This window comes from Oceanobacillus senegalensis, assembly GCF_900176885.1.
In the GTDB taxonomy this organism is placed as follows: domain Bacteria; phylum Bacillota; class Bacilli; order Bacillales; family Amphibacillaceae; genus Oceanobacillus; species Oceanobacillus senegalensis.
On the sequence record NZ_LT839648.1, the window covers coordinates 3178125 to 3235795 of the forward strand.

The 57671-nt window shown below is 37.0% G+C and carries 59 protein-coding genes, 1 tRNA gene, 2 rRNA genes, 2 pseudogenes and 1 riboswitch (2 of these 65 cut by a window edge); of the genes and pseudogenes, 37 read left to right on the forward strand and 27 right to left on the reverse strand.

Translation table 11 applies throughout. The features are described from left to right. The 8 genes from CAO17_RS15330 to CAO17_RS15365 all read left to right on the forward strand — a co-directional run. Positions 1-191, forward strand: the end of a protein-coding gene (locus CAO17_RS15330; RefSeq protein WP_085993509.1) for a phosphoribosylanthranilate isomerase. Its footprint begins 448 nt before the window's first position; the window shows 191 of its 639 coding nt (coding positions 449-639); its start codon lies off the left edge, out of view; the stop codon is at positions 189-191. Then, positions 184-1365 carry a tryptophan synthase subunit beta gene (trpB, locus tag CAO17_RS15335; RefSeq protein ID WP_179152035.1) on the forward strand — a complete coding sequence of 394 codons (1182 nt, stop codon included), beginning with the start codon at positions 184-186 and terminating at the stop codon, positions 1363-1365. The genes CAO17_RS15330 and trpB overlap by 8 nt, the downstream gene beginning before the upstream one ends. 2 nt (positions 1366-1367) lie before the next feature. Then, on the forward strand, positions 1368-2159 hold the full coding sequence (gene trpA / locus CAO17_RS15340; protein WP_085993511.1) for a tryptophan synthase subunit alpha: 792 nt from the start codon (positions 1368-1370) through the stop codon (positions 2157-2159). 280 nt (positions 2160-2439) lie between these two features. Beyond that, on the forward strand, positions 2440-3285 hold the full coding sequence (locus CAO17_RS15345; protein WP_143833770.1) for a lipoate--protein ligase family protein: 846 nt from the start codon (positions 2440-2442) through the stop codon (positions 3283-3285). Next, positions 3278-4213, forward strand: a complete 936-nt coding sequence (gene lipA, locus CAO17_RS15350; protein ID WP_085993512.1) for a lipoyl synthase — start codon at positions 3278-3280, stop codon at positions 4211-4213. The genes CAO17_RS15345 and lipA overlap by 8 nt, the downstream gene beginning before the upstream one ends. A gap of 183 nt (positions 4214-4396) precedes the next feature. Beyond that, on the forward strand, positions 4397-6151 hold the full coding sequence (locus tag CAO17_RS15355; RefSeq protein WP_085993513.1) for a sigma-54 interaction domain-containing protein: 1755 nt from the start codon (positions 4397-4399) through the stop codon (positions 6149-6151). A 264-nt stretch (positions 6152-6415) separates the two neighbouring features. After that, positions 6416-7405 (forward strand): agmatinase, encoded by a 990-nt coding sequence (gene speB, locus CAO17_RS15360; protein ID WP_085993514.1) that lies wholly within the window; start codon positions 6416-6418, stop codon positions 7403-7405. A 164-nt stretch (positions 7406-7569) separates the two neighbouring features. Next, positions 7570-9027: a YjiH family protein gene (locus CAO17_RS15365; RefSeq protein ID WP_085993515.1), complete on the forward strand. Its 1458-nt coding sequence runs from the start codon at positions 7570-7572 to the stop codon at positions 9025-9027. A 319-nt stretch (positions 9028-9346) separates the two neighbouring features. Here CAO17_RS15365 and CAO17_RS15370 read toward each other — a convergent pair whose 3' ends face one another. The 3 genes and pseudogenes from CAO17_RS15370 to CAO17_RS15380 all read right to left on the reverse strand — a co-directional run. Next, positions 9347-9556 carry a heavy-metal-associated domain-containing protein gene (locus tag CAO17_RS15370; protein WP_085993516.1) on the reverse strand — a complete coding sequence of 70 codons (210 nt, stop codon included), beginning with the start codon at positions 9554-9556 and terminating at the stop codon, positions 9347-9349. Positions 9557-9642: 86 nt separating this feature from the next. After that, positions 9643-10164 carry a Dps family protein gene (locus CAO17_RS15375; RefSeq protein WP_085993517.1) on the reverse strand — a complete coding sequence of 174 codons (522 nt, stop codon included), beginning with the start codon at positions 10162-10164 and terminating at the stop codon, positions 9643-9645. 179 nt (positions 10165-10343) lie between these two features. Next, positions 10344-10962 (reverse strand): annotated as a pseudogene (locus CAO17_RS15380) (HAD-IC family P-type ATPase); the annotation flags it as partial. Positions 10963-11287: 325 nt separating this feature from the next. Here CAO17_RS15380 and CAO17_RS15385 point away from each other — a divergent pair. Then, a complete protein-coding gene (locus CAO17_RS15385; protein ID WP_085993518.1) occupies positions 11288-11626 on the forward strand; it encodes a thioredoxin family protein in 339 nt (112 codons plus the stop codon). A gap of 19 nt (positions 11627-11645) precedes the next feature. On the opposite strand, the gene CAO17_RS15390 is transcribed toward CAO17_RS15385, so the two are convergent. From CAO17_RS15390 to CAO17_RS15405, 4 genes and pseudogenes are all read right to left on the reverse strand, one after another. Further along, positions 11646-12326, reverse strand: coding sequence for a hypothetical protein (locus CAO17_RS15390; RefSeq protein ID WP_218775574.1), 681 nt, complete (start codon positions 12324-12326; stop codon positions 11646-11648). Positions 12327-12482: 156 nt separating this feature from the next. After that, positions 12483-12692, reverse strand: a complete 210-nt coding sequence (locus tag CAO17_RS15395) for a heavy-metal-associated domain-containing protein (protein ID WP_085993516.1) — start codon at positions 12690-12692, stop codon at positions 12483-12485. 86 nt (positions 12693-12778) lie between these two features. Then, entirely contained in the window at positions 12779-13300 is a 522-nt protein-coding gene (locus CAO17_RS15400) for a Dps family protein (RefSeq protein ID WP_085993517.1), read from the reverse strand. A 179-nt stretch (positions 13301-13479) separates the two neighbouring features. Further along, positions 13480-14098: pseudogene (locus CAO17_RS15405) on the reverse strand (HAD-IC family P-type ATPase); the annotation flags it as partial. A gap of 325 nt (positions 14099-14423) precedes the next feature. Between CAO17_RS15405 and CAO17_RS15410 the strand changes: the two are divergent. After that, positions 14424-14762, forward strand: a complete 339-nt coding sequence (locus CAO17_RS15410; RefSeq protein ID WP_085993518.1) for a thioredoxin family protein — start codon at positions 14424-14426, stop codon at positions 14760-14762. Between the two features lie 19 nt (positions 14763-14781). Here the strand turns inward: CAO17_RS15410 and CAO17_RS15415 are convergent, their stop codons facing one another. From CAO17_RS15415 to CAO17_RS15430, 4 genes are read right to left on the reverse strand one after another with little or no spacing between them, the layout of a single operon-like run. Further along, complete coding sequence (locus CAO17_RS15415; protein WP_085993520.1) at positions 14782-16011, reverse strand: hypothetical protein; 1230 nt, start codon at positions 16009-16011, stop codon at positions 14782-14784. Positions 16012-16025: 14 nt separating this feature from the next. Beyond that, on the reverse strand, positions 16026-16859 hold the full coding sequence (locus CAO17_RS15420) for a hypothetical protein (RefSeq protein ID WP_085993521.1): 834 nt from the start codon (positions 16857-16859) through the stop codon (positions 16026-16028). Then, positions 16856-17545 carry an ATP-binding cassette domain-containing protein gene (locus CAO17_RS15425; RefSeq protein ID WP_085993522.1) on the reverse strand — a complete coding sequence of 230 codons (690 nt, stop codon included), beginning with the start codon at positions 17543-17545 and terminating at the stop codon, positions 16856-16858. Before CAO17_RS15425 ends, CAO17_RS15420 begins: the two co-directional genes overlap by 4 nt. Next, entirely contained in the window at positions 17538-17921 is a 384-nt protein-coding gene (locus CAO17_RS15430) for a GntR family transcriptional regulator (RefSeq protein ID WP_085993523.1), read from the reverse strand. Before CAO17_RS15430 ends, CAO17_RS15425 begins: the two co-directional genes overlap by 8 nt. A gap of 365 nt (positions 17922-18286) precedes the next feature. Here CAO17_RS15430 and CAO17_RS15435 point away from each other — a divergent pair, with 365 nt between their 5' ends. Together CAO17_RS15435 and CAO17_RS15440 are read left to right on the forward strand one after the other, a co-directional pair. After that, complete coding sequence (locus tag CAO17_RS15435; protein WP_085993524.1) at positions 18287-19048, forward strand: exodeoxyribonuclease III; 762 nt, start codon at positions 18287-18289, stop codon at positions 19046-19048. Positions 19049-19096: 48 nt separating this feature from the next. Further along, positions 19097-19495, forward strand: coding sequence for a VOC family protein (locus CAO17_RS15440; protein ID WP_085993525.1), 399 nt, complete (start codon positions 19097-19099; stop codon positions 19493-19495). Positions 19496-19813: 318 nt separating this feature from the next. Here CAO17_RS15440 and CAO17_RS15445 read toward each other — a convergent pair whose 3' ends face one another. Then, the gene (locus CAO17_RS15445) at positions 19814-20761 is read right to left on the reverse strand and encodes an MBL fold metallo-hydrolase (protein ID WP_085994520.1); all 948 of its coding nucleotides are present in this window, start codon (positions 20759-20761) and stop codon (positions 19814-19816) included. 422 nt (positions 20762-21183) lie between these two features. On the opposite strand from CAO17_RS15445, the gene CAO17_RS15450 reads away from it, so the two are divergent. From CAO17_RS15450 to thiE, 13 genes are all read left to right on the forward strand, one after another. Next, positions 21184-21804: a spore coat protein gene (locus tag CAO17_RS15450; RefSeq protein WP_085993526.1), complete on the forward strand. Its 621-nt coding sequence runs from the start codon at positions 21184-21186 to the stop codon at positions 21802-21804. Positions 21805-21924: 120 nt separating this feature from the next. Continuing rightward, the gene (locus CAO17_RS15455) at positions 21925-22728 is read left to right on the forward strand and encodes a TIGR00266 family protein (protein ID WP_085994521.1); all 804 of its coding nucleotides are present in this window, start codon (positions 21925-21927) and stop codon (positions 22726-22728) included. A 101-nt stretch (positions 22729-22829) separates the two neighbouring features. After that, a complete protein-coding gene (locus CAO17_RS15460; RefSeq protein WP_085993527.1) occupies positions 22830-23012 on the forward strand; it encodes a YfhD family protein in 183 nt (60 codons plus the stop codon). Positions 23013-23101: 89 nt separating this feature from the next. Next, on the forward strand, positions 23102-23554 hold the full coding sequence (locus CAO17_RS15465; protein ID WP_085993528.1) for a YueI family protein: 453 nt from the start codon (positions 23102-23104) through the stop codon (positions 23552-23554). Positions 23555-23763: 209 nt separating this feature from the next. Beyond that, positions 23764-24012 (forward strand): DNA alkylation repair protein, encoded by a 249-nt coding sequence (locus CAO17_RS15470; RefSeq protein ID WP_085993529.1) that lies wholly within the window; start codon positions 23764-23766, stop codon positions 24010-24012. Positions 24013-24134: 122 nt separating this feature from the next. Then, on the forward strand, positions 24135-24659 hold the full coding sequence (locus tag CAO17_RS15475; protein WP_085993530.1) for a type 1 glutamine amidotransferase domain-containing protein: 525 nt from the start codon (positions 24135-24137) through the stop codon (positions 24657-24659). Between the two features lie 132 nt (positions 24660-24791). Continuing rightward, positions 24792-25931 carry a conserved virulence factor C family protein gene (locus CAO17_RS15480; RefSeq protein WP_085993531.1) on the forward strand — a complete coding sequence of 380 codons (1140 nt, stop codon included), beginning with the start codon at positions 24792-24794 and terminating at the stop codon, positions 25929-25931. Positions 25932-26048: 117 nt separating this feature from the next. Next, positions 26049-28037: an acetoacetate--CoA ligase gene (locus tag CAO17_RS15485; RefSeq protein WP_085993532.1), complete on the forward strand. Its 1989-nt coding sequence runs from the start codon at positions 26049-26051 to the stop codon at positions 28035-28037. A gap of 318 nt (positions 28038-28355) precedes the next feature. Continuing rightward, positions 28356-28428: transfer RNA gene (locus CAO17_RS15490), tRNA-Ala, on the forward strand. A gap of 453 nt (positions 28429-28881) precedes the next feature. Next, positions 28882-28987, forward strand: a riboswitch (TPP riboswitch). Between the two features lie 88 nt (positions 28988-29075). Continuing rightward, on the forward strand, positions 29076-29582 hold the full coding sequence (gene thiW / locus CAO17_RS15495; protein WP_085993533.1) for an energy coupling factor transporter S component ThiW: 507 nt from the start codon (positions 29076-29078) through the stop codon (positions 29580-29582). 301 nt (positions 29583-29883) lie between these two features. Continuing rightward, positions 29884-30690, forward strand: a complete 807-nt coding sequence (thiD, locus tag CAO17_RS15500) for a bifunctional hydroxymethylpyrimidine kinase/phosphomethylpyrimidine kinase (RefSeq protein WP_085993534.1) — start codon at positions 29884-29886, stop codon at positions 30688-30690. Further along, on the forward strand, positions 30687-31460 hold the full coding sequence (gene thiM / locus CAO17_RS15505; protein ID WP_085993535.1) for a hydroxyethylthiazole kinase: 774 nt from the start codon (positions 30687-30689) through the stop codon (positions 31458-31460). Before thiD ends, thiM begins: the two co-directional genes overlap by 4 nt. After that, entirely contained in the window at positions 31457-32074 is a 618-nt protein-coding gene (gene thiE, locus CAO17_RS15510; RefSeq protein WP_425435917.1) for a thiamine phosphate synthase, read from the forward strand. Before thiM ends, thiE begins: the two co-directional genes overlap by 4 nt. Positions 32075-32194: 120 nt before the next feature. Here thiE and CAO17_RS21125 read toward each other — a convergent pair whose 3' ends face one another. Next, positions 32195-32350, reverse strand: a complete 156-nt coding sequence (locus CAO17_RS21125) for a hypothetical protein (RefSeq protein WP_179151972.1) — start codon at positions 32348-32350, stop codon at positions 32195-32197. A 225-nt stretch (positions 32351-32575) separates the two neighbouring features. Here CAO17_RS21125 and CAO17_RS21130 point away from each other — a divergent pair, with 225 nt between their 5' ends. Together CAO17_RS21130 and CAO17_RS15520 are read left to right on the forward strand one after the other, a co-directional pair. Further along, positions 32576-33100 (forward strand): hypothetical protein, encoded by a 525-nt coding sequence (locus tag CAO17_RS21130; RefSeq protein WP_085993537.1) that lies wholly within the window; start codon positions 32576-32578, stop codon positions 33098-33100. A gap of 78 nt (positions 33101-33178) precedes the next feature. Beyond that, a complete protein-coding gene (locus CAO17_RS15520; protein ID WP_085993538.1) occupies positions 33179-33379 on the forward strand; it encodes a hypothetical protein in 201 nt (66 codons plus the stop codon). Positions 33380-33448: 69 nt separating this feature from the next. Here the strand turns inward: CAO17_RS15520 and CAO17_RS15525 are convergent, their stop codons facing one another. Both CAO17_RS15525 and CAO17_RS15530 read right to left on the reverse strand, forming a co-directional pair. After that, on the reverse strand, positions 33449-34996 hold the full coding sequence (locus CAO17_RS15525) for a BCCT family transporter (protein ID WP_085993539.1): 1548 nt from the start codon (positions 34994-34996) through the stop codon (positions 33449-33451). Between the two features lie 304 nt (positions 34997-35300). Continuing rightward, positions 35301-36119 carry a squalene/phytoene synthase family protein gene (locus CAO17_RS15530; RefSeq protein WP_085993540.1) on the reverse strand — a complete coding sequence of 273 codons (819 nt, stop codon included), beginning with the start codon at positions 36117-36119 and terminating at the stop codon, positions 35301-35303. 244 nt (positions 36120-36363) lie between these two features. Here CAO17_RS15530 and CAO17_RS15535 point away from each other — a divergent pair, with 244 nt between their 5' ends. From CAO17_RS15535 to CAO17_RS15545, 3 genes are all read left to right on the forward strand, one after another. Next, a complete protein-coding gene (locus tag CAO17_RS15535; RefSeq protein WP_085993541.1) occupies positions 36364-37527 on the forward strand; it encodes an MFS transporter in 1164 nt (387 codons plus the stop codon). Between the two features lie 233 nt (positions 37528-37760). Beyond that, positions 37761-38132 (forward strand): hypothetical protein, encoded by a 372-nt coding sequence (locus CAO17_RS15540; protein ID WP_085993542.1) that lies wholly within the window; start codon positions 37761-37763, stop codon positions 38130-38132. Between the two features lie 211 nt (positions 38133-38343). Next, a complete protein-coding gene (locus CAO17_RS15545) occupies positions 38344-39507 on the forward strand; it encodes an AI-2E family transporter (RefSeq protein ID WP_085993543.1) in 1164 nt (387 codons plus the stop codon). A 230-nt stretch (positions 39508-39737) separates the two neighbouring features. Here CAO17_RS15545 and CAO17_RS21135 read toward each other — a convergent pair whose 3' ends face one another. Further along, positions 39738-39896 (reverse strand): hypothetical protein, encoded by a 159-nt coding sequence (locus CAO17_RS21135; RefSeq protein WP_179151837.1) that lies wholly within the window; start codon positions 39894-39896, stop codon positions 39738-39740. Positions 39897-40076: 180 nt separating this feature from the next. Between CAO17_RS21135 and CAO17_RS15550 the strand changes: the two genes are divergently transcribed. The 5 genes from CAO17_RS15550 to CAO17_RS15570 all read left to right on the forward strand — a co-directional run bounded on the left by CAO17_RS15550 (position 40077) and on the right by CAO17_RS15570 (position 45762). After that, on the forward strand, positions 40077-41378 hold the full coding sequence (locus CAO17_RS15550) for a homoserine dehydrogenase (RefSeq protein ID WP_085993544.1): 1302 nt from the start codon (positions 40077-40079) through the stop codon (positions 41376-41378). Continuing rightward, on the forward strand, positions 41375-42436 hold the full coding sequence (gene thrC / locus CAO17_RS15555) for a threonine synthase (RefSeq protein ID WP_085993545.1): 1062 nt from the start codon (positions 41375-41377) through the stop codon (positions 42434-42436). Before CAO17_RS15550 ends, thrC begins: the two co-directional genes overlap by 4 nt. Beyond that, the gene (gene thrB / locus CAO17_RS15560) at positions 42433-43317 is read left to right on the forward strand and encodes a homoserine kinase (RefSeq protein WP_085993546.1); all 885 of its coding nucleotides are present in this window, start codon (positions 42433-42435) and stop codon (positions 43315-43317) included. Before thrC ends, thrB begins: the two co-directional genes overlap by 4 nt. Positions 43318-43472: 155 nt before the next feature. Next, positions 43473-44471, forward strand: a complete 999-nt coding sequence (locus CAO17_RS15565; RefSeq protein ID WP_085993547.1) for an acrylyl-CoA reductase family protein — start codon at positions 43473-43475, stop codon at positions 44469-44471. A gap of 373 nt (positions 44472-44844) precedes the next feature. Beyond that, positions 44845-45762 (forward strand): SDR family oxidoreductase, encoded by a 918-nt coding sequence (locus CAO17_RS15570; protein WP_085993548.1) that lies wholly within the window; start codon positions 44845-44847, stop codon positions 45760-45762. Between the two features lie 177 nt (positions 45763-45939). Here the strand turns inward: CAO17_RS15570 and argF are convergent, their stop codons facing one another. Continuing rightward, a complete protein-coding gene (gene argF / locus CAO17_RS15575) occupies positions 45940-46908 on the reverse strand; it encodes an ornithine carbamoyltransferase (protein WP_085993549.1) in 969 nt (322 codons plus the stop codon). Between the two features lie 367 nt (positions 46909-47275). Here argF and CAO17_RS15580 point away from each other — a divergent pair, with 367 nt between their 5' ends. Continuing rightward, positions 47276-48190 carry a DMT family transporter gene (locus tag CAO17_RS15580; protein ID WP_085993550.1) on the forward strand — a complete coding sequence of 305 codons (915 nt, stop codon included), beginning with the start codon at positions 47276-47278 and terminating at the stop codon, positions 48188-48190. 47 nt (positions 48191-48237) lie between these two features. On the opposite strand, the gene CAO17_RS15585 is transcribed toward CAO17_RS15580, so the two are convergent. The 5 genes from CAO17_RS15585 to CAO17_RS15605 form a co-directional block, all read right to left on the reverse strand. Then, the gene (locus tag CAO17_RS15585) at positions 48238-49431 is read right to left on the reverse strand and encodes a class I SAM-dependent rRNA methyltransferase (protein WP_085993551.1); all 1194 of its coding nucleotides are present in this window, start codon (positions 49429-49431) and stop codon (positions 48238-48240) included. 141 nt (positions 49432-49572) lie between these two features. Then, positions 49573-50679 carry a histidinol-phosphate transaminase gene (hisC, locus tag CAO17_RS15590; protein ID WP_085993552.1) on the reverse strand — a complete coding sequence of 369 codons (1107 nt, stop codon included), beginning with the start codon at positions 50677-50679 and terminating at the stop codon, positions 49573-49575. Positions 50680-50799: 120 nt separating this feature from the next. Then, positions 50800-51216: an NUDIX domain-containing protein gene (locus CAO17_RS15595; RefSeq protein WP_085994522.1), complete on the reverse strand. Its 417-nt coding sequence runs from the start codon at positions 51214-51216 to the stop codon at positions 50800-50802. 42 nt (positions 51217-51258) lie between these two features. Beyond that, positions 51259-51552 (reverse strand): DUF3219 family protein, encoded by a 294-nt coding sequence (locus CAO17_RS15600; RefSeq protein WP_085993553.1) that lies wholly within the window; start codon positions 51550-51552, stop codon positions 51259-51261. 21 nt (positions 51553-51573) lie between these two features. After that, positions 51574-52077, reverse strand: a complete 504-nt coding sequence (locus CAO17_RS15605) for a GNAT family N-acetyltransferase (protein WP_085993554.1) — start codon at positions 52075-52077, stop codon at positions 51574-51576. Between the two features lie 229 nt (positions 52078-52306). Here CAO17_RS15605 and CAO17_RS15610 point away from each other — a divergent pair, with 229 nt between their 5' ends. Beyond that, the gene (locus CAO17_RS15610; protein WP_085993555.1) at positions 52307-52753 is read left to right on the forward strand and encodes a YaiI/YqxD family protein; all 447 of its coding nucleotides are present in this window, start codon (positions 52307-52309) and stop codon (positions 52751-52753) included. Positions 52754-52782: 29 nt separating this feature from the next. Here the strand turns inward: CAO17_RS15610 and CAO17_RS15615 are convergent, their stop codons facing one another. From CAO17_RS15615 to CAO17_RS15635, 5 genes are all read right to left on the reverse strand, one after another. After that, complete coding sequence (locus tag CAO17_RS15615) at positions 52783-53331, reverse strand: hypothetical protein (RefSeq protein WP_085993556.1); 549 nt, start codon at positions 53329-53331, stop codon at positions 52783-52785. Continuing rightward, a complete protein-coding gene (locus CAO17_RS15620; RefSeq protein WP_085993557.1) occupies positions 53331-54278 on the reverse strand; it encodes a hypothetical protein in 948 nt (315 codons plus the stop codon). The genes CAO17_RS15615 and CAO17_RS15620 overlap by 1 nt, the downstream gene beginning before the upstream one ends. A 68-nt stretch (positions 54279-54346) precedes the next feature. After that, complete coding sequence (locus CAO17_RS15625; RefSeq protein WP_085993558.1) at positions 54347-55762, reverse strand: glycoside hydrolase family 18 protein; 1416 nt, start codon at positions 55760-55762, stop codon at positions 54347-54349. Between the two features lie 238 nt (positions 55763-56000). Then, positions 56001-56115, reverse strand: a 5S ribosomal RNA gene (rrf, locus tag CAO17_RS15630). A 71-nt stretch (positions 56116-56186) separates the two neighbouring features. Continuing rightward, positions 56187-57671 (reverse strand): 23S ribosomal RNA (locus CAO17_RS15635); it runs 1435 nt beyond the window's last position.

The window sequence follows — 57671 nt, forward strand, 5'->3', positions numbered from 1 at the left end:
TAATCTTAGCCGGTGGTTTATCTACCACAAACGTGGAGCAGGCAATCCAGCTCACCCAACCTATCGGAGTAGATGTTTCTAGTGGCGTTGAAACAAATGGAAAAAAGGATCAACAAAAAATGATGGATTTTATAAAAGCAGCTAAAAAGACAAGAAAGGATGATTCCATTGGCAACATACACCATGCCTGACAAAAAAGGGCGATACGGAAAATTTGGAGGACAATATGTACCAGAATTACTTATGCCGGCATTAATTGAATTAGAAAAAGCTTATGAGGAAGCTATTAATGATTCTTCCTTTACAGAAGAACTAAACTATTATTTAAAACAGTATATTGGTCGAGAAACACCTCTTTACTTTGCGGAACAGCTTACGAAACAAATTGGTGGACCTAAAATTTATTTAAAACGGGAAGATTTAAATCATACTGGTGCACACAAAATAAACAATACTATCGGCCAGGCACTACTAACACAAAGAATGGGTAAGAAAAAGGTTGTTGCGGAAACTGGTGCTGGTCAACATGGTGTGGCTACCGCAACAGTTTGCGCCCTTCTTGGACTGGAATGTATCGTTTTCATGGGAGAGGAAGATATACGTCGTCAAAAATTAAACGTCTTCCGTATGGAACTATTAGGTGCTGAAGTTCGTGGTGTTGCACAGGGGAGTGGAACATTAAAGGATGCAACCAATGAAGCATTACGCTATTGGGTTGGTCATGTGAAAGATACCCATTATATTCTCGGCTCAGCTGTTGGACCACATCCATTTCCTAAAATCGTTCGTGATCTACAATCTGTTATCGGAAAAGAAACGAAAAAACAAATTTTAGAACAAACGGAAGCATTACCAAATGCCATTGTTGCGTGTGTTGGTGGTGGAAGTAATTCCATTGGTATGTTCCATCCATTTATCGAAGAGGAAAATGTAAGGTTATATGGGGTGGAGGCTGCTGGTATGGGAGTCAATACGGATAATCATGCTGCTACCTTAACGAAAGGAAGTCTTGGAATTTTACATGGAACGTTATCCCACCTACTTCAAGATGAACATGGACAAATTGAAGAAGCCTTCTCCATCTCAGCAGGTCTTGACTATCCTGGTATCGGCCCAGAGCATAGTCACCTTCATGATACGAAACGGGTAACATATGTTCCAATTACGGATGAGCAAGCACTGGAAGCTTTTCAAATCTTATCCAAAACAGAAGGAATTATTCCTGCCTTAGAAAGTGCTCATGCCGTTGCATATGCGATGAAGCTAGCAAGAGAAATGGAACAGGATGAAACACTTATCATTTGTCTATCTGGACGTGGGGATAAAGATGTCGAACAAGTGAAAACCAGATTGGAGGAACAATAACTATGGGGAAACAGAAGTTAGAACAAACGTTACAAGAAAAGCAAGCAGCCAATCAAAACTTATTTGTACCATATATCATGGCTGGAGATGGCGGGCTTGATATCTTAGAGGACAGAATTAATTTTTTAGCAGAGAGTGGTGCTTCTGCTATCGAACTTGGAATCCCTTTTTCCGATCCAGTTGCTGATGGTCCAACCATTCAATCAGCCGGAACACGAGCTTTAGAGAATGGAACAACCTTAAAGGGAGTACTTAAAGTCTTAAAATCTTTTAAAGAGAAACGCTCCATCCCGATTATTTTAATGACCTATATGAATCCTATTTATATACATGGCGTAGATGAGTTTGCGAAGGATTGTGCTAATTCAGGTGTAGATGGCATCATCATTCCTGACCTACCTATGGAAGAAGAAACTCTTGTTTCTAACAGTCTATCTGAACAGGATATCGCATTTATTCGTCTAGCTGCAATGACAAGTCCAGAAGAAAGATTAATGGAAATTGCCAAACGCTCAGAAGGTTTCCTTTATGCCGTTTCCGTAATGGGGACAACAGGAGCAAGAAAATCACACAGTGGTGAAGTACATCAATATTTGGAAACATTGAAAAAACATAGCTCTGTTCCTGTATTAGCGGGCTTTGGTGTTTCCAACGCGGAGCAAGCACATGAACTTAGCGAACATTGTAATGGTGTGATTGTTGGAAGTAAAATTGTTAATTTACTTTATAAAGGAAAATCGGATAATGTAAGAAAATTGATTAAAGATTGCATTAATGAAAGGATAAAAGCATAATATTTTGAGTATTATAGTTTCCAAAATTTTCAACCCGTTTATCTTTACTAAAAATTCCCAAATTGGTACGATTATTTTGTAATCTATTAGCACTTAGGGAACTATAATGGCTGAGAATAACAATGTTAATTGTCTAAACCCTTCCACCCCCGATAGTTCTCTAGGGTAAGTGCAATCTTAATATTTAAACGTGTCATATTTTTTCTGTATACAGACAACTGCACTAGTGAACTCGAGTGCAGTCGTTTGTAGTTTTGCTAACTTACGAGGAGGTGATTACTTGCAAGAGGAATGGTTGTTTTTAAATAGTGGATACGAAGATGCCGCTATCAACATGGCCTTAGATGAATGTTTATTAAACTGGCATAGCGAAGGGGAAATCCCACCAACACTACGATTCTATGGATGGAATAAGCCTACATTATCAGTTGGACAGTTTCAGAAGGTTCATAGATCCATAAATTTTGAAGCAATACATAACTATCATTGCCAGTTTGTCCGTCGCCTAACAGGTGGGAGTGCTGTATTGCATGATAATGAGTTAACTTACAGTATTGTTGTTTCTGAGGATCACCCGGCTATTCCTGCATCAATCCGTGAAGCTTATTATGTTTTATCACAAGGGCTCTATGAAGGGTTTAAGAACCTAGGGATTCAAGTGGACTATGCCATGCCAGATAGAAAGGATACTATGGAAAGAACAGCAGTCTGTTTCGAAAAAGCTGCATTCTATGAAATGATAGTTAATGGAAAAAAATTATCGGGAAATGCCCAAACAAGAAAAAATGGCGTTTTACTCCAACATGGGTCCATTCCTATGAGCTTGGATACCGATATGCTCTATGATTTATTCCGCTTCCCTTCCGAAAAAATCAAACAAAGAAAGCGGGAAGCTTTTCAAAGGAAAGCAACGACTATTGATGAGCTTACTAATCAATCACACACCTATGACATGATGAAAAATGCTTTTTACCAAGGGTTTCAAAAGGGATTAAACATCACTCTCCATCCTTTTGAACTAACCACACAACAATGGGAACAGGTACATCAACTAGCTGAGACAAAATATAGCCGGGAAGAGTGGAATTACAAACGTCTATTAAAGGAGTCTATAAAAAATGTCTAAACAAGAAGAATATGTTCGTAAACCTGAATGGCTTAAAATTAAATTAAATACGAATAAATCGTATACTGGATTAAAAAAATTAATGCGTAAGAATAGGTTAAACACTGTATGTGAAGAAGCAAGATGTCCTAATATTCATGAATGCTGGAGTGAACGACAAACAGCAACATTTATGATCTTAGGTGACACCTGTACACGTGGCTGTCGATTCTGTGCCGTAAAAACTGGATTACCGAATGAACTTGATTGGGGAGAACCACAACGAGTAGCAGATTCTGCGAAGATTATGGGATTAAAGCACGTTGTTGTAACCGCCGTCGCACGTGATGACCTTAAAGATGGCGGTGCTGCAGTTTTCGCTGAAACCGTTCGAGCTATCCGCAGGGAAAACCCTGGTTGCACCATTGAAGTTTTACCTTCCGATATGAAGGGTGATTATGAGAGTCTGCATACACTAATGGACAGTGAACCGGATATTTTCAATCATAATATTGAAACCGTTCGAAGATTAACCAAAAAGGTTCGCGCCATTGCTCAGTATGACCGTTCCTTACTGTTATTACAGCGTGTAAAAGAAATTGCACCAAACACGCCTACCAAATCAAGTATTATGGTTGGATTAGGAGAAACCAAAGAGGAACTTATTGAAGCAATGGATGACTTGCTTGCACATGATGTAGATATTGTAACAATTGGCCAATATCTACAACCTACGAAGAAACATTTAAACGTAGAACGTTACTACCATCCGGATGAATTTGCTGAGTTAAAAGAAATTGCACTTAAGAAAGGATTTAAGCATTGTGAAGCAGGTCCTTTAGTCAGATCATCTTACCATGCGGATGAACAAGTAAGCGCCGCTTCTAAACAGAATAGAATTAAGTACATGAAGGGTATTGAGGAACAGGAAGAGAAGCAAATTTTTTAATCTTAAAAATTTGTATTATAGACTAATAAAGTGCTCCATCCTTAAGTAGGATGGAGCACTTTTAAATCTTATAAGCTCTAGTATGCAATTGGCTAATAATTTTAAATTTATAGTTTTTATTCATACCCCAGCATTTTTACATGATATAATGGAAACTAAATTATACGGAAAGAGGTAGAAACAATGTTATTTCACCAAATTCCTTTTAATAGAAATACGTACGTTAGTATAGAAGATATGAAATCCGCTAAAAGTGCGATGAATAAATTCTTTATGAATAACACATGGTTCCTTCCAGCTGTAGAAAACGGAAGCTTAGTTGGTATTGTGAATGGATATAAGCTTATAAAAGACTCAGAAAAGGATCAATCGAATGATAGTTGCATTCAAACAAATATTGTTAAGGCGTATATAAATGATAAAGTAGATTCTTATCTTAATCTAAAACAACAAATTCTTCCCATCGTCTCAAAAAATGAAAGTTATATTGGTTATGTCGAAGTGAAACGATTACAAGATATAGAACGCTTAGGAAATGAACTGTACAATGTAAGTCAACGGTACCACGATTTAGAAGAGGAGTATAATATTGTACTTAAGTCGTCTAAGGATGTTATACATATTATTGATGATAAAGGCGTTACCTTAAGAATAAGTGATTCTTGTGAAACCATTGATGGGATAAAAAGACAAGAAGTAATTGACAGGAATCTCCAAGAGATGGTTGAGGATCTTGTATACTCCAAATCAGTTGCCTTAGAAGTGATAGAAAAAAGTAAATCTATAACAATAGTTCAAAAAGTACATAATGGGAAAGAAATCATTGCTACCGGTACCCCTTTTTTTAAAAATGGAAAACTATTTAGAGTTATAGTAAATGCCCGAGATATTACTGAACTTAATGCACTAAAAAATGAATTTAAAGAAGTTCAACAAATGAAAAAGGAACTTCAACTCTTTCGTTCTGAACAGATGAAGTTGAATGATATTATCGTATCTAGCAAAAAGCTACAAGAAGTTTATAAATTAGCCTCAAGAGTTGCCTCAGTTGACTCTACTGTACTCATCTATGGTGAATCTGGTGTTGGGAAAGGTGTTCTTAGCAAATTTATTCATCAACATAGTAACCGAGTAAAGCAACCCTTTATTAAAATTGATGTTTCCGCAATTCCAGAAGCACTATTAGAATCTGAACTGTTCGGGTATGAAAAAGGTGCCTTTACAGGAGCTGATACTAAAGGTAAAACAGGATTGGTAGAACTTGCTAATAAGGGGACTTTATTTTTAGATGAGATTGGAGAGCTACCAATAAATTTACAATCAAAAATTCTGCGTCTTTTCCAAGATAAAGTATTCTTTAAAGTTGGAGGTAAGAAACCGATACATGTGAATATACGGATAATTGCTGCAACGAATCAAAATTTAGAGGAAATGGTAAAGAAGAAAATGTTTAGGCAAGATTTGTATTATCGTCTTAATGTTATACCTCTTAGAATTCCCCCATTGAGAGAACATCAAGAGGATGTCCAACCAATTATCTTTCATCATCTAAATAAAATCAATAAAAAATATAACTGTAAGAAAAAAATTAGTACAGTGGCAATGGATTGCTTACTGCAATACCATTGGCCAGGTAATATCCGGGAACTTGAAAACATGATAGAACGTCTTATTGTTTTGTCTGAGGGGGATATAATTCAGAAACATGAATTACCTGAAAAAATTCTAAATGCTAAAAACCATTCGCACACATTAAATGAAGATTCACAGATACAAGATATGTCCTATAAAACAATAATGAATAATCATGAAAGGAAACTTTTATTATCCATTAAATCCAATTCTTCTAGTGTAAAAGATATGGCAATAAAACTAAAATTAGATCCCAGTACCGTTCGTAGGAAGTTAAATAAACATAAAATAAATCTCAACTTTTAAGAAATTTAAAGACGGACTTCTGAAAAAGGCAAAGTTGCATTATTAAGGCAATTTTGCCTTTTACTATATTTTACTAGGCTTCTATAGAAAATTAATTCAAACACTGAAGCAATTTTGCGCGATTGAATTATATCTACTTATAGAAAACCTCGCTAAGACACCAACCTTATGCCTATTTAAAAGTTGGCATGAATATTGCATGTAATAAGTAAACGGAAGCAAAGTTTCATTTGTTACAAAATATTACATGTATGGGGTGTTAGTATGGTCAATCAAAATGAAAAACAAATTTTAAATCTTCCTTTCACTGGTATTTGCTCATTTGGTAAATATCCAATCTGTCAAGACTTGGAAAACCTTAGTGCGGATGTTGCAGTTATAGGCGTTCCAAATGATATGGGTACACAGTGGAAATCTGGTGCTAGAATGGGACCAAGAGGGATACGTGAAGGATCTACACTTTATAGTTTCGGTTTAGATGGGGCCTATGACATTGAAAAGGATGAAATGTATCTTGGACCGAAGTGGAATGTTGTTGATTGTGGAGACGTAGATATGGTGCATGGCGATTTAGATCAATGTCATGAGAATACCGAAGAAGCCATTCGAAAAATTGTATCTAAAGGGGCTTTACCTGTGGTTTTAGGTGGCGATCATTCAATTACAATCCCAGTTGGGAGGGCTTTAGAGAACTTGGGGCCGTTTCATGTTATTCAGATTGATGCCCATTTAGATTGGGCAGATCATCGTTCGGGTCAGCGAAATGGACATGGAAATTGTATTCGACGACTTTCTGAGATGGATCACGTAAAGGAAATATTTCAATTCGGTATTCGTGGAATAAGTAGTAGTACAAAAGAGGATGTAGATGCGGCTAGAGATTATGGAAGCACGATTCTATCACCACGTCAAATGAGAAAAATGGGATTAGAAGAAGTGTTGGATCTATTACCTAAGGGAGAGCGTTATTATATCACGATTGATATTGACGGCTTAGATCCTTCCGCGGCTCCAGGAACTGGCACACCCTCTCCGGGAGGATTTCTGTATGATGAGGTAAATGAATTAATTGAAGGGATTACACAAAGAGGTGAAGTAATTGGGTTCGACCTAGTTGAAGTAGCTCCTCCTTATGATCACACTGGAATTACAAGCCAAGTTGGTGCTAGGATTAGTCTTGATCTTCTTAGCTTTATTTTAAAAGAAAGAGAAAGGTCTGAAAATAAACAAGTGCTTGTGTCTAATAATAAGTAATACAGAGATTAGATTACGGGGAAAGCGAAACTTACATTGTGACTGATTCGCGCTTCATACCCCGTAATCTATATATCTACTGTTATATATTTTTCATCATAAATAATGAATGCGGTTACAAGTTTAAGATGAACTAAAGATTTTGAAAAATAGGAGGGATGCAAATGAAGAGTGCAAGTGAAATACAAGGTGTAGGTAAGAACAATATCCAAGCCAAGGAAGGACAACCTATAGCAATAGATAGGATCAATTTAAATAGAAAAGAATATTCGATAGGTTTAACTCGTGCCCTATTTTTTACCTCTATAGCATTGATGATCTTTTTTATCCCCCTTACGATTGATGGGAAAACAGAAATTTTATTTGGGTTTATTTACAACTTTCTTATCGATTTATTTGGTATTGTCGGGGTTTGGTTATTATCTATCATTACAACAGGAAATGCTTTAGCATTTGTTTTTGGAAGATTGATAGCAAAAGGAGATTCAAATATAAAAAGGTTTTATGCAGAGGATTCTTTCGTTCATTTGTTCATCTATGTTTTAGCATCTGTTTACTCTATTTTATATACGCTTCATGCCTCATTTGGGTTATTTAATGGTGCCGATATCATTGTTGGATCTGCAACGGGAGAAGTGATTATCGGAATAGCACTGCAGGTAAAATGGGTAATTATTCTAGGTGCTATTTTTATCCCTTTCCTTCTAAATTATGGCTCTATTGACTTTGTAGGAACAATTGTAGAACCAATTATGAGACCTTTTTTAAAGGTTCCCGGGAAAAGTGCTGTCGATGCCATTTCGTCTTTTATGACATCCTCATCCGTAGCTGTCCTAATTACAAATGAATTATATAAATCAAAGGTATATACTGCTAGAGAAGCCACTATTATTGCAACATGTTTTAGTGCAGTAAGTGTGGGATTTGCTGCCGTAGTTATTGACACAGCAGGGTTAATGGAACACTTTGTAACCGTGTTTTTCTCATCTCTTCTTATAGCGTTTATTGTTGCTTTTATTGCTGTTCGAATTCCACCATGGTCAAAAAAGTCAAATGTATATATTGATGGAACGGCACAAACAGAAAAAGATAGATTAGGAAGTGAAAAGTTCGAACGGGGTATGCTGAAAAAAGCTACTCATCGATTTGTTAAACAAGGATATGTTGGTGGAAATATTTTTAAAGAAACTAGTAAAAGCTTATCGGAAGGTTTAGTGGTTCTTCCAAAGGTTATGTGCATGTTAATAGCAATTGGTATTACTTGTTTGATTATAGCTGAAAACACTCCTGTGTTCGATTGGATCGGTACATTGTTTATTCCATTACTGCAAATCTTAAATGTCCCAAATGCGGTCGAAATTTCTCCTGCTATAACAGTAGGTATTGCAGAAATGTTTTTACCTGTATTGTTTATTGCCGATATGGTGGGTTCATTAGATATAGGTGCAAGATATTTCATTACAGCGCTGTCTATGGTTCAGATCATTTTCTTCTCAGAAACTGGTGCTGTTATTATGTCAACTAAGTTACCTGTAAAACTTTGGGAATTAGTGGTTATTTTCTTTATCAGAACGATAATTGCTATACCTATCGTTGCTTTATTTATGCACATTTTGTTTTAATTAAGAAGAAAGAGACTGGGACATAACTTTAGTATTTAACTCAAAAGACGAATAACGCACTACTTAGCGGAGAAAATATACGTAGACTCCTTGAAAATACAAACCAATTTTCTGCGTGCGATGATTCGCTGCCGAAGCGTTCCTTGTCCTGCGGGATGAGAGGCCTAGGTGAGACACCGTAGTGCGTTAGCACGAAGGGGGCTCATCAGCCGTCCTAAGGTGCGCGAAGTATATTTCCGTAGCGGTTTTTATCCACCAATAACGTTTGGCTTCTACTTAGAGAAAATACTTTTGTCCCAGTATATTTCCATCTACCCCATTATTGAATTACCGGATATCCTAATTTCTCAATTATTTCCTTTATTTGTTCTGGTCTTACTGTTTCTTCATTAAATGTAGCCTTTACTTTACTGGAATTAAATAGTATTCTTGCTTCTTCGACTCCATCCACTTTTCCTAGTTTCATTTCGATCTTCTTCATACAAGATGGACAAGTTAGTGGTTCTAATTGAAATTTAGCCGTTGTCATATGCGTCTCTCCCTCGTTCTATGATACTTTCATTATAAGGCTACTCTATGAATCATTCCTTGACTTAGCTCAAGTTTTGAAGTACATTATTCCCTTTCTTCTCCAACCACAGCATCTTTTCTTAGAAAGGCTTGTAGCATCCAAATGTTGTTATCCAAACCATTTTTATAATTGATTAACATATCCTCTGTCACGGCATCACTTTCCTCTCCAGCTAACTGAATAGCTTTTACGGTGACATCACGAATAGTACGATAATCAGCTACTAAATTCTCAACCATTTTTTCAGCTGATAGTTTTTCATCATAGACTTGTTCTGTTATAGAAGAATACTCCAGATACTCTGTTAATGTAGAAAATGGCTTGTCCCCCTTTGCTAGTAAACGTTCTGCAAAATCATCAAAATATTGGTTTACTTCGTTATGTAGTTGTTCAAATTTTTCATGTAACGTAAAGAAATGAGGTCCTTGTACATACCAGTGATATTGGTGAAGTTTTACATATAAAACTCCTAAGTTTGCAACAATATGGTTAACCATAAAATTAGCAGTTGGTTGGTTATGTGGATGTCCTTCTTTGTGATGATTGTAAGTTTGTACTTGATTCATTTTTCATTCCTCCTGATTTTTATAAAGATTATTTATTTAACATGCAGTTAGATATGGTTGATTCCTTGTACTGTGCGACCATTTCACACATTTTCACGTGTCTCTCGATCAAGAATCTTCATACGGTAACAAACTTTTTCTGAATTCTTATTCCTCCTCTTTAATATAGGCAAAACTATTTACGCAAGATTTACCTGTAATCGGTTAAAACGAATTAGTCTCATCGCATTTAAAATAACAAGTAGGACACTAGCTTCATGAATAAACATTCCAGAAGCTAGATGAATGGATCCTTCGAGAACTCCTGCTAATAATACTATTACGGTACTAGCAGCGAAGAATGTGTTTCATATTACGGATAGTTGCTTTAGATAAAGAGTAAGCATGAGAGAATTGCATCAGCTTATCTGCCATTAGGACGACATCTGCTGTTTCCATCGATACATCTGTTCCACCCTCCCCCATTGCTATGCCAATATCGGCTGTTGCTATAGCTGGTGCATCATTAATGCCATCACCTGCCATTGCAACAACATGTCCTCCTTCTTTCAGTTTCTTAACATATTCCACTTTGTTTTCAGGTAATAATTCAGCGTGATATTCATCTATACCCAATTTACGGGAAACTAAATCAGCGGTATGCTTGTTATCTCCAGTGAGCATGACAATTTTTTTGACGCCATTCTTTCTCATTTGTGCTAATGCTCGTGGTGCATCTTCACGAATTTGATCTGCAATCGAAAAAATACCAGCTATTTCTCCATTTATTGCAGCAAAGACAGCTGTATTCCCGTAGCGGTATAGTCGCTCTAACAAACTCCACCAAGTCACGTCGCATTTTCTTTCAACTACACAGCTTTCAGTTAACAAAAATTAAAATAGCTATAAACAAAAAAAGGAAAGCCAGGGGAACGGGCTTTCCAAGGAAAACGAATCATGGATCGAAGGAAAAAACTCATCTAAACCATCTTGTGTCTAGATGTACTATATATATATTCTCTTATAGAGAAACCGTATAGTTTGCCTTTCCCAAGATATATGTGTAATTATTTTAGCCAAATAAGCTAGAAATCGACTAGGCTGGTATACTGTAGGTAAAATATCATTTTCCGAGGTGACATGTATGAGACAATTTAAAGACTTAACTAAAATGAAGGAAATTGAGCATTTTATTCATAACCATCAACTTTCTCTCTTATATATTTCCAAGCCAAATTGCAGTGTATGCCATAGTCTTCTACCACAGGTTCAAGAGCTGATGGACAAATACCCAGAAATTCAATTAGGTCATATTAATACAGCAGACGTTGAGGAAGTAGCAGGTCGCTTTGATATTTTTACAGTTCCGGTACTCCTGCTTTTTTGGGAAGGGAAGGAATATCTTCGAGAAGCTCGTATCGTTCACATGGATTTGTTGGAAGATAAATTGGATAGAATATATAAAAACGTGGTTGGCGAATAGTAGCCAACCACGTTAGTTACTACTTGATTTTAATATCAAAAATATCTAAATAATAATCATCTGTTTGTTCTTTTTCATGTTGAAAAGTGATGTTACCTTCATATAGTAAGTTTTCAGTCGATAAATCTACTACATAAACCATAGCTTGTTTCTGATCAGAGTTCACAAGATAAAGTTTATCATTTGTCATTTCTATCACATTATTCTGGTACATTTTATTTTTCGTTGTTTGTATATCAAATGTACTAAATTCCTTATTAGGGATACTGTAGGCATTTACTTTTAGATTATTGTCTGATGTATCTATAAAATAAATGGAATCCCCTTTTACATAGTTTCTGACATTTTCACCATCAACTTCATCAGGTAAATCCGTTATCTCTACTATTTCATTTGTATTATATTGATAGGCAACATATTTTGATTCTTCACTTGTTGCAGAATGAAATCTATGACCCTTCATTTGTGCAACATTAAAAACAAAATAATTTACCGTCCCAATACCGTACGAACCACTTACCTCCCCAATATGAGTCCATTCTGTATTTGTTCCACCTTCCGTTGATAAAATAACCTCATCACTTATTAATTCTTGGGTTTCTACATCTATTCGATAGACATGCACCTCTTCTTTTTCACCCGGGTTACCATGCCCATAGCTACGAGCCATAACAACTAGTTCATCCTGCACCATTTGCACATCTAATATATTGATTAAATTATAGACCTCTGTCTCCGAGATTTTTANGTCCTAAGGTGCGCGAAGTATATTTCCGTAGCGGTTTTTATCCACCAATAACGTTTGGCTTCTACTTAGAGAAAATACTTTTGTCCCAGTATATTTCCATCTACCCCATTATTGAATTACCGGATATCCTAATTTCTCAATTATTTCCTTTATTTGTTCTGGTCTTACTGTTTCTTCATTAAATGTAGCCTTTACTTTACTGGAATTAAATAGTATTCTTGCTTCTTCGACTCCATCCACTTTTCCTAGTTTCATTTCGATCTTCTTCATACAAGATGGACAAGTTAGTGGTTCTAATTGAAATTTAGCCGTTGTCATATGCGTCTCTCCCTCGTTCTATGATACTTTCATTATAAGGCTACTCTATGAATCATTCCTTGACTTAGCTCAAGTTTTGAAGTACATTATTCCCTTTCTTCTCCAACCACAGCATCTTTTCTTAGAAAGGCTTGTAGCATCCAAATGTTGTTATCCAAACCATTTTTATAATTGATTAACATATCCTCTGTCACGGCATCACTTTCCTCTCCAGCTAACTGAATAGCTTTTACGGTGACATCACGAATAGTACGATAATCAGCTACTAAATTCTCAACCATTTTTTCAGCTGATAGTTTTTCATCATAGACTTGTTCTGTTATAGAAGAATACTCCAGATACTCTGTTAATGTAGAAAATGGCTTGTCCCCCTTTGCTAGTAAACGTTCTGCAAAATCATCAAAATATTGGTTTACTTCGTTATGTAGTTGTTCAAATTTTTCATGTAACGTAAAGAAATGAGGTCCTTGTACATACCAGTGATATTGGTGAAGTTTTACATATAAAACTCCTAAGTTTGCAACAATATGGTTAACCATAAAATTAGCAGTTGGTTGGTTATGTGGATGTCCTTCTTTGTGATGATTGTAAGTTTGTACTTGATTCATTTTTCATTCCTCCTGATTTTTATAAAGATTATTTATTTAACATGCAGTTAGATATGGTTGATTCCTTGTACTGTGCGACCATTTCACACATTTTCACGTGTCTCTCGATCAAGAATCTTCATACGGTAACAAACTTTTTCTGAATTCTTATTCCTCCTCTTTAATATAGGCAAAACTATTTACGCAAGATTTACCTGTAATCGGTTAAAACGAATTAGTCTCATCGCATTTAAAATAACAAGTAGGACACTAGCTTCATGAATAAACATTCCAGAAGCTAGATGAATGGATCCTTCGAGAACTCCTGCTAATAATACTATTACGGTACTAGCAGCGAAGAATGTGTTTCATATTACGGATAGTTGCTTTAGATAAAGAGTAAGCATGAGAGAATTGCATCAGCTTATCTGCCATTAGGACGACATCTGCTGTTTCCATCGATACATCTGTTCCACCCTCCCCCATTGCTATGCCAATATCGGCTGTTGCTATAGCTGGTGCATCATTAATGCCATCACCTGCCATTGCAACAACATGTCCTCCTTCTTTCAGTTTCTTAACATATTCCACTTTGTTTTCAGGTAATAATTCAGCGTGATATTCATCTATACCCAATTTACGGGAAACTAAATCAGCGGTATGCTTGTTATCTCCAGTGAGCATGACAATTTTTTTGACGCCATTCTTTCTCATTTGTGCTAATGCTCGTGGTGCATCTTCACGAATTTGATCTGCAATCGAAAAAATACCAGCTATTTCTCCATTTATTGCAGCAAAGACAGCTGTATTCCCGTAGCGGTATAGTCGCTCTAACAAACTCCACCAAGTCACGTCGCATTTTCTTTCAACTACACAGCTTTCAGTTAACAAAAATTAAAATAGCTATAAACAAAAAAAGGAAAGCCAGGGGAACGGGCTTTCCAAGGAAAACGAATCATGGATCGAAGGAAAAAACTCATCTAAACCATCTTGTGTCTAGATGTACTATATATATATTCTCTTATAGAGAAACCGTATAGTTTGCCTTTCCCAAGATATATGTGTAATTATTTTAGCCAAATAAGCTAGAAATCGACTAGGCTGGTATACTGTAGGTAAAATATCATTTTCCGAGGTGACATGTATGAGACAATTTAAAGACTTAACTAAAATGAAGGAAATTGAGCATTTTATTCATAACCATCAACTTTCTCTCTTATATATTTCCAAGCCAAATTGCAGTGTATGCCATAGTCTTCTACCACAGGTTCAAGAGCTGATGGACAAATACCCAGAAATTCAATTAGGTCATATTAATACAGCAGACGTTGAGGAAGTAGCAGGTCGCTTTGATATTTTTACAGTTCCGGTACTCCTGCTTTTTTGGGAAGGGAAGGAATATCTTCGAGAAGCTCGTATCGTTCACATGGATTTGTTGGAAGATAAATTGGATAGAATATATAAAAACGTGGTTGGCGAATAGTAGCCAACCACGTTAGTTACTACTTGATTTTAATATCAAAAATATCTAAATAATAATCATCTGTTTGTTCTTTTTCATGTTGAAAAGTGATGTTACCTTCATATAGTAAGTTTTCAGTCGATAAATCTACTACATAAACCATAGCTTGTTTCTGATCAGAGTTCACAAGATAAAGTTTATCATTTGTCATTTCTATCACATTATTCTGGTACATTTTATTTTTCGTTGTTTGTATATCAAATGTACTAAATTCCTTATTAGGGATACTGTAGGCATTTACTTTTAGATTATTGTCTGATGTATCTATAAAATAAATGGAATCCCCTTTTACATAGTTTCTGACATTTTCACCATCAACTTCATCAGGTAAATCCGTTATCTCTACTATTTCATTTGTATTATATTGATAGGCAACATATTTTGATTCTTCACTTGTTGCAGAATGAAATCTATGACCCTTCATTTGTGCAACATTAAAAACAAAATAATTTACCGTCCCAATACCGTACGAACCACTTACCTCCCCAATATGAGTCCATTCTGTATTTGTTCCACCTTCCGTTGATAAAATAACCTCATCACTTATTAATTCTTGGGTTTCTACATCTATTCGATAGACATGCACCTCTTCTTTTTCACCCGGGTTACCATGCCCATAGCTACGAGCCATAACAACTAGTTCATCCTGCACCATTTGCACATCTAATATATTGATTAAATTATAGACCTCTGTCTCCGAGATTTTTACTTGAAAAGTCATTTTATCATTTGTTTCTTTATCCAATAATTCAATTTCTAGCTTGCCGTTATGATCGGGGTCGAACCCAAAAGGACCGGCATATGCTAAGACTTTATCATTTTCAAAGAATGTTGAGGTACTTCCCCCTTTTCCACGCATAAAATTACGATACTCTTCTTGCAGCCTTTCAATCGTAGCATTCCTATTCATACCTGACATCTGGTCCAAATAGGACTTTTCTTCTTGATAGACAGTTCCTTCCTTCGTAATCTCTAGGTGTTCATATAGTTCTTCCAATGTACCAGCTTTCACCTTTGTCAGGGGCTGATTAGGATTAACGGCTCCGTACTGGCCAGTAATTGTAATACCTTCTAATGCTTTTTCATCACCATTTACGGTTTCTATAACAAACTCAGGAAACTCACTTTTTGCGAGTGCACTTTGTACATAGTGAGCACCTATTCCAACAACAATCATTATGGAAATAAAAATAACCTTCCAATACCGCATGCTTTCCCTCCTCATCACACGTTAATTCTACGGTTTAATAAATAGTTACTTATCCAAATAGATAATCCAATTACTAGTATTCCTAAAATGGTCTCCAGGATAAGAATTTCGGATAGATAAAAATATCCTACCTCCATAAACACTTCTACCAAAATAGGAAACATAAACAATATTTGTGCTAAGAAATAGTAGATGACACCAAACACAATCCCCTTTATCCGAAAGCTTCTTTCAAATAAAATAGCCGTAAACAAAATGAATACTTGCATAAATCCAATCCCATAGTTGATTAAAAATTGAATAAAGCTGTCAGGAACAATAATTTGTAAATAAGGATTGTGGGTCACCAAATATGTCACCGTTAAATCTGTCCTTAAATCCAAAGGTACAATCCACTGAAGAAGGGTCTGTTCAATTGGCAGTAAAATTAACTGTATACCGACTAATCCCAATACCATTAAAAAGATGGCACTCGATTTTGCCAAGAAAATATTTAATCTTGCAGTTGGTAGCATGAATAACCGGTAAGCAAATGTATTTTTTCCAAACCAATCCCTATACCAAATAAGAAAACAATAAAAAATTAATGCGGCTGCTGATAATGCAATAGGAATCATAAACAAGCTTGTGTTCATAAATCTATCCATACTCATGGTTCCATGTTGTAACACAGCATCTTCTATGGACATTGAATTCTCATACATTGCTTTACTTATACCATCAAGGTATTGTCTTGATTCAATAATAACACCAGCGATTTGCACAGCAATGACCATTCCAATTAAAACAAAGTAAACTTTGATAAATCGTTTCAATTCAAAATCTACTAATTTCAAGTAGTTCTTCATTGCTTGTAAACCTCCCTCATTACGTCCACGACAGACTTTCCTTCCTCTTCTCGAACTACTTCCGTACGAAAATCTCTTACAACCACACCATCATCCAATAGCACAACCTTATCGATTAAATGCTCAATATCGTTTATTTCATGTGTGGTGATAATAACACCACGGTCTTCCACCAAATGGCTCGTAAAGACCTCGGCTATTTGTTCCCTACTAAAAATATCAATACCAGAGAAGGGTTCATCCATCAGTAAATAGTCCACATCTAATGCCAGACCGAGTAGTAAATTTACCTTTGCTGTATTCCCCTTTGACAGACTCGATATCTTATCCTCCTCTTTTAAACGGAAAAATTGCAGTAATTCTTGTGCTCGCTCTTCGTTCCAAGTTTTATAAAAATCCTTCATAAAACCTGTTGCTTCCTTAATGGTCATTTGAGGGAGCATCGTAATGGCATCTGGAATAAAGGTGATTTTTTCATAGCTTTCTTTCGTGAGCTTGTTACCATCAATTAGTATTTCGCCGCTTTTAATCGGTGTTAAATTCATAATTGCATTCATAATGGTTGTCTTACCGGCACCATTAATTCCTATTAAGCAAGTAATCTCCCCCTTATCTGCTGTAAATGAAACACCCTTTAATACTTTTTTTAAACCAAAGTTTTTCTTTACTTCCTTTACTTCAATCATTTGTCTCCCCCTCTCCTTCGTTATATTTTTCCTTAATTAATCCAACGACTTCTCCAATTGGAATATTCATAGGACGAATCGCCGTAACAAAAGTATCCACCGCTTCGGAAATTAATTCCTCACGAACAGAGTGAAGTATTTTCTCATCTCTTGTAATCTTACTTGGGCTATTACCTTCCGTAAAAATCAAAGCCGCTTCCTCCATTTCCTTATACGCACGCTGCGCTGTATTTGGATTAATCTTCAATCGATTAGCCAATTCCCTTCGTGATGGGATTTCCTGTCCAGGCTCTAAATTCCCTGTCGCAATCTGTTCCTTAAAAAGACGAACAACTTGTACATAAACCGGATCCCTTTTATTAAAAGTTACTTTCATAGCAACCACTCCTATGTCTTGTTGATGTGCTTGCAGTGTATTAAACAATTAGTACACTAAATGTAAAAAACATAGTGTATTAACCCTTTCATACACTTGTTGCAAAATAATGTGTATGAATCAATTAGTACATCCTGTGTTGTATTATATGGTTAATACACTATCATAGTCAACCTATCATTTAAAATTTATCGCAGAATAAGGTGCATTAATCCCTCTACCGATTGAGGATTCACTTTATTTTCGACAAATTCATTCCTAAATATTCCCCAGGCAATAAAATCCGTCATCTATAGACATAGTACACCAGCAAAACCTATGTTAGAATCATACTATTGATTAATAGTAGAAGAGGAGATTTTACTATGAAACTTGTATCCTGGAATGTGAACGGATTACGCGCATGCGTCCGTAAAGGATTTTTAGATTACTTTAATGAAATAGACGCAGATATTTTCTGTGTACAAGAAATAAAGCTACAGGAAGGACAAATAAATTTAGACCTTGAAGGGTATTATCAATATTGGAATTATGCAGAGAGAAAGGGATATTCTGGAACGGCCGTTTTCACTAAGAAAAAGCCACTTTCTGTTTCTTATGGTGTTGGAGATGCAGACAAACAAGAAGAAGGAAGAATTATCACATTAGAATATAAGGAGTTTTATTTAGTAAATGTCTATACTCCAAATTCTAAAAGGGACTTAACTAGATTGGACTATCGTCTTGAATGGGAAGATGAGCTGTATGATTACTTACAATCATTAAATGAGAAAAAGCCTGTTATCTATTGTGGAGATTTAAATGTCGCACACCAAGAAATTGATTTAAAAAACGATAAAACCAATCACGGAAACTCTGGTTTCACCAAAGAAGAACGTGGAAAAATGTCACGATTACTGGAATCTGGATTCATCGATACGCTTCGCTATTTTTACCCAGAAAAAGATGATATATACACTTGGTGGTCCTATATGAAAACGATTCGTGAAAGAAATATTGGTTGGCGAATTGATTACTTGATTGTTTCGGAAAGATTAAAGGACTACTTAATAGACTCTCAGGCACACACAGATATTATGGGAAGTGACCATTGCCCTATCATGCTTGAATTTCACGAACCTAAATAGTTTTATTCTCGTATAAATTAGGAATACTATTTTCAAGGAGGATTTATAATGAAAAAACTTGTACCACATATTCGTATAGAAAATTGTAAAGAAGAAATGGAATACTACCAAAAAATATTTGGCGGGAAAATTAAAAACACCCAATTAGCAGATGGTATTGAAATGTTTAAAGGGCAAGAAGGGAAATATATTCACGGCGAATTACATATCAATGAAAACTGCATCATTTACTTTACAGATACATTGGACCAAGAATTTATCAATGGAAATAACATACTTTTCGGGCCTGACCTTGATAGCGAAGAAGAGATTACCCGCATTTATCATGCTTTAGCAGAAGATGGAGAAATTCAAATGGAATTGCAAGATACCTTCTGGGGAGCTAAACATGCCATTGTAAAGGACAGAAATGGTATTAGCTGGGAGCTTAACTATACGAAGGAATAATGTTAGTAAGGGTTGATTACCGTAGTTAGCTACTTATTAAATACTACAATAGTAAGCTGGTGTTGAAACAATTATCAGAGGCTGAGACATAACTAAAGTATTTAATTCAAAAGACGAATAACGCACTAATTAGCGGAGGGAATATACGTAGACTCCTGCGGGATGAGAGGCCTAGTTGAGACACCGTAGTGCGTTAGCACGAAGGGGGCTCATCAGCCGCCCGCGGAAAGCGAAGTATATTTCCGTAGCGGTTTTTATCCACCAATAACGTTCGGCTTTTGCTTAGAGAAAATACTTTTGTCCCAGTCTCTTATTTTATTATTGCTTCAACTTTTGAAAGTAATCAACAATACCCAATGCACAAACTTGCATATCTAAATTGATAATGATATAAGCTGCATTATCATCATCAATACCATTGCTCCGTAAATATTCCTTCACTTTTTCTATTAACCGACCAGACAGCACATCATACCCTTTTTTCTCGGCCATCACTTGTTCTCCCACGTCAACAAAAACCTCAAGCCATTCAGATACTTGACTTAGTGCTTTGTCCACATTTTCCGTTGCCCCAAAATGTCCAAAGTAAATGCGATCCAAATTCATATCCTTCATTCGCTTTATTGAATTTTCCATTGCATTTGGATCAAAATGGTTTGGTGAGGTAGTTGGTAAAAAGAGATCGACACCTTGGTCAATGAGTTCTTGATAGCGTACCCCTACCGTATCACCTGTAAACATTCCATTACTAACTGGATCATAAATACTAATGTGATGCTTTGCATGGCCTGGAGTATCAAAAAACTTCAATGTGCAGTTAGCTCCGATTTTAAGCGTATCCCCTTCTGTTTTTACAAGTAAACGGTCTTCAGGTATAGGTATAATCGGGTCAAAAAAGTCAGAGAAGCTATCCCCATATACTGCGCGTGCCCCCGCTGCCAACTTCCTAGGACTAGCTAAGTGCCTTTCCCCTCTAGGATGTACAATTACCGTGGCATTTGGGCATTCTCTAATAAGTAGCCCCGCTCCGCCAGCATGGTCAAGATGAATATGTGTAACGATAATATACTTTACCTCATCAAGTGAAAATCCTAAGTCTTCAAGTCCTCTCTTAACATACTTAATCGAAGGACTTGGCCCTGTTTCAATTAACGTTAACGCATCCTCATTGATCACATATGTACCAGTACGATTAGCTATATCCATATCAAATCCATCAATTAGATAAATTCGCTCATCTATCTGTATTGGTTTTTTCTCCTTCATTAGCATAACGTTTCCCCCTTTGAACTATAAATGCCTACTTTCATAGTAGCATAAACTAAAATTTATTAATAAATAATTTCATTGTACGATTTTATTTATCTCGGGTTAAGGGGCTGTAACACCCTCTAATGATTGAACATACATTTTATAACACTTTTTCAAATTACTTACTTAATTTTGTTTCGCAGTTTAGATATAATATTCGCAAATTTGGTATAGATGGTTAGTACGTTATAACCAATACAGATTACTATAGCATCATCTACGCAACTTTCGTATCAAATTGAACGACTATTATATATTATGTGCAAATATGTACAAAAATTTAAACCATATTTTGCTTTGATTAACATTTTTAAAGCTGTATAGGTAATCGCTTCTTGATTAAAATAAACGTGACTACATTCAAGGAGGTCATCAATTTGCAAAATCAACAACAAAATCAAAACTTTCAAGGCTCTTCTCAAATACCAGATCAATTTAGTCATGGTGGACATGAACTTTTAGACGCTCACGAGGCTGTTGGTGGGTTAGTTGGTGGAATGGAGCAATATTTGCTTTATGAACAACATGTCCAAGACCCTGAATTAAAAACCATGATGAATAAGCATAAAACGTATTTAACACAAGTATATAATTCGATTGTTCAGACCTTACAAACAGGACAAGAACCAACAGTAAAAACACAAACGTACAATTTCTCGCAAACAAATAATAATACTATTTATGGTATGCAACCATCACAACCTAAAACACCAGCACAATCTGTTAACGAAATCAATGACGAATGTATCACTGGGTTCATGATGGGATGCTTAAAGGCAAATGCATCTGCTTTTACAATGGCTGCTCTTGAAGCGACGAACCCTGTTACACGTCGAGTGTTTGCAGATAGTATCCCAAACATTATTGAGATGGCATATGAGGTATTTTTATACCAAAACCGAAACCAGTATTATCAAGTGCCACAATTGAAACAACAGGATATGCAAGCTTATATCAATAGCTATGCACCTGTTCAAGGACAAATGCCTCCTCATTAATTGACTATTCCATCCAAAACGTGCACTCTAATCACAGAGTGCGCGTTTTTACATTTATTGAATCTTTTTGAGTATTAAGTCGTATGATTAAATAGACTTTAGTCGAAAGGAATGGTAAAAATTAATAATCATGAAATTGACTATAAACTACACGGGGATGACATGCAATTTGTTGAGGTGGAGCTTGACCCACAGGAAACTGTCATTGCTGAAGCTGGAAGTTTAATGATGATGGATGACCAGATAAAAATGGAGACCATCTTCGGTGATGGTTCCACAAACCAAGGTAGCGGGCTTATGGGAAAATTAATTGGTGCTGGAAAACGTGTTTTAACAGGTGAAAGTTTATTTATGACTACGTTTACGAATCAAGGAACAGGTAAAAAACATGTCTCCTTTGCTTCACCATACCCAGGTAAAATTATACCAATGGACCTAAGTGAAATAAATGGTAAATTAATCTGTCAAAAGGATGCATTTTTAGCTGCTGCAAAAGGGGTTTCTGTTGGTGTAGAATTCCAGCGTAAAATTGGTACTGGATTCTTTGGTGGTGAAGGTTTTATTATGCAAAAGCTTGAGGGTGATGGAATGGCTTTTGTACATGCGGGTGGAACCATTCATAAAAAGGAATTAACCCCCGGGGAAAAATTACGTGTGGATACTGGCTGTCTTGTAGCGATGACAGGCAATGTGGGTTATAACATTGAATATGTTGGAGGTGTAAAAACAGCCCTATTTGGTGGAGAAGGTTTATTCTTTGCAACGTTGAGAGGGCCTGGAACAGTTTGGATCCAATCCTTACCGTTCAGTAGGTTAGCAAGTAGGGTATTCGCATCAGCGCCACAACGTGTAGGCTCGGATTCTAAGGGAGAAGGTAGTATTGCTGGTGGTCTTTTTGACTTACTAGGTGGGGACAGAAGATAAGTGTGGAAATCCTACCATTATATGTTCACCCATATATCGTGTAGAACCAAGCCATTTGACACATACTATTAGTGTAAAAATCCTTATAAGAGGTGATACACATGGGTGGAAGAGATGATCATAAGAAAAAGCGAAATAACGTTTTAGCACAAACACCTAAAAATCAATTATCTGATGGAATTGATATGGAGTTTTCTGAAGAGCTTGCAGATGCAGATGACAAACAAGCTCAAGCAAGAAGTCGTGCTGCTGATAAGCGAGCAAAGAGGAAGAAAAGTTTATAATTAGGAATACCAAAACAATTGTGGCGATTCTATAAGACAGAGTCGCCACCTACATACATAACAGATTTAATTGTAAAAGGATGGATAATATGAGTGAAAAGGATGTAAATGACTACCTCACAGAAGGAATGTACGGTACTCATCTACCAAAAGAGGAAGAACGAAAGAAATATTTGGGTACCTTAAGGGAAAGAATTGTGTTAGCACTAACCGTTGGCCAAGTTATGACAGATAAAGGAATAGAGAAATTAGAAGAAGTGATGAAAGAAAACCGTAATGCCTCATTATTAATGAACGGTCATGTATCATCAAGATTTTTATCCGAAGAGAAGAAATTAGCAAATAAATATAATATCCCCTATACGATTGTAAGAAATGAGGAAAATGAAACAGATATTGGCGCTGTTCTCACCTATGACTATGCGATTGATAAAGAAGAAATCTTTTTAAAAGAGGAAATGACAGAGCAACCGGAAAACAATAATGATAAGGACAAAGATAATAACTCTCTACTTTCTAAAATAAAAAGATGGTTTAGTTAAAATAATGGACCATGATTTCTGAAATTCTCAAAGGAAGGGAGTTCGGTTATCCTTCTTCCCTGTTTTGATTTTCATGGCAAACTCCTCCCCCAGCTAATTCAAATTTCGGCTATATTTTAACCTAGAAATTCTTACGTTCATTTCTCAGTGCTGGATTTTTTCATAGAAATAGTTTGGCTTGGAATACTAAATTCAGGAGGTGTTTTGTAATGAATCAAGCTTATCGTTGTCCTAATTGCAAAACAAACAGTTCTAGGTTTAATATCATTGAACAAGTCGCAAAACCAGTAAAATTAGATGCCAATACTGGAGAAGTTTTAAATGACTATACAAATGGTGATGTGGAGGTATTCCACCATCTTTATAAAGGGCCAAAATTCAAAGTCCAGTGTGCAGTATGCGGGTTAGTTGAAGATGAAAACAATTTTGTAAAGTATGCAGAGTACAACCAAAAGTAATATAGTCTATCAAGAACATTGCTCTTTTGAGTAATGTTTTTTACTATTATTAGCTTTTAACAATCGAAATCAAAACAAACCTTTGATACACTTTATGTATAATAATTAATGGAGGGTAATAAATGCGTTTAAATAATAAAAAAATCATTGCGCTTGTGGAGCATGACTTTGAAGACTTAGAACTTTGGTACCCTGTTCTACGTCTAAAAGAAGAATGTGCGCAGGTAGATTTAGTAGGAAAAGAAGCAAAGAAAAAGTATATTGGAAAATATGGAGTTCCTGCAGAATCTGACTTTGCATTTAAGGACATAAATGTTAGTGACTACGATGCCATTTTAGTTCCAGGTGGCTGGGCTCCGGATAAACTTAGAAGATACCCAGAAGTTTTAGAAATGGTTCGTCATATGGATCAGTCTAAAAAGATTATTGGTCAAATCTGTCATGCTGGTTGGGTCCTTATATCAGCAAATATCCTCCAAGGAGTAAAAGTAACGAGTACTCCAGGGATTAAAGATGACATGACCAACGCTGGAGCCGAATGGTATGATAAAGCAGTAACTAGTGATGGTCATATTATTTCTAGCCGTCGTCCCCCAGATTTACCAGATTATATGAGAGTATTCATCGATAAGTTAGCAGAAAAATAACCCTTTAATTTCTATTTTAAAGACGTGGACGGTTTTAGTCGAATTTCTCCGTTTACCAACGAAGAAATTCCAAGTGTCATTTTCACCAGACTTTTTGGACAACCTTTTATACGGGAGAGCAGGAAGTTTGAATTGAGAATTACTTCTATAGAGCCAACACCTAGTCCACATTCTATGAAGATTATTGTAGATGAAAAACTGGACGATGGTGTCACTTTTAATTATTCAAATCAAGATGATCTTACCAATGCGCCTAAGTATGTAAAAGATTTATTTGCAATCGAGGGTGTGAAAAATATTTATCGGGTGGTGGACTTTTTAGCCCTTGCAAGGAATCCAAAAACGCCATGGGAAACGATTCTCCCGGAGGTAAGAAACGTATTGGGGACAGATGAAAACCTAGCCATTGAAAAAGGTAATGAAACAATAAAACAAGATCCTTTTGGGGAAGTTCATGTTTTCATTCAAATGTTTCGTAATATTCCTATGCAAGTTAAGTTGGATGATGGAAATGAGGAAAAACGGTTCGGCCTTCCTAAAATATTTATGGACGCTATAATGGAAGCTTCGTCCGCCTCTCCTAATTTCATCATGGAAAGAAAATGGGTGGAACAGCATCCAAGATACGGTTTGATGGATGAAATAGGGCATGAAGTTGTCGAAGAAATAGAAGCAAGCTACGATCTTGAGCGAATTGAAAAGCTAAAGAAAATCGCTTTAGAAGAAGAACCAGCTAATAATATAACTACTCGCACTGATTCTGAAAAAACTTCTATTGAGGTACTAGATAACCCTGACTGGAAAATTCGCTATGCTGCACTGGACCGCTTAGATCCAACAATAGAAGACTTACCACTACTTGAAAAAGCATTAACCGATGAAAAGTCATCCATACGAAGACTCGCTACAGCTTACTTAGGAATGATTGAAGAGCCTGAGGTTCTTCCCTACCTATATAAAGCATTAAAGGATAAGGCAGTAAATGTTAGGAGAACGGCAGGCGATTGCATATCTGATTTAGGTTTTAAAGAAGCAATCCCTACAATGATTGAAACCTTATCCGACTCAAACAGATTGGTACGTTGGCGTGCGGCTATGTTCTTATATGAAGTTGGAGATGAAAGCTGTATTCCAGCATTAGAAGCAGCCAAAGATGATCCAGAATTTGAAGTACGGATGCAAATCAACATGGCTCTTGAGCGAATCAAAGGAGGCGAAGATGCTAAAGGTTCTGTTTGGCATCAAATGACTCAAGCTACAAAGAGGGATTAAGTACTTTTTATACTTAATCCGCTTTTTTTATTCATAGTCCCTTTTCTCTAACCTTTACATAGGACATTTTGTTCTCTATAATAGTATTAATAGTCTAAATATTCAGGAGTGATTAGTTTGACCAACGTTGAAGAAGGTACTTTATTATGGAAACCAGATAAAAAAAGAAGCCAACATTCCAAACTGTTTCAATATATGAAATGGCTAAATACCGAGAAATCACTATCCTTTCATGATTATCAATCCCTTTGGCAATGGTCTGTCGATAATATAGAGGATTTTTGGGAATCCATATGGAAATATTTCGGAATTAAATCGAAAAATCCATATCAGACCATATTATCCACTCACAAAATGCCTGGGGCGAAGTGGTTTCCTGAATCTACCATTAACTATACAGAACACATATTTAAAGAACGGAAAGAAAATCATACTGCAATCATTCATACTTCTGAATTGCGCCCAAAAGAAGAAATAACTTGGAAACAGCTTTATAAAGACACTGCGAAAATGCAGCAAACATTACGTGAACTAGGTATTAAAAAAGGGGAACGCGTTGTCGCTTATGTACCAAATATTTACGAAACCGTTGTTGTTTTTCTAGCTACGGCAAGTCTCGGGGCAATTTGGTCAAGTGCTTCTCCCGATTTTGGAACCCAAAGTGTGATTGATCGCTTTAAGCAAATAGAACCAAAAGTAATGATTACCGTTGACGGTTATCAATATGGTGGGAAAAAATTTGATCGTACGGATGTCATTACTAGTATTCAATCTGAACTCCCTACATTAGAAGCAACGATAGCTATTCCATACCTAAACCAAAACCCTGATATAAGCAACCTTAAAAAACCTATCCTATGGAATGAAGCCGTACAATCTAAAGGAGAATCGGAAGTAATTACATATGAGTATGTATCTTTTAATGACCCTCTTTGGATTTTGTTTTCATCTGGAACGACAGGGAAACCAAAACCTATTGTTCAGAGTCAAGGTGGAATCCTCCTAGAACATTTAAAAGCACTAAACTTACATGTTGACCTTGGAGAAGATGACCGTTTCTTTTGGTTCACCACTACAGGCTGGATGATGTGGAATTTCCTTATTGGCGGACTTTTAACAGGTAGTTCTATTATTCTATATGATGGAAATCCAACCTATCCGGATTATAATGCAATGTGGAAATTAGCTGAGGAAACTAAAATGACCGTGTTTGGAACAAGCGCCAGTTATTTAACAGCCTGTATGAAAGCTGGAGTGAAGCCTGGAGAACAATTTGATTTATCCAATTTAAAAAGTATCAGTTCCACAGGATCACCTTTACCACCAGAAGGATTTCATTGGTGTTATGAAAATGTGAAAGAAGACTTATGGATTGCTTCTGCAAGTGGTGGAACAGATGTATGTACTGCCTTTATATTAGGTGCTCCTATTCTTCCTGTTCATGCAGGTGAATTACAATGTCGTGGATTAGGCGCTAAAATAGAAAGCTTTGATGATCATGGTCATTCACTAATCGATGAAGTAGGAGAGCTTGTTTTAATCGAGCCATTCCCATCCATGCCTATTTACTTTTGGAATGACCCAGATGGAAAACGCTTATATGAAAGCTATTTTGACGTATTCCCAGGAATATGGCGACATGGCGATTACTTAAAAATTACGAATCGCGGTACATGTGTTATTTATGGGCGATCTGATGCAACCATCAATCGTGGCGGTATCCGCATTGGAACAAGTGAAGTCTATCGGGCCGTTGATCAAGTAAAAGAAGTATCAGACAGCCTAATTGTTGACGTACCATTAGATAAAGGGGATTCATCTACCCCACTTTTTGTGGTAATGAAGGATGGTTATAGCCTAACAGAAGAGGTGAAAAAGTCCATTAAAAACCAAATTCGTACACAATGCTCACCGCGTCATGTACCAACGGGTATCTACGAAGTAAGTGAACTGCCTACTACATTAAACGGTAAAAAGCTAGAAGTACCGATTAAAAAAATACTTATGGGCAAGCCAATTGATCAAGTCATTAACAAAGGCTCATTAAGCAATGCCAAGGCACTTAATTACTTCGTAGACTTTGCTCGAAAGCAAACACTTTCATAATATAAAAAGAGGTCTCCGGATTTAAAGCGGAGGCCTTTCCTCTTTTATGAATTATTAAAAGGTTGGTTCCAAAACTTAATCCAACTAAACCAAATAATGTCCAATTCATTTCTCTTTTATTTTCTCATCTTCATATTCGCTATTTTAAATCGGTAATCTCAATCTTTTATCTTATGCTTTTCCAAAACACGTCGTTCTCCCCATGTTGATAATTGTATAGGAAGCACTCGAAATGTAAATTTTCTACTCAGCAACAAACGTATCCTATAATCCTATTGAAATAACTTTCAGGAAGTTGTATAATAAAATTAAGTCAAAGGGGCATTAGCTCAGCTGGGAGAGCGCTTGCATGGCATGCAAGAGGTCAGCGGTTCGAGCCCGCTATGCTCCATCACAGATTTATAAAGGGTAATGGACAAATAACTGTCTATTACCCTTTTTTTCTTCATATTTTCAACATTTCCTGGGAAATATCGACATCTTCCCCTGAATTTTGCCAGTTTAGGCTAAAGTTTGTAAATGACTATTCCATATTTCTCTTTTAATTAGGTTAAGGGAAAGTAATACCCCACTGATTGAAGATTCACTTAATCAAAATAAATAGATCAAACATTTGTTTGATTTATAATACAATCAGATTCTTCTATCTTTCTATGGGAACTTAAAGTTCATTCACTCTTATATGGATTATCCCCCATCCTTGACGCTTTAGTCTGCTATAAAATCGATATAGTAACAATTACATCTAAAAACAAATCTAAGAAGGAACGAATATCAAACTAATAATGACAAATAAGAGAATCTTTGTTATTCTTAACTTGAACTTCAAATTGAATACATCACAATAATCTACTAGGGGTGCTCAAACATGAGCTGAGAGGAATTTATTTTCCGACCCTTAAGGACCTGATCTGGTTAATGCCAGCGGAGGGAAGTAGTCTGACAAAACGGTCAATCTATATTCTCATATAAAAGCTAGGTCCATTATAGGATTTGGCTTTTTTTGTGTAGATCCAGTTCTAATGAAAGGAGGAAAACATGAGTAAAACTAGACTACTGACAACAATGGCCGTATTTATAGCCTTAGGAACGGTTACGGCTCAATTAATTTGGTTTCCAGCAGGTGTGTCTCGGGCATACCCGGTACAGCATGCTGTCAATGTTTTAGCAGGAGTTTTACTAGGACCTGGTCCCGCTGTCATAATTGCCTTTATGATAGGACTTCTACGTAATATGCTTGGGCTTGGTACCTTACTAGCATTCCCAGGTGGTATGATCGGTGCCTTTTTAGCAGGGTACTTCTATAAGAAGACACACAAAAGAGGACTAGCTGTCATTGGTGAAGGCATAGGCAGCGGAGTTATTGGAGCTTTAATATCTGTACCATTTGCTCATCTTTTTATGGGAAGTGCTGTCGGAGCATTCGCATTCATGCCGGCATTTCTTGTCAGCAGTATACCAGGAGCTATTATTGGATGGTTTATTTTATCAAAAATAATAAAGCCCGGTAGTACCCCGTTTCCTATTAATCAAACAACAAAATAATTATATAGAAAGTATACGAAAACTGCTAGGGGCGCTAACAGGCTGTGATAAGGTACATACCTTTTTCTCTTTTAACCTCCTCTGGGTAATTCCAGCGAAGGAAAGTAATCGGAAACGTATTTTATCTATCACCTATCAATCTGCTTAATCCCCTAGTAAGCTTCAAATGATAAATAAATTAAGGAGGCTTTTCCTTGTCATTTACTGAACAATTACGTAAAGAAAACGAAAATGCAGAGAATGCATCTCCATTAGAGAATACCTGTGAAAATTGGCCATCAAGAAGGATGGTGACAAAATAATGAAACACATCCCTTGTTCCTTAACAATAGCTGGAACTGATCCGAGTGGTGGCGCTGGGATTCATGCAGATTTGAAAACATTCCAGGAGTTAAAAAGCTATGGTATGTCTGTAATTACATCCGTTGTTGCCCAAAACACAACAGGTGTACAAGCGATACACCATGTTCCAATTGAGATTATTGAAAAGCAATTGAAATCGGTAATATCCGATATGCCAGTTCATGCATTGAAGACAGGAATGATTGCAAATATAGATATGATGGAAGTCATCGCATGGAATATTCCTAAATTTCAAGCCCCTTTCGTGATGGACCCTGTGATGGTTGCAACAAGTGGGGACGCACTGATTGAAGAACAAGCTCGTGACTTTTTAAAAGAAAAATTATTACCATTAACTACGGTAATAACACCAAATATACCAGAAGCCGAATTTCTAACCGGACAGAAGATTCAATCTGTAGATGATATGAAACAAGTTGCAAAGGCTATCGTTCATGAATTAGGCGCAAATGCGGCACTTGTAAAAGGTGGCCACTTAGATGGAGAAGCGATTGATTTTCTTTATGATGGTTCTAGCTTATACCACTTTTCAGCTAAACGAATTCCAACGAAAAACACGCATGGAACAGGCTGTACGTATTCTGCAGCAATTACTGCCTTTTTAAGTCAAGGATTTTCTCTTTATGATGCAGTAGAAAAAGCAAAACATTTTGTAACTGCCGCTATTAAACAATCATTTTCAATTGGGGCTGGAAATGGACCAACCAATCACTGGGCTTTACGAGAGGACGGAGTTAAACAATGAATGCAACCATTATAAAAGACGTTCGATTAAATACACCATTAATCCATCACTTAACCAATAATGTGGTCATTAATTTTACTGCAAATGGATTATTATCCTTTGGTGCAGCACCCATTATGGCCAAAGCTGAGGAAGAAGCGAGCGACATGGCTTCTATCAGTGATGGGGTATTGATAAACATTGGTACCTTGACTTCCGATGACCTAAGAGCCATGATATCAGCTGGTAAGGCTGCGAATGAAAATGGGGTTCCAGTTGTGCTAGATCCTGTTGGGGTTGCCGCCACTCCTTTTCGAACGAAAGCAATTAAACAAATTTTGGAGGAAGTTCACCCAACAGTAATTAAAGGAAATGCTGGTGAATTAGCCTTTCTTGTTGATATACCTTGGCAAACAAAAGGTGTCGAATCAGTTGGCGAAGGTGACGTGGAGGAAATCGCTAAGAAGGTTGCGGAAACTTACCAGACAACGGCTGTTCTAACAGGAAAAACAGATATTATCAGTACCGTAGAAACGACCTTTACAAATAATACTGGGCATCCTTTATTAGCTAAAGTAACCGGGGCTGGTTGCTTATTAGGCTCTACTATTACAGCATGCCTAACAACCAATGCAAAAGTTGAGGAACAAGCACTTACTGCAGTAGAATTCTATGGATTAGCAGCAGAGTTTGCAGCATCCCATAAGGAAGTTCGAGCTTCTGGAACTTTCCTTCCTCATTTTGTTGATGCATTATCCATGGAACCTGATAGCTTGAAAGGAGTAAAATAATGGGAGCAACATACTTACGGAAGTACTTTATTATGGGAAGCCAAAACTGTGATCGAAATCCAGTGGAAATATTGGTAGAGGCAGCAAAAGCAGGTATAACAGCTTTTCAGTTTCGTGAAAAAGGAGAAGGATCTCTGACCGGAGAAGCAAAATTAGAGTTAGGAAAAGAACTGCGTGAAATCTGCAGACAATATCACATTCCTTTTATAATTAATGACGATATTCATTTAGCTGAACCACTAGACGTAGATGGAATTCATGTAGGTCAAGACGATCAACCGATAGATGAATTACAGAAAATGTTTCCAGATAAAATTATGGGTCTTTCCATTTCCAATGATGAAGAACTTGCAAACAGTCCCATTCATTTAGTGGATTACGTAGGTGCAGGTCCTATATTTTCAACCAAAACGAAAGAGGATGCAAAGAAAGCAGTTGGCCCAGAGTGGATTCAAAAGTTAAGAGATAAGCATCCGTGGCTACCTATTGTAGGTATTGGTGGTATTAACACTTCCAATTCTAAAGACGTTCTTAATGCAGGAGCTAATGGGATTTCCGTAATTTCCGTAATTACAAAATCAAGAAACATACAGGAGACTGTGAAAAATCTATAGTTTATAAATCAATGGGCAGGTTACCATTGGCTTGCCCATGCTATTTTTTAGCAAACGGAAATATCCTTATATATCCTATAATGATCCATATTACTATTACCCATCCAGATCTATCTTCATTTACAGAGGGTGTTCTTTTTCTATATAGACATTTCTTTTTTTATCAGCATTACTCTCAACTTCATCTTTCCACTGCCAACTAAAAACAACAAAATCTAAAGTGAATCTTCCATCAGTGGGGTTTTCTTTTATCCACAGTTTATACCACAAGGGCATGACACAAGGCCCTCCTCCACCTAAAAGGATTCGTCTTTCCTCTTTTTTAGTTGGGGTATTACTGTCCCTTAACCTGAGATGAAAAAAAGGTGTTAATAAATATCTCTCATTCGCAACTGGTAAAATCCCCTATAGTCATTAGCCCAATCTTGCTCATATCATTCTCCAACTAGACTTATTCCCCATATAGTAAAGAGAGCATATTTTTAAGGGGGAAGAAAGCTAATGAATCAATATTTTCCACATCAACAACAACCTTTCAATCAACCTTATTACCAGGAAGATGAGACACAATTTAATCAACCTTACTACCAGGAAGATGAAAGGCAATTTAATCTTCCATGGTATTTATTTAATCAAGTCTTTCCTGGTGGAGGACCGGGAGGAGGATTCCCTGGTTTTCCAGGTGGTGGACCAGGCGGAGGGTTCCCTGGCGGCGGACCAGGTGGTGGACCAGGTGGAGGGTTCCCTGGTGGAGGACCAGGTGGTGGGCAACAATCAGGACCACCAACATCTCCACCGCCTAATTTTACTCCTCAACAATCACAATTCCAGACATTTGCAGTAGACCCGGGCGGAATACGAGGTTGCCTATTTCGATTCACCTATGTTTGGCTAAGAAGAGATTCCTTCTGGTATTTCCCTACCTTTGTAGGAAGAAATTCTATCGCTGGTTGGAGATGGAATGGCTGGAGATGGGTATACTTTGGTATAGACCTTAATCGAATTCAATCCTTCCAATGCTTCTAATTAATTAAAAGGTCATAGGAAAGCCGCACAGTCTCCCTCCCTCTACAAACATACAATTTAGTAGAAGGAGGGGAAAATTTGAATCACTTAATATTTCTATATTTAACAGCTATTTTAGCTGGATTCGCGCTAATTGGGTTAACCATTTTGGTTACAACCGGATTTGTGGCCTCCATTGCGACTATTTTAATTGCTGTTGGAACTACTGCAATCATCGTCTTTTCATTAGCCCTATTGTATTTAGCAGTTCGAGCACTTTTTAACAAACATTTTAAATAGAAATTCCTTCTATGTTTATGTAACAAGCAAAAAGCCTTCATCTATTTCAATGAAGGCTTTTACTACTAATTATTTATCCACTTTTTTTCTCATTTCTCTTTGCCAAATAAGCCCTTGATCAAGTGCCATCTTCCTTGCAATTCTTGGCGCATTCCATAATGGCGGTAGTAGCAACAATGATACCGGTACGGCAGTGATAACAATGGAATTTTGGATAGAAGAAATGCTATTTTCTCCTATTGTAAGAATCATCACTGTCGTTAAACCAAAAATGGCTGCCCAGAATACACGCAACCATCTTACTGGATGATCATTACCAGATAGTGTTGCAGCTACGGTGTAAGACATGGTATCCGTTGTTGTTGCAACAAAGATAATGGATACCATTAAGAAGGCTAAACCAAATAAAGTACCCATTGGCAATTGATCGGTGATCGCCATAACCGCTGCTGGCATTCCACCCTCATTTAATGCATTCGAAATGGAACCAGGATTTTGCGTTTCAAAAAACACACCTGTTCCCCCTACAACTGAGAACCAAAAGTTATTTACTAATGGGGCTACAATGGACACAGCAATAACCAATTCTCTTATAGTTCGACCTCGTGAAATTCGACTAATAAATACTATTAGCATTGGTGCGTACCCGATAAACCATCCCCAGAAGAAGATGGTCCATCCTCCTAACCAAGCATGATCCCCACGATATAAACTCATTTCAAAGAAATGCTGGATATGAAAACCTGTTCCTCCTACAAAGGAATCTATAATAAACAAGGTAGGTCCAATAACGAGGATTACTGCTGCTAAGAACACAGTAAATATCACATTATAATTACTTAAATGGTAAATTCCCCTATCTACTCCTGTTGCTGCAGAAATCCCAGCAATTCCAGCTAACGCAAGTACAACAATAATACTTACAGTTAATGTATTAGGAACATCAAATAAGTGATTTAACCCATATGATATCTGTAGTCCTAAGAAACCAAGTGGCCCTAATGTACCTGCAACCGTTGCAATAATGGAAAATATATCTGCTGCAGATCCAACCGCACTCTTATGATAAATTCTCTCACCGAAAATGGGATAAAGTAACCCTCTTGGGCGTAATGGTAATTTTTTCGTGTAATGCACATACATCATTACAATGGATGATAATGTACCTAGAATAGCCCAGGCTGTAAAACCCCAGTGTAAAAAGGATTGTGCGAAAGCTGCAGGAATATTATTAAATTCCCCTCCACCAAACAATGGCGGTGTGGACATGTAGTGATAAATTGGTTCAGATGCTGCCCAGAACACCCCTCCACTAGCCAATAACGTCACTAAAATCATGGATACCCAACCAAAAAAGCTGTACTTTGGTTTATCCATATTTCCTAACTTAACCTTTCCATATTTAGAGAAGGCCAGTACCAAACCAATAGCGAAATTTAATAATAGTAATACCTGCCAATAAGCACCGAACAATTCTGCTGATAAATCAAATAATGTTGAAATGGTATTACCAACCATGTCACTATTTATAAAGGACAAAATAATAAATCCTATTAAAAATCCACCACTAATGATAAATACTGGCCAATCTAGCTTTACCTTTTTCTTTTGATCCACGTTTTTCCTCCTAATAATCTAGGAGCAAGCGTCTAAAACATCATAATACGATTTGCCAATTAAAGACCGTTGGATGGAAGTGGGAACTGCCCATCGACAAATCCACCAACTTGCTCTTTTTTAAAACACATTTTCTCATTATAGGCAAATTACGTATTTTCGTCAATTACGAATTAAACTGTCCCCTAAAATCCCCTGAAAAATGTTAGTGCTAAACCATCACATACCTTTCTTACAACTGATAGTAAATATAATTTTCAGAAATAGGTATCAAACAAAACGATATATATCGCATCGCTTTGTCTTAATCATTTATAATTTCCTCAACAGTGGACTCTACCTCATTACGGGTCATTTTTTCCTTCCCTAACTTTAATGTACCAAGTGTTCTTTTAGCTAGGGCTAACGGAATTTTACAAAATCGTAGAATCGTTTTCGTTTGAATAGATTCTATATATGTATCTGCCTTCTTTAAATTTTCCTCCGCATAAGAAAACAAATCAGCACGACTCCATCCATCTGGTAAAAATTCTACTCCTCTCTCCGCATCTTCATCCTGATTTCGCAACATATTTACAGCTTGTAAACCACGTCCATAACCAATTGCTAAATCACGGTCTGTTTTGGTTCCATCATACCATTCCCAAATATCAGAAAGCATTACACCTACTAGCCCAGCAACATAATAGGTATATTCATCTAAATCTTCTTTTGTTTTAATCACCCAGTTTTTTTCAACCCAGCTTGCCATTCCACCAGCCATTATGCTCGTTGATTCCTTTACTTTTCCAAGAATCTCATCCGGACAAACTAACAGCCAATCATGTAATCTAATAGTAACCTCAGGCAATTTACTCTTATAAGGCTCAATCAACTCCTGGTATGACTCTCTTTCAAATGTATCGTTTAACATATCACGAATGGAATGTAATAAATATATTTTCGATTCCGTATCAAGCTCTTCATGGTCTTCAATTTCATCAATTGCTCGCATACATAAATATGCGGAGCCTACAGTCATTTGAAGTGGCTTTTTTAATAAACTAATTGGAATGTAAAAAGTTCTACTAGTTTCCTTTAAAACTCTGTTTGCATCTTTTTTCAATGTCTTATCTATACCCATTTGGTTGTCTTTCTCCTTCCATAAAGGTAATTTCAGTATAACAAACATCCCAATTAATTTCTTCTTTCTTCGATTTATCAATATAGTACATCCTTGTTTATTCCCTATAATAGAAAAAATAAACTTATTTATTCATAGAAAGTCACAAGAATATAGGAATGACATCTAAGATTGTTGGACTTGTAATTATAATTGAATAAGCATACCATAGAAAAGAATTCACATCTAAGAAAGGCGTTATTTCATGGACAAACGAGTTTATTTATTTACCATAGTTTCTTTCGTAGTAGGTATGGTTGAGTTAATTATAGGTGGTATCTTAGATTTAGTAGCTAAAGACTTAAATGTTAGTATTGGACAAGCTGGCTTACTAATTACTATTTTTTCTTTAACTTTTGCTATTTCTGGTCCTATTTTAGCTGTTTTAACCGCGAATATGGAACGGAAGCGATTAACAATGATAACATTGATTATTTTTTTCATTGGCAATTTGGTTGCTGTTATAAGCCCTAACTACACCACTCTATTTCTAGCTAGAATTATTGCCGCAGCCAGCAGTGCTTTACTGATAGTACTTTGTGTGGTAATGGCAGCTAACATTGTGGAACCAAAATATCGAGCAAGAGCAATTGGTATTGTAAACATGGGAGTCAGCGGATCTCTCGTACTAGGCGTACCAATTGGTTTGATACTGGGAAACAGCTTTGGTTGGAGAGCGCCATTTATCTTTATTACGGTATTAACGATATTTTCGATGTTGGGGATTTTATTTTTGATGGAAAAAGTAACTCCTCCTGGGGAACATATCTCATTAAAAAAACAATTAGCATCATTAAAAGAGCAAAAGATTCTCTTTGCACACCTTACAACTTTTCTTCTGCTAACTGGTCACTCAACCTTATATAGCTATCTAACTCCTTTCTCTAAATCAACTATGGGACTTGATGGAACTTGGATTAGCATTATTTATTTAATTTTTGGCGTTGCAGCAGTAAGTGGTGGAGTAGTTGGAGGAACATTTGGAGATAAATTTGGATTCAAACCGACATTAATAGGCATTATAATTGTTTTTGGTTTTGCTATTCTAGCCATCCCTTCTACAACATTTCTACTACCATTATTCTTAATTGTTCTAGTTATCTGGGGTATGATGAGCTGGGCTATTACGCCACCATTACAAAGTTATTTAATGGTATCTGCTCCGGAAACATCAAATATTCAAATCAGCCTTAATAATTCTGCATTACATTTAGGAATTGCTACAGGGGCTTCTATCGGCAGCATCATTATTGATACATCATCTGTCGAATACAATGCAACATTTGGAGGTATTCTTGCTTTCCTATCCTTAGGAACTATATTAGTATCTATGAAAAAAAGAGCTAAACACGAAAAATCCCTAGCTTAAGTTAAGCCAGGGACTTTTCATGCCGGGTAAATTTTTAGAAGTACTTAATCCATCCCTACCCAAAATCGCGTCACCCCCTCACTCAAACCATATCCTTGTGAAAAACTAATAATATTTTTGTTAACAAATTTGTCAATTATCTATGATTGCCTAGGTGAAGCGTTTTCATGTATAATGAATATAGTGATTTATTTCACATATTGGTTTATACTATATATAAGGAGGTAATCACAGTGTTTGTACAAACAAATCGCATTTCAAATGTTTTATCAAATAATAATCACCTAACACCCGCAAGTATTCTTCAGGAAACCGTTCGTCAAAATATGGCAAATTACCAAACCTTAAACGTAAAATTAGATTCACCTTTACTTGCACCACATTTAGGGGTACGCACTGTCCAAATAAGAATCGATAACGTATGGTATATAGGGGTAGCCATCAATTCGATATCGTTAGCAGAGAATGGCTCTAGAAAGAAGGTTATTAAATTGCATATTAAAAACTTTAATGGAACTTACAGTAATCAACATGTGGTTATTAATTGGAGCCCAACAAAAGACCCTTATAAATTACAGATACGGAAGCATAAAGTAGCTTCTTAATTGTTATGAACTTGAAAATGCTAGTGGAAAAGGATTGGCATGCCTGTCAATTTTTAATACCCCAATTCATATTTTAGATTTTTACCTGCCCATTCTTTTCCAAAATGCTTTCAAACTTAACTACTTGCATTTTACCTTCTATCTAATATCATCCAAATTGGAATATTCCCCCTCATTCATCTATAATGGCTTTATTGAAAGGAGCCTAGAGATGAAACAATCTACAAAATTTATGAGGTTTTTAGGTGGGCAAAATCTAATTTACCTATTATCCCTATTGATATTAATAGGTATAACTATCTTCATTTACAACAAGATTTCCTTTGTATTTCATCCACTGATTGTTATTTTTTCAACTATCACTCCACCCATTATCCTTGCGTTTATAGCCTATTACTTACTAAATCCGATTGTGGACTTATTGGAGCATGCAAAAATTAAACGAATCTGGGGTATCATTATCCTAATTTTAGGTATTAGTGGCTTACTAACAGGAATTATTCTTCTAACCGCTCCAGCAATTGAAGCACAGGTAAAGGAACTATTTAAAAACTTTCCTATGTATCTCAATCAATTAGGACAAGGAATAAAAACATGGTTACAAAATTCATTTATAGGACCTTATTATGATCAAGGTTATAACTGGTTTATATCCAATTTCAGTAATATTCCTGGAATGATTGGGTCTTATTTAACGAATGCATTTCAAGGATTTCGAAATATCGCAACCACAGTAACCAATGTTTTTGTCTCTATCATTACTTTTCCAATTATCTTGTTCTTCCTTTTAAAAGATGGAGACCGTTTTAAGGAATTTTTCCTAACATTATTGCCTCCAAAATTTCGCGGGGATATGAATCAAATATTAAAAAACATGGATACGCAGGTTGGTTCATATATTCAGGGGCAAATCATCGTAGCTACATGTATCGGGATGTTATTGTTTATCGGCTACCTTATAATAGGTCTTGATTATGCAATAACACTTGCTATCATTGCAGCTATCACAAGCGTCATCCCTTATTTAGGACCAACAATAGCAATTATCCCAGCAATCATCATAGCTATCGTAGACTCCCCTTTCATGATTTTAAAATTAGCAATTGTTTGGATTGCTGTCCAATTTTTAGAGGGAAACTTCATATCACCAAATATTATGGGAAGAACCATGCAGGTACACCCATTAACTATCATTATCGTATTACTAGTAGCAGGGAATTTATTTGGAGTTGTTGGTGTAATCCTTGGAATTCCCGGATATGCCATTTTAAAGGTATTAGTAACATACATATATAACAAATTTAAAATTCGTTATAATCACTATTATGGGAAGGAATATGGGAATTACCAATTGACTGATGAAAATGAATCATAAGGAGGGGGGATCTTCCATCCCCCCACTGAAGCAAAGGCTAAATTCGCAACATCCGTTGCAACGCCTCCTGAAGCCTATGTCATGTAGGTCCGAACGAATCAGGAGTTTACTAGCTGCCCGACCCACACTTATCATTCTAAGGGTATCTCGAATCCTTCTCCTTAAGGGTCTTACAGCTGATTAATCGAATGATAAAAAGAGAGCACCAAAAATTGGTACTCTCCTATAATTTATATCTTATTATCTTTTTTCCGGAATAATGAAACCACTAATAATCCAATCCCCAAACCAATAGCTCCGCCAACTTCAATTGCCTGAAAGATTACACCTATTCCTATTCCAACGAGTAAGCAAAGTAAAAAACAAAAACCAATCATTGCATCATTCATCACTCCACCTCCAAAAACCTCGCCTATACTATTACTTTATTCTGATAAGGAAATTTGGTTCATTAGCAAAAAATTTACATTATCTGCGAATATTCAAAAATTCACTATTGCTATAATCTGCTATTCATGGTTACAATGTATTAAATATAAATTTCTTAGATAAGGACATGAGGTGATTATGTGGGAAACAAAGTATCCATTGGTCTATTAGGTTTAGGTGTCGTTGGATCAGGAGTAATTAAACTAATCGAGAAGCACCAAGAAAAACTGGTTCATCAACTTGGGGCAGATGTTCAAGTAAAAAGTGTGTTAGTTCGTAATATAGAAAAGCAACGTGATGTTGATTTAGATCGAACGTTTCTCACTACCAATCCTGATGATGTGTTAAATGATCCAGAGATTGATATTATTGTAGAAGTCATGGGTGGTATTGAGAAAGCTCATGAATATATTTTAAAAGCCTTCTCAGCGAAAAAACATGTTGTTACAGCCAATAAAGACCTTGTTGCATTGCATGGTCCTGAACTTCAAGAAGCTGCTCGTAATAATAAATGCGATTTTTACTATGAAGCTAGTGTTGCGGGCGGAATTCCTATTTTAAGGGGAATTACAGAAGGATTATCTTCTGACCGTATTCGTAAAGTGATGGGGATTGTGAATGGAACTACAAACTATATCTTAACAAAGATGGATAAAGATGGTCTAAGCTATGATGATGCATTGAAGCAGGCACAAGAGCTTGGTTTTGCTGAAGCAGATCCTACTTCTGATGTGGAAGGTTTAGATGCGGCACGAAAAATGGCCATCCTAGGGAGGCTTGCCTTCTCCATGAATGTAGATCTAGAAGATGTGGAAGTGAAAGGTATTTCCGATATTACGTTAGAAGACCTTAAATATGGTAGTCAACTAGGTTACACAATGAAGCTTATCGGTTTCGCTGATTTCAAAGATAAACAATTAGAGGTCAATGTACAACCGACTATGTTAGCCAAAAACCATCCATTAGCTAGTGTAAGTGACGAATATAATGCCGTTTACGTTTACGGGGATGCGGTAGGAGAAACCATGTTCTATGGACCAGGTGCAGGAAGCTTACCAACCGCAACAGCTATTACATCTGATCTAGTAACAGTCATTAAGAACATGCTATTGGGTGTGAGTGGTTCACAATATCTAGAACCACATTTTAGCAAGGAACTGAAAACTACTGATAAACGATTTGGACAGTACTATGTAAGACTTCATGTTAAAGATGAGGTTGGTGTATTTAATAGAATATCTGCACTATTTAATGAATTAGATATTAGCTTTAAACGAATCTTACAGAATCCCATCATCAAACATGAAAAAGCGGAAATCATTGTCGTGACCCATCAAACGTCATTAGATAATTTCCAATCTGCATTAAATAAACTAGAAGATCTTGACGCAGTACTTGAAACAAAAAGCTATTACAAAGTTGAAGGAGATGCTAAAGAATGAGTTGGCAAGGGTTATTACAACACTACAAAGAATATTTACCTGTAACAGAGAAAACTCCCAAACTCACATTACATGAAGGAAATACACCACTTATCCATTTTGCAAACCTTTCTGAGCAGTTAGGTATTGAACTGTATGGAAAAGTAGAAGGAATTAATCCTACTGGTTCTTTTAAGGACCGTGGAATGGTTGTTGCAGTTGCAAAAGCAATTGAAGAAGGAAGTAAATCGGTTATTTGTGCCTCAACAGGAAATACATCTGCTTCTGCCGCTGCATATGCTGCAAGGGCAGGGATTCGAGCCATTATTGTTATTCCTAAAGGCAAGGTTGCTCTTGGAAAACTAGCACAGGCAGTGATGTATGGTGCTGAGATCGTTGAAATTGACGGTAACTTTGATGATGCATTAAAAATGGTTCGTGAAGTTTCTGAAACAACTCCAGTTACACTAGTTAATTCTGTCAATCCATATCGTCTTGAAGGGCAAAAAACGGCCGCCTTTGAAATCTGTGATACGCTCGGTTCTGCTCCTGATATTTTAGCCATTCCAGTTGGTAATGCCGGAAACATTAGTGCATACTGGAAGGGATTCAAGGAATACAATGACAAAAAACAAACTGGTCTACCAAACATGTTTGGCTTTGAAGCAGAAGGTGCTGCAGCCATTGTTCAAGATAAAATCATTGAACAACCGGAAACGGTTGCTACAGCTATTCGTATTGGAAATCCTGCCAGCTGGAATTTAGCTGTTCATGCAAAAGATGAATCAAATGGTATGATTGGTTCTGTAACCGATGATGAGATTGTACGTGCGTTTAAACTTATTGCTAAAACAGAAGGAGTATTTGCTGAGCCTGGGTCTTGTGCATCGATTGCAGGAGTACTACAACAGGTTGAACAAGGAACAATTAAAAAAGGAAGTAAAGTTGTTACCGTTCTGACTGGAAATGGCTTAAAAGACCCTCAAACGGCAATTGACCAAATGGAAATTGACCCGGTATCATTACCAAATGACGAAGCTGCTGTTAAAGAATACATTGAAAATATGGTGAGCGTATGAGGCCCTTTCAAATCTCTGTTCCAGCTAGCTCCGGAAATGTAGGACCAGGATTTGATTCGATGGGCTTAGCTGTTAACCTTTATTTAACATTAGAAGTAGAGGAATCAGATAAATGGGAATTTTACCAAGACTCCTCTTCTACTTCTCCTGTCGATTATGAAGATCACTTTATTTATAAAATTGCCAAACAGACAGCAGAAAGAAACAATCAAATACTTCCGCCTTGCAAAGTAACGGAAATGAGCGAAATCCCATTGGCACGAGGCTTAGGCAGTAGTGCTTCTGCAATTTTGGCTGGGATTGAAATTGCAAATCAGGCCTGCCAATTGAATTTAACGAATGAAGATAAGTTACGTTATGGGACAGAAATAGAAGGTCATCCTGACAATATTGCTCCTGCTTTATTTGGTGGATTAGTGATATCAGCAATAGTTGACAACAAAATTGAACGAATAGAAGTTGCAGGCCTTGATATGGATATTGTTGTAAGCATACCGAATCTTGAATTAAAAACGGAAGCAGCGCGAAAGGTTTTACCTGAACAATATTCTAGGAACCATGCAGCAAGCGCAAGTGGAATAAGCAATCTAGTCGTTGCTGCTCTTTTACAAAGGAATTATAGTCTAGCAGGAAGAATGATGGAACAAGACCTATTCCATGAACCATATCGGGCGGAATTAATTCCGAATTACGATGTTATCCGAAAAGAAGCCAAAAGGAATGGTGCGTATGGTTCTATTATTAGTGGTGCAGGTCCAACGATGATGTCCTTTGTACCAGTAGGAAAAGGACAATCTATTGCAAATGAGATGAAAAAGGCACTTCCAGATTATCATGTAAAAGCATTGCAAATCGATATAGAAGGTCTGAAGTGTACATAAGATTTTAATAAAGGAGAAAGCAGTTTTTCGCTGTTTTCTCCTTTTACTATATTTTAAAAATGAATCCATTCTAGTAATCATGTAAAATACAAATTAACTGAATGATATTTTACCTAAGAATAAACCGACCTCCCATTTAAGAAAGGAGAACAATAATGACCATAAATCACTTTTTTGACGCACTAGTTGTCAATAAAAAGGATGAAGATTTCTCTATGGATATAAAGAAGTTAAATTTCGATGACCTTCCTGAAGGAGAGGTGTTCATTCGAGTTCATTATTCCAGTGTAAATTACAAGGATAGCCTAGCATCCATACCAAATGGAAAAATAATTCATACCTATCCCCAGGTTCCTGGTATTGACTTAGCTGGTGAGGTGGTCTCCTCTACAGATGACCGCTACAAGGAAGGTGATCCAGTCATTGCAACAAGCTATGAAATTGGTGTATCCCATTTTGGAGGGTATTCTCAATATGCAAGAATTCCTTCTAAATGGATTGTTCCACTACCGAAAGGGCTTAGTTTAAAAGAATCAATGATTATCGGAACAGCTGGTATTACTGCAGCATTATCTGTCCAAAGCCTTGTCGAAAACGATATAACACCAGAAGTTGGAAAAATCCTAGTCACTGGAGCTACAGGCGGTGTCGGTAGCTTTGCTATAGCAATCCTATCTAAACTAGGATATGAAGTTGTAGCTAGTACAGGTAAAGAGGAAAAACATGATTTTTTAAAAAGACTAGGTGCTGACTCTATCGTTTCCCGCGAAGAGGTTTATGATGGGAGTGTAAAAGCTCTCGGAAAGCAAAAATGGACCGCAGCAGTTGATCCAGTTGGTGGTGAAGGATTAGCTTCTATTCTAAGTCAGATTCAATATGGGGGTTCTGTTGCTGTTAGCGGGCTTGCAGGAGGAAATAATGTACCTACAACCGTTTTTCCCTTTATTATAAGGGGGATCAATCTATTAGGAATTGACTCCGTATATTGCCCAATGGAAACTCGACAAAAGATTTGGAAGCTCTTAGCAACCGAATACAAGCCAGTAGACATGAACGTATTGATGCAACAAGAGATTACAATAGAACAGCTTCCTTCTGTTCTTCCTACTCTTTTAAAAGGAGGTGCAGTGGGAAGAACGATTGTAAAGTTATAGAAAGAAGTGACGGGATTGTTTATGGTCTCGTCACTTCTTTCTTTTCCAACCAGCTTTTATAAAGCTATATTCTAGGATAATACGGCTTATACCTTGGATTATAATAATATGGTGGTCTTGGTCCTATTTTGGGTAAAGACCATGTATTTGAATTATGATTATAAAGAATTTGTTCTTTTTCATCAGTTTGTGATATTAATAACAACCTCACTTCAGGATTATAATAATATGACATTTCTCACCCTCCATACTCTTCTTACTATCACCGTATTCAACAACTACTCAATATGAGCCCGTCAAATTTTTCCAAGCACGACAATCGCCCATTATACATATGGTATCAAGTAACAGCCATTTAACTAGGAGGATAACAATGAGTTATGACGACCACAATCAATCTAATTATCCCATGTATCCAAATTACGGGAAAATAACAAAATATGAGGATGTTGCGCTTACCGTTCCAGAACAACGGCAGTATCGACAACCTGGAATAGAAGGAAAGATGACACCCAGACCAATCATTGAAAATCCTTATTATCAAGGAAATGGGAAATTAGAAGGAAGAGTTGCTCTTATTACTGGTGGTGATAGTGGTATAGGTGCAGCTGCAGCAATAGCTTTTGCAAAGGAAGGCGCAGATGTTGCCATTGCATATTTAGATGAGCATGAGGATGCCAACCGAACTAAAGATAGAATTGAAGAGATTGGTCAACGTTGTCTCCTACTACCTGGTGATCTTAGAGAAAAGCAGCAATGTGTGGACATTGTGGAAAAGACTATCGAAACATTCGGTAGCCTTGATGTTCTCTGTAATCATGTCGGTATCCAATTCCAACAATTAAGTTTACTTGATATCACCGATGAACAATTCGATGACACATTTAAAGTAAACATTTACTCACATTTTTACACGACTCGTGCAGCACTTCCATACTTAAAATCCGGAAGTTCAATAATAAACACCTCTTCTGTTGTTACATTTGATGGTAATGATCAATTAATTGATTATACAGCAACGAAGGGGGCTAATATTGGCTTTACACGGGCATTGGCAAGCAACTTGGTAAGGAAAGGAATCCGCGTTAATGCTATCGCACCTGGACGTGTCTGGACTCCTCTTATTCCATCTAGCTTTTCAGCAGACCAAGTCCCCCTTGCTGGAAACCCAATGGACCGTCAAGGGCAACCATTTGAGTTAGCACCAACCTTTGTCTATTTAGCTTCCAATGATTCCAGATTTGTAACAGGTCAAACCCTTCACGTAAATGGTGGACAAATTTTTGGATAATAATTGAGCCTTCTAACAAGGGAAGTTCATATTTTACTACGTGATTTAACTGGCTGTAAAACCCCACTTCAAGATTTCCGGAAATTTTAGGTAATATATGTGAAGGGATAACAGCCAGATTTCTAATTCTGTCAAAGGCCTATAGGTCATACCCTTGTGGTGCTAACGATTATTATCCTATTTTCCCATTAAAGCTGTCATTAGAGCCTTCTGAGCATGAAGACGATTCTCTGCCTGCTGGAAAACAACAGAATGTGTTCCATCAATAACATTTGCGGTAACTTCCTCTCCACGATGGGCAGGTAAGCAATGCATAAAAATAACATCAGATGAAGCTAAAGATAGTAACTCTTCATTTACTTGATAACCTTCAAAAGCAATTTCTCGCTTTTCCTGTTCGTCCTCTTGCCCCATACTTGCCCAAACATCCGTATAAATAACGTTAGCTCCTTTTACCGCTTCCTGAGGATCTTCTGTAACACTAATTTTTGCACCATGTTCTTCTGCCAACTGCTTAGCTTTATATGTGATTTCCACATCAGGATGGTACCCTTTGGGAGCTGCAACTACAAATTCCATTCCCATAAGAGCTGCACCAAGCATAAGAGAATGAACCATATTATTTCCATCCCCAATATAGGCCATTTTCACGCCTGATAGTGAGCCTTTTATCTCTCTAACCGTTTGTAAGTCAGCTAAAACCTGACATGGATGATAGGTATCGGTTAATCCATTGATGACTGGAATACTCGCATGCTTGGCTAGCTCCTTCACCGTCTCTTGAGAGAACGTCCGAATCATAATTCCATCCAAATAACCAGATAATACTTGAGCTGTATCTGCTACGGTTTCTCCCCTACCAATCTGTATATCTTTTGAACTAAGGAAAATTCCGGTACCTCCTAGCTGATAAATACCAGCTTCAAAAGATACTCTTGTTCTAGTTGAGGACTTCTCAAATATCATACCTAATGTTTTCCCTTTTAATGGTTCAAATACAATACCTTGTTTCTTTTGGTCTTTTAAGTAATCTGCTAAATCTAATAAATAAGTAATTTCATCCTTCGTATAATCAACAAGTGTTAACATATCACGTCCATGAAATGGCTGGTTATTAATAATAAATTCTTTGTCCGCTATTACCATAAGGTTTCTCCCCCTAAATAATGTATATGAATTATTATGCATTAAATAGAATAAATATACAATAGTTTTTAGAGAAATTATTGTATAAAATCCCTTTCATGAAGTTTTTTCGTGAATTTTGGTATCGCTGATTTTCATGGTTGAAGGATGTTGTTCATCGGCGGAAAACATTATAATTGATGATCGATGGGTGCTTAACCGGATATATGCGCGGTCCTTCGGGTATATGCGCGCTCATCCGAATATATGGGGTTTCCTCCAGATTTATCAACTTTTCTACTCTAAGAAACTACTAAAAGTCATTGTCAAAGCAAAAAGCCTATGTTAAGTTCGAAGTATTGAATACAGTATATAGGAGGGATTTGCCATGAACAAAAAAGCTTTATTCTTGGCATTATTTACAGTTGTCATTTGGGCATCTTCTTTTGCTGGTATCCGTGCTAGTTTACTAGGAGGATATACGACGGGCCATCTGGTACTTGTTCGATTTCTCACTGCATCTGGTATGTTCCTTCTATACAGCTTATTACCTGGCGTTCATTTCCACCTTCCTAGAAAAGAAGATTTACTGCGTATTATCCTATTAGGATGGTTGGGAATAACGGTTTATCACACTGGGCTTACCTTTGGTGTGGAATCCATTACGGCTGGTACAGCAAGTATGATTGTTGGCTCTGCACCAGTTTTTACTGCAATCATTGCCGTCTTTATTCTAAAGGAACGGTTGGCACTGTTTAGCTGGATTGGTCTTGGAATCGGATTTATCGGGATTATTTTAATTACGTTAGGTACAGCTGGTGCAAATTTCTCAATTTCAGAAGGGGCCTTTTTTGTATTAATTGCCACCATAGCTACCTCTATCTTTTTTGTTTTTCAAAAACCGCTTCATGGTCGTTACAAGCCTATTGAGCTTACTGCTTATTTCACTTGGGCTGGAACATTGCCAATGCTAATTTTTTCTCCAGGGTTATTTGAAACGTTACAGACAGCAACAATGGAAGCACATCTTTCTGCATTATTTGTCGGTATCTTTCCTGCTGCACTCGGATACGCAGCATGGGGAATCGCTATTTCGCTTGGAAACCCAAGCTCTGTTACTAGCATGCTATATATTGAGCCAGTTATCGCCATTGTTATAGCTTGGCTCTGGCTTGGGGAGTGGCCAAATAGCCTTTCCCTTATCGGAGGGACAGTAGCGATTTCAAGTGTATTCCTTGTGAATTTTGCGGGAAGAAAACAACGTGAAAGGGAAGAAAACGTTCTAGAAGAACAAACGAGCTAATTTTGAACTATCAAAATTAGCTCGTTTTTCTCATAAGCTTTCTTCATTTAATTAAGTTTCTTTAAAATAATTACCTTTAAATAATCTCCTTGTGGATAGCTCTGATCCACACGAAAATCAGTTGGGAGCGAATACTCTTCTAAAATTTGATACTTTGTCTTTGTCTCTTGAAACCCCTTCTCAATAAACCCTTTAAACTTTTTCATTCCAAATGACGCATTGTTTGTTGACGCAACAATGATACCACTCTTTTCGGTAATAGCAATTGTGTCTTTTATTAGTGATGGATAATCCTTTGCCGTACTGAATGTCCGCTTCTTTGATCTAGCAAAACTAGGTGGGTCCAGTATTACCATATCAAACTTCAGATTTTTACGAAGGGCATATCTAAAATAATCAAAGACATCCATAACAATAATATCCTGTGCCTCAAAATCAATACCATTTACACTAAACTGCTCAATGGTCTTACTTTTACTCCGCTTCGCCAAATCAACACTAGTTGTCTTGGTTGCTCCTCCAAGAGCCGCAGCCACGGAGAACGCTCCCGTATAGGAAAACGTATTTAAAACATGTTTTCCCTTCGCATATTTATCTCTTATCGCCTTCCTCACATTCCTCTGATCCAGAAAAATGCCAACCATGGCACCATCATTGAGATAAACAGCATAATTTATACCATTTTCTTTCACAATAATTGGAAATTCCCCACGTTCCCCTTTTACAAAATCATCATCATCCATATACTTCCCTTTTGTATCAAAGCGTTTCTTCTCATAAATCGCTTTGTAGTCAGCTACTTCATCGAGAACGCGAATAACTGTATCCTTGAAAGAATAAATCCCTTCACTATACCAATTAATCAAATAAAATCCGTCAAAATAGTCGATGGTTAACCCACCAATTCCGTCCCCCTCGCCATTAAACAAACGAAAGGCATTGGTGTTTATATCCTGAAATAGTGAATTTCTTCTTTCCATCGCTGTTGTAATCTTCTTTTTGAAGAAGATAAAGTCAATTTTCTCCCCTTGTTGATGGGTAAGTACCCAGCCCAATCCTTTATTTTGCTTGCCATGGTATCCTTTGGCAATAAACTTCCCGCTTGGTTCAGTTAGGTGCACAATAGCCCCTTCCTGTTTTAATACTTCAGGATTGCTAATAGAGTCCTTACTAATTAACGGAAAATGCTGATGGTATTTTTTAATAAAACGAGTTTTCACTCTTAAATCTATTGGTTTCATATTTTCTCCTTTATTGCAAATTAAAGTTAACATATTCTTATTATTTCACAATCCAAATCATTTAAGAAGTGTTCACATGACCTTTTCTAATAAAAAAATCCCGAATAACTTATGTTACTCAGGATTCTTCTTAAAAAATCATTATTTATTTAAAACTTCCTTCAACACCTCAATAAAGAATTCATTTTCTTCCTTCGTTCCGATGGTTACTCGAACATATTCTGGTAGTCCCCAAATTTTACCATAACGGACAATGACACCTTTTGCTAGTAGTTCATTATACAAACGCTCTGCATCTGGACCAAGCTGTACAAGGATAAAATTACTCATGGTTTCTACATAATTTAGACCTAATTCAGAAAAAGCCTCATATAACTCTTTGGCACCAATAGTATTTGCCTCTTTTGATTGATTTACATGTTCATCATCCTTGATGGCTGCTTTTGCGGCTGCTTGCGCTAAACTATTAACGTTAAACGGCTCTTTTACCTTTAGGATTGTTTGAATAATATCCTCTGGAGCTATACCAAAACCTACACGAAGTCCTGCTAAGCCATATACTTTGGAGAATGTTTGCAAGACCAATACATTTTTTCCATCCTTCACAAATTCAATACCATCCGTGTAATCCTCTGCTGTTGCATAATGGCTATAGGCACCATCAAAAACGACTAATACCCGCTCTGGTACAGCATCTAATAATGATTGAAAGTCACTTTTAGACAGATATGTCCCTGTCGGATTGTTTGGCGAACAAATATAAAGTAGCTTGGTTTGTTCGGTTATAGCATCAATCATTTTTTGAACATTAAATTGAAAGCCTTCTTCAAATGGTACCTGTACAACGGTAGCACCCATTAAATCCGCACCAAAGTCATATTCACTAAAGGAGGGATATGGAACAATAATTTCATCGCCTTCCTCTAGAAATGCCTCAGATAATAACGTAATTAGTTCATCTGCTCCATTTGTAACGATAACTTGCCCCTTCGACACTTTTTTCTTGTCTGCAATAGCCTCTTTTAATGCAACTGTATCTGCATCGGGATAGCGATTTAACTCAGCTAATCCAGCTGCTATTGCTTCTACACCTTTTGGTGATGGTCCTAGAGGATTTTCATTGGAGGCTAACTTAATAACCTTGTCCAAATTTAACTCTTCTTGCAACTCCCAAATCGGTTTACCTGGTGAGTATGGTTTAATATTATCCAATACTTTACGTGCTTTAATCTGCTTTGTAGTTGGCATTATGTACATTCCTTTCTAGTTCAAATTATGTAATAGCAATTCCTGTTTTAAAGTTCCAATAACCTATAATTTTCTTTCTATTATATACCATTCTATTTAAACATGATAGACAGATAATGCTTATTTCCATTCTTTTAAATCAAAAACATGATGCTTCTCAAAGTCATGCATCATTTTGGGAGTTAGTAAATTTCGTGCTTCCGATTTCGTCGCCCAGATATAATCCGTATGCTCTTCCGAAAGATTAACAATATCCTTATTTGATGTGCTTAAATAGTTTAGAAAAACCAGCTGTCGAGTAGGATCAGAATTGATGGTTGTAGCATACAAAAGCCTTTTTGGAATTACGGAAATTCCAACTTCCTCCTCCGCTTCCCTCATTAATGCATCTTCTAATTCCTCACCAACTTGTAATTTTCCACCAATCATTTCCCATGTTCCTGCACCGAATTTATTCGTTTCGGATCGTTTCACTATTAATAACTTTCCATTGAACAAAACGAGACCCTTTACTACAATAACTAATTTACGTTCCATTTTTTCACCTTCCAACTATCCTGAACATCCTAAGTAGCATTCCTACTCCGTTTCAACTAATTCTAACTGAAAGTCACCAACATTATTTTCCTCATACAAATTTGTAATGGAAGTTGAATAGTTTTGTATGGTTGCTTTAAATTTCAATTCTTCTTCAGGAACTTGAACAAGAAACTTATTATTATAGAGTAATGTTGTTACATCATGATAATCTTCACTCTTTACTTTAAAATTAAAACGAATCTTCACCTTCTCGCTCCCATTACTATTTATCATTTCCTTTTGGAAGTTTTCTGCATCAATGGATAATTCATTAATTATAACCGTTGCATTCATGAATAAAGCACCTCTTCTTTTTTAATCTACACCAACAACCTTACTTCTTCTTTCCATCAGGACAACATCGCGCCATACTCCATCTAATTTTCCAATTCGTTCGCGTACTCCAACTTTTCGAAACCCAAATTTTTTATGAAGATTTATACTAGCTTGATTCTCAGGGAAAATTCCTGCTTGAAGCATCCAAAAACCTCTCTTTTCACTTTCTTCAATTAAGGCCTGTATAAGCTTTTTCCCAATCCCCTTTCCGGTACTACTCGTATCTATATAAATACTTAACTCAGCCACTCCATAGAATGCATCCTTTGTGGAAATTGGAATTAATGCTGCCCACCCAATCACCTTTTCTTCCTCCCTCACAACTAGACGGCAATCTTTTATATATTTTTTATCCCACTCTTCTTTTGTTAATGGAGTCGTATCAAACGTTGCATTTCTTGATTCTATCCCGTGAATATAGATTTGTCGAACCTCTTGCCAATCTGTTTCCTTCATTGTATCAATATGAACTGTCTTTTCCATTTCATCACCAGCTTGTAAATTGAAATTTTGTCAACTAAAATGTATAATCTATTCAGTCATTTTACATAATCATATCCTAAAGAGCCAAATATATGAACTTAAAATAAGTTTATCATTTCTTCCATAAAAACATGGTTGAGCGGATTTTCCTATAATAAAGATGTGTATATTTACCACTTGATGCTAATATAAAGTTAACGTTAATTTAAAAGGTATTGGAGCGACTAGAATGAAAATTTATGTAGATGCCGATGCATGTCCAGTAAAGGATATTATTATTGAAGAAGGGTTAAGAGCAGGGAAACCAATTATATTAGTAACTAGCTTTTCTCACTATTCTTCAGAGAAACAACCCCAAGGAGTGGAAACCATATATGTCGATACAGGGGCAGATGCAGCTGATTATAGAATTATGAAACTGGCAGAAAAAGGAGATATCATCGTTACACAGGATTATGGCCTAGCATCTTTAGGGCTTGCCAAAGAATGTACGGTCATCCACCATAAAGGTTTTTTTTATACGAATAACAACATCGATCAACTTCTACAAACAAGATACTTAAGTGCCATGGCTCGAAAAAGCGGTAAGCGCACAAAAGGACCAAAACCGTTTACAGAAGAAGACCGAAACAAATTTAAACAGAGATTTATTAAAATCTTGCAGGAAGATAGTTAGAAAAAGGAATGTTCCAATTCCATTGGGTTCTAATTATCTAACTTTTTAAATCTACGTATTAATACTAAAAACATGATTTCTAGGATTAATACAAGTAAGACTGTGATGAAGGTGGACATGATTAGGAGATTACCATGTGTATTCATTGCAAAGGGAGTGAGTATCTGTACAGACATCATGGTTATGATATAGATTCTGAAAAATTTAGACGTGCCGTTCCGTAAATCATCTCCTCCCCTTTCCTCAGCTATTTTGAGCATGAGCTGTAATACATAAAAGCTTAAAATAACCTTTACTATACCCATTATGGTTGTATAAATTTGTGAAAAGGAAATAACTTCTACCATTTGATTTACTTCATTTTGTGAAATAAAAACGCTTGGTATAGAAAGAAAACATAGTACAATAGCCCAATTACTTGCCTTTTTCCCTAAAGGATAATCATATAGCAACATCGATATTCCAGAATAAATAAAATAATAACCAACCGGATCGGGGAGAACATCAAAAGCGAATAGATGAATTTCAATAAGGACAATAAGAAATCCCCAGAATATTTTCCCAAACGCCTCACCCATCATGGCATCTCCCTACTTTCCTTCTCAGCAATGATTTCATTTATATCATCCTGTTCAAAATCTGGCCAATCGTTCACACGTATTGGATAAATAAAATTTTCCTCACTATCTAGGCTACCTTTAATTTTTATATTAAAATCATAGTAGCTATGCTTTCTAGGATTATATTGCTTAATAAAGTGAACCCACTCTCCCTTATTTATAGAAATTGGTAGGAGAGATTCATTTAGCTCAACCCCAGGGAGCCTTTTCCAATTCTCTTTCATATCATTCTTCAGCCATTCTGGAAGTTTTTCCTCTCCCTCACTTTGTTTATTCAAACTCTCTTGATTACTATTAATTTTTATTGCTACATCTTGCATGACTTTGTTGGCAAATGGAACATGAATATCCTCCACAGTTAATGCCTCTGTCGCTTCCAATACATCCTTATCTAGATAGTTACTACTATTACTAATACTTGAACGATGCTCGAATCCACGATGATATTCTCTATTAAGATTTCCAATAATCACCTTACCTATATCTACGTTAGTCATTTCACCGTTGGACAGATGAACAATCATCTTTTCAAAAGACCATAAGCGATTATCTTCCATAGGGAGCATGTCTGTTCGAAAGGTTATTCTTGCCTGAACTAAATAGTGATGATTATACTCCTCAACAAAGTGAATGGGATGTTGACTGTTATTCAGCATATTAAAATGGTAGTTTTCTGGATATGCTTCTATCCCACCAACCTCTAGATAATTGATTTTCACTGGATTTTCTTTATTAGTTAAATAATAAAAATATAACTTCACTTCATCCTGTTCTAATATCTCACGTGAAATATAATGATTGATAAACAAGGGTTCATCCAGCTGTTTGGATTGAAAGTATATGTAGTTTCCGATAATACTAATGATGATGAGGAACATACCTATCCATAAATATTTTTCCTTCAAAGGCTCTCCCCCTTACTGACTAGCATTCTATCAGAGTTCTTCGGACAAAAACACCCTTGAATTTCTCTTCAAGGGCGTTTTCTTATCATAAAATTAGTTTGTAAAACTGGCCAATTTTGAGGGAAAGGGTTACCTAGTACCCAGTAACTAACTCCTCTTAATCCATATTCTTTTACCGTGTCATACTTGGCTTGCATACTCCGAGCATCCTCAAACCAAACCTCATGTCCCTGCCCTGTTTCATCGGTATATCTAAAATATGGGGATTGATAAGTTGGATGATATTGGATATCCGCTCCATACCTTGCTGCCATGCGTACAGCTTCCTGTGGACTGACAGTTTGTGCAAAAGTCCCTTGTTGCCATGGAATTTTCCAGTCCCTTCCATACAATGGTGCCCCCATCATGATCTTATCAGTTGGAATCACCGTTACAGCATAATCTAAAACTCTACGGACCTCATTTATAGGTGCAATAGCCCATGGTTCTCCTCCAGCCCATCCCCATTCATAGGTCATAATTATAACAAAATCAACAATTTCTCCGTGCGCTTTATAATCATGAGCTTCATAAAGCAACCCTTGTTGATTTTCGCTTATTTTTGGAGCTATGGCTGTTGAAACGTGAAAGCCCTCAGGGTGAAGTCGTGATACAACCCTTCTTAAGAAGGCATTATAATTTTCTCTATCCTCTGGGTATACATATTCAAAATCAATATTCAAACCAGCAAAGCCCTTTTCCTTTAATTCTTCTAAAATATTACTGATTAGTAATTCCTGTAAACTAGCATTTCGTAAAATAGTAGCTGCTAGATCTGAATCAAATGTGTTATTTGCAAAATTCGTTAAAACCATGATAGGTTCCACATTATTTGCTTGTGCTGCTTGAAGTACTGGAACATCCTGTAGATCGGTTATATTCCCATCCTCTCTAACTCCATACGTAAACGATGATAAATACGTAAAATGTTGTGCTAGCCTAAGCACTTCTTGTCTCCCTTGTTCGTCGAAGCTTGTCGTATACGCATTTACTTCAATCATTGGCTTTCCACGAGTAGGAATAAGTATCGTTTGCCCAGATAAAATAAAATCAGGGTCTGGTATATAATTTAATTGTAAAATCTGATTGACTGTTACCCCATATCGAGAAGCAATAGACCAAATACTTTGACCTGGCTGCACTACATGTGGAAAATAAGGCATGACAAGCATTTGACCAACATAAACCATGGATGGATTCGCAATATTGTTCGTATCTGCCAGTTCTTGAACGGATACCCCATAGCGCTGGGCTATGGACCATAGGCTATCTCCAGGTTGAATAACATATTCACGATGTGTCTCCGGGATAACTATTGCCTGACCAACGACTAATACATTTGGATTTTCCAACTGATTGACTAATATAATTTGATTTATATCCGAACCATACATCTGAGCAATTTGCCATAGTGCCTCTCCACTTTGTACAACGTGAATTTGCATTTATAAATCCCCCATCTTCAAAACTACATAAACATACTATTCATATAAACGTTTGTCCTGTGACACAATAATAGAATCGATTACAAGGTTGCCTCGATATTTCCAAACATTATTCCCATCAACCAATTAGGACTAGTGTCATTTTATTTAAAAAGGATAAACAAACTACTAAATTAAAGTTTCTAATTAAATAATAAAAACCAAGATACGACTCATTTCGTATCTTGGTTTTTTATTTGCCTAGCAACGTCCTACTCTCGCAGGGGTTAACCCCAACTACCATCGGCGCTGGAGAGCTTAACTACTGTGTTCGGCATGGGAACAGGTGTGGCCTCTCCGCCATTATCACTAGACCTATGTATTTAATTTAAGGTTTGTACCTTGAAAACTAAATAAGAGTTAATCACTGACATCCATTAAGAAGTTAGTTAAGTCCTCGATCGATTAGTATTCGTCAGCTCCACGTGTCACCACGCTTTCACCTCGAACCTATCTACCTCATAGTCCCTGAGGGATCTTACTCACTTAGAAGTGATGGGAAGTCTCATCTTGAGGGGGGCTTCATGCTTAGATGCTTTCAGCACTTATCCTTACCATACGTAGCTACCCAGCTATGCTCCTGGCGGAACAACTGGTACACCAGCGGTATGTCCATCCCGGTCCTCTCGTACTAAGGACAGCTCCTCTCAAACTTCCGGCGCCCACGACGGATAGGGACCGAACTGTCTCACGACGTTCTGAACCCAGCTCGCGTACCGCTTTAATGGGCGAACAGCCCAACCCTTGGGACCGACTACAGCCCCAGGATGCGATGAGCCGACATCGAGGTGCCAAACCTCCCCGTCGATGTGAACTCTTGGGGGAGATAAGCCTGTTATCCCCGGGGTAGCTTTTATCCGTTGAGCGATGGCCCTTCCATGCGGAACCACCGGATCACTAAGCCCGACTTTCGTCCCTGCTCGACTTGTAGGTCTCGCAGTCAAGCTCCCTTCTGCCTTTACACTCTGCGAATGATTTCCAACCATTCTGAGGGAACCTTTGGGCGCCTCCGTTACCTTTTGGGAGGCGACCGCCCCAGTCAAACTGCCCGCCTGACACTGTCTCCGAACCGGATCACGGTCCTGGGTTAGAAGGTCCATACAGCCAGGGTGGTATCCCACGGATGCCTCCACGTAAGCTGGCGCTCACGCTTCTGAGGCTCCCACCTATCCTGTACAAGCTGCACAGACATTCAATATCAGGCTACAGTAAAGCTCCACGGGGTCTTTCCGTCCTGTCGCGGGTAATGCGCATCTTCACGCATAGTATAATTTCACCGGGTCTCTCGTTGAGACAGTGCCCAAGTCGTTGCACCTTTCGTGCGGGTCGGAACTTACCCGACAAGGAATTTCGCTACCTTAGGACCGTTATAGTTACGGCCGCCGTTTACTGGGGCTTCGGTTCTAAGCTTCGGACCAAAGGTCCTAACTCTTCCCCTTAACCTTCCAGCACCGGGCAGGTGTCAGCCCCTATACTTCGCCTTTCGGCTTCGCAGAGACCTGTGTTTTTGCTAAACAGTCGCTTGGGCCTATTCACTGCGGCTCTATCTCTATAGAGCACCCCTTCTCCCTAAGTTACGGGGTCATTTTGCCGAGTTCCTTAACGAGAGTTCTCCCGCTCACCTTAGGATTCTCTCCTCGCCTACCTGTGTCGGTTTGCGGTACGGGCACCTGTGATCTGGCTAGAGGCTTTTCTCGGCAGTGTGAAATCCGGAACTTCGGCTATAGTTGCCTCCCCATCACAGCTTGAAATGGCCAGACGGATTTGCCTATCTGACTTTCTCACTGCTTGGGCGCACACGTCCATCGGTGCGCATTCCTTATCCTACTGCGTCCCCCCATCACTCATAACGATCACGAGGTGGTACAGG

Excerpts from the sequence above, each read along its gene's own strand:
- trpB (WP_179152035.1), top strand. The coding sequence starts at position 184 with ATGCCTGACAAAAAAGGGCGATACGGAAAATTTGGAGGACAATATGTA.
- trpA (WP_085993511.1), top strand. The coding sequence starts at position 1,368 with ATGGGGAAACAGAAGTTAGAACAAACGTTACAAGAAAAGCAAGCAGCC.
- lipA (WP_085993512.1), top strand. The coding sequence starts at position 3,278 with ATGTCTAAACAAGAAGAATATGTTCGTAAACCTGAATGGCTTAAAATT.
- CAO17_RS15355 (WP_085993513.1), top strand. The coding sequence starts at position 4,397 with ATGTTATTTCACCAAATTCCTTTTAATAGAAATACGTACGTTAGTATA.
- speB (WP_085993514.1), top strand. The coding sequence starts at position 6,416 with ATGGTCAATCAAAATGAAAAACAAATTTTAAATCTTCCTTTCACTGGT.
- CAO17_RS15365 (WP_085993515.1), top strand. The coding sequence starts at position 7,570 with ATGAAGAGTGCAAGTGAAATACAAGGTGTAGGTAAGAACAATATCCAA.
- CAO17_RS15370 (WP_085993516.1), bottom strand. The coding sequence starts at position 9,556 with ATGACAACGGCTAAATTTCAATTAGAACCACTAACTTGTCCATCTTGT.
- CAO17_RS15375 (WP_085993517.1), bottom strand. The coding sequence starts at position 10,164 with ATGAATCAAGTACAAACTTACAATCATCACAAAGAAGGACATCCACAT.
- CAO17_RS15385 (WP_085993518.1), top strand. The coding sequence starts at position 11,288 with ATGAGACAATTTAAAGACTTAACTAAAATGAAGGAAATTGAGCATTTT.
- CAO17_RS15395 (WP_085993516.1), bottom strand. The coding sequence starts at position 12,692 with ATGACAACGGCTAAATTTCAATTAGAACCACTAACTTGTCCATCTTGT.
- CAO17_RS15400 (WP_085993517.1), bottom strand. The coding sequence starts at position 13,300 with ATGAATCAAGTACAAACTTACAATCATCACAAAGAAGGACATCCACAT.
- CAO17_RS15410 (WP_085993518.1), top strand. The coding sequence starts at position 14,424 with ATGAGACAATTTAAAGACTTAACTAAAATGAAGGAAATTGAGCATTTT.
- CAO17_RS15415 (WP_085993520.1), bottom strand. The coding sequence starts at position 16,011 with ATGCGGTATTGGAAGGTTATTTTTATTTCCATAATGATTGTTGTTGGA.
- CAO17_RS15420 (WP_085993521.1), bottom strand. The coding sequence starts at position 16,859 with ATGAAGAACTACTTGAAATTAGTAGATTTTGAATTGAAACGATTTATC.
- CAO17_RS15425 (WP_085993522.1), bottom strand. The coding sequence starts at position 17,545 with ATGATTGAAGTAAAGGAAGTAAAGAAAAACTTTGGTTTAAAAAAAGTA.
- CAO17_RS15430 (WP_085993523.1), bottom strand. The coding sequence starts at position 17,921 with ATGAAAGTAACTTTTAATAAAAGGGATCCGGTTTATGTACAAGTTGTT.
- CAO17_RS15435 (WP_085993524.1), top strand. The coding sequence starts at position 18,287 with ATGAAACTTGTATCCTGGAATGTGAACGGATTACGCGCATGCGTCCGT.
- CAO17_RS15440 (WP_085993525.1), top strand. The coding sequence starts at position 19,097 with ATGAAAAAACTTGTACCACATATTCGTATAGAAAATTGTAAAGAAGAA.
- CAO17_RS15445 (WP_085994520.1), bottom strand. The coding sequence starts at position 20,761 with ATGAAGGAGAAAAAACCAATACAGATAGATGAGCGAATTTATCTAATT.
- CAO17_RS15460 (WP_085993527.1), top strand. The coding sequence starts at position 22,830 with ATGGGTGGAAGAGATGATCATAAGAAAAAGCGAAATAACGTTTTAGCA.
- CAO17_RS15465 (WP_085993528.1), top strand. The coding sequence starts at position 23,102 with ATGAGTGAAAAGGATGTAAATGACTACCTCACAGAAGGAATGTACGGT.
- CAO17_RS15470 (WP_085993529.1), top strand. The coding sequence starts at position 23,764 with ATGAATCAAGCTTATCGTTGTCCTAATTGCAAAACAAACAGTTCTAGG.
- CAO17_RS15475 (WP_085993530.1), top strand. The coding sequence starts at position 24,135 with ATGCGTTTAAATAATAAAAAAATCATTGCGCTTGTGGAGCATGACTTT.
- thiW (WP_085993533.1), top strand. The coding sequence starts at position 29,076 with ATGAGTAAAACTAGACTACTGACAACAATGGCCGTATTTATAGCCTTA.
- thiD (WP_085993534.1), top strand. The coding sequence starts at position 29,884 with ATGAAACACATCCCTTGTTCCTTAACAATAGCTGGAACTGATCCGAGT.
- thiM (WP_085993535.1), top strand. The coding sequence starts at position 30,687 with ATGAATGCAACCATTATAAAAGACGTTCGATTAAATACACCATTAATC.
- CAO17_RS21125 (WP_179151972.1), bottom strand. The coding sequence starts at position 32,350 with ATGCCCTTGTGGTATAAACTGTGGATAAAAGAAAACCCCACTGATGGA.
- CAO17_RS21130 (WP_085993537.1), top strand. The coding sequence starts at position 32,576 with ATGAATCAATATTTTCCACATCAACAACAACCTTTCAATCAACCTTAT.
- CAO17_RS15530 (WP_085993540.1), bottom strand. The coding sequence starts at position 36,119 with ATGGGTATAGATAAGACATTGAAAAAAGATGCAAACAGAGTTTTAAAG.
- CAO17_RS15535 (WP_085993541.1), top strand. The coding sequence starts at position 36,364 with ATGGACAAACGAGTTTATTTATTTACCATAGTTTCTTTCGTAGTAGGT.
- CAO17_RS15545 (WP_085993543.1), top strand. The coding sequence starts at position 38,344 with ATGAAACAATCTACAAAATTTATGAGGTTTTTAGGTGGGCAAAATCTA.
- CAO17_RS21135 (WP_179151837.1), bottom strand. The coding sequence starts at position 39,896 with ATGAATGATGCAATGATTGGTTTTTGTTTTTTACTTTGCTTACTCGTT.
- thrC (WP_085993545.1), top strand. The coding sequence starts at position 41,375 with ATGAGTTGGCAAGGGTTATTACAACACTACAAAGAATATTTACCTGTA.
- thrB (WP_085993546.1), top strand. The coding sequence starts at position 42,433 with ATGAGGCCCTTTCAAATCTCTGTTCCAGCTAGCTCCGGAAATGTAGGA.
- CAO17_RS15565 (WP_085993547.1), top strand. The coding sequence starts at position 43,473 with ATGACCATAAATCACTTTTTTGACGCACTAGTTGTCAATAAAAAGGAT.
- CAO17_RS15570 (WP_085993548.1), top strand. The coding sequence starts at position 44,845 with ATGAGTTATGACGACCACAATCAATCTAATTATCCCATGTATCCAAAT.
- argF (WP_085993549.1), bottom strand. The coding sequence starts at position 46,908 with ATGGTAATAGCGGACAAAGAATTTATTATTAATAACCAGCCATTTCAT.
- CAO17_RS15580 (WP_085993550.1), top strand. The coding sequence starts at position 47,276 with ATGAACAAAAAAGCTTTATTCTTGGCATTATTTACAGTTGTCATTTGG.
- CAO17_RS15585 (WP_085993551.1), bottom strand. The coding sequence starts at position 49,431 with ATGAAACCAATAGATTTAAGAGTGAAAACTCGTTTTATTAAAAAATAC.
- hisC (WP_085993552.1), bottom strand. The coding sequence starts at position 50,679 with ATGCCAACTACAAAGCAGATTAAAGCACGTAAAGTATTGGATAATATT.
- CAO17_RS15595 (WP_085994522.1), bottom strand. The coding sequence starts at position 51,216 with ATGGAACGTAAATTAGTTATTGTAGTAAAGGGTCTCGTTTTGTTCAAT.
- CAO17_RS15600 (WP_085993553.1), bottom strand. The coding sequence starts at position 51,552 with ATGAATGCAACGGTTATAATTAATGAATTATCCATTGATGCAGAAAAC.
- CAO17_RS15605 (WP_085993554.1), bottom strand. The coding sequence starts at position 52,077 with ATGGAAAAGACAGTTCATATTGATACAATGAAGGAAACAGATTGGCAA.
- CAO17_RS15610 (WP_085993555.1), top strand. The coding sequence starts at position 52,307 with ATGAAAATTTATGTAGATGCCGATGCATGTCCAGTAAAGGATATTATT.
- CAO17_RS15615 (WP_085993556.1), bottom strand. The coding sequence starts at position 53,331 with ATGGGTGAGGCGTTTGGGAAAATATTCTGGGGATTTCTTATTGTCCTT.
- CAO17_RS15625 (WP_085993558.1), bottom strand. The coding sequence starts at position 55,762 with ATGCAAATTCACGTTGTACAAAGTGGAGAGGCACTATGGCAAATTGCT.